Here is a 57,671-nt window from a genome sequence, read left to right on the forward strand (position 1 = left end):
CCGCGCCCCTGAAATGCATGCCCTTCGGGCGCATTTCCCCGATAGAGGCTGAGCGGCGAAGCCGCTCGCCTCTAGGGGCGCGGGGAACTGCGCGAGAAGCCCCACCGGGCCGCAGTCGCGAGACGGGCGGGCGGACCGCGGACAGGGCGGGTCAGAGGCGGAGCCAGGTGTGGCGGTCTCGGGCCATCGCATGGAGGGCCTCGACATCCGCCGGCTTCAGGAGACCACCCGCGCGGGACAGCGCCGAGAGCTCCGTGTCGGTCAGGACGCGGACGTCGCGAGGCGGGGCCGGGGCCTCCACGGCCGCGGGGTCGACCAGGACCAGCGCCGGGCGGACCTCGGCCGTCAGGGCGAACGTGGCGCGGGACGCGTCGGACCGCACCCGGCGCAGCAGCGGACGCGGCTCGCCGCGGCCGGACCCGACCAGCGGGTCGTCGATCCGGACCCGGCGCCTGCGGGCCGGCAGGACGTGCAGGGCGAACAGGCCGCCGGGGCCGATCAGCAGGTGGTGGATGCGGGCGGCGCCGGGCAGCGGCACGGAGTGCAGGACCCGCCAGCCCGCGCGGTCGAACCCGTCGAGCAGCTCCCCCACCCGCTGCTGCGCGGCCAGCGCCTGCCGGCGCGGGTCCGTGCGGAGCCGCCCGTGCGCCGGCGGGTCGCGGTCGAGGTCGACGAGGAGCGCCTCGCCCGGCCGGTTCGGCGCGAGGTCGTCGTCGGGGTGGAGGCCGAGCCGGGCCAGCTCGGCGGGGGTCGGCACGGGCGGCGGGCCGACCGTGACCTGGCCGGTGAGGAACGGGCCGAGCGCGGCGAGGACCGCCTCACGGACCGTCTCGTCGAGTCCCAGCAGCGTGACCCGGGCCGCGTCCCTGTCGTACCAGGCGACGTCGTGCCCGTCCTCGCCGATGACGTGGAGCCGCTCCTGACCGTGTCGCCAGGTCGGTACGACGCGCATTCCGCTCATACCCATACCCATCACCCCCTGACCATGGGAGCAGCAAGCCCCGCGCACTGCAAGAAGGCGACAGGCCGCCTTCATCGCATCGGGCGGAGAGCGTGGGCTCGCTGTTACACGGCCGCCGAGCTGTCGTGACGGTCGGCTTCTACGGTTTCGGTGTTCGCTCAATTTGCAAGGAAATGGCCCACCGGACCTACGGAGTTCCCTCATGCGTCCCGCCCTGTTGCGCCGCGCCGCCCTCGTCGTCGTCACCGGCGGTCTGCTGCTCGCGCCCGCGGGCGTGGCCGTCGCGCAGACGCAGACGACGCCGCGAGCGACGGCGCACGAGGAGCGGTCCGCCACCGACCAGCCCGTCGAGGGGCCCAACCGGTACTTCGTGCTCGCGGGCGGTGCCATGACGGCGGCCGGGGCCGGCGGGCTCGTGTACGCCTCGGTGCGGCGCGGGCGCAGTGACCAGTGACCGCCGCCGGTCCCCGAGGTGCGGAGCCTGCGCCGGGTGAATAGAAAGGACTTCCGCCCCCATAGGATCCGAAGCGGTCCGACGGACGGGCCGGCCATTGTGAGGACACAGGCAGGAGTGCAGTGACGTCCAGGCGCCCCGGCAGCGCTGCCCGCACCGTGCCCGCGGCCGTGCTGCTCCTGATCGGCGCGGCTGCCCTGACCGGCTGCGGGGACGCGGGCGGTCCGGAGAGCGCGGGCGCGACTCCGACGGCCGTGGGCCCGCGGACCCTGTGGCCGAAGCTGCCGCCCGCCACCCGCCCCGCCGACGACTACGGCGCGGGCGAGACGGCCGTGGTCAAGGGGGTCGACGTGCCCGGCGGCGACCTGCGCAAGGTCGACCCGCTGGCGGTGGTGCGCGCCCGTATGCACGCGGACCGCAAGGACTACGACGACGTCGTGGACCGGCTCGACGCGTGCGGGCCGGTCGGGCCCGGCGGAACCGGTACGTCCGGCACGACCGGCACGACCGGCTGCCCGGTGCTCCGGGCGTACTACCCGGACCTGACGGGTGACGGGAAGCCTGATCTGCTGGTCGCGGTGCGCGCCCCGAAGCGCCAGCTCTACACGCAGGTCTACGTGTACCGCGGGGGCCGGCTGACGCAGATCATGGACGACAAGGACGCGGTCATCAACGTGCAGCTGGCCGGACGCCTCCTCGTGGTCCGGGCCGCCGCCGACCTGCCGGGGTACGAGTACCGCACCTCCTGGTCGTACGACAGCCATCAGAAGGCGATGCTGCCGACCCGGGACGAGATCATCCGCACCGGCCCGCCCCGGACGCCCACGGCCACCCCCTCGGGGACGCCCTCCGCCGTTCCGTCTCCGTACCCGAGCCGCTCGTGAGGCGCCGCCGGCTGCGGCCCCCTGCCTGGACCGCCTCGCTGACCTGGAAGGCGGCGGCGTTCATCACCGTGATGTGCTGCGCGCTGGCCGCGCTGCTCGGCGTCCTCGTGCACGTCTCCGTGACGGACCAGACGGTGGGCCAGGCCCGTGACCGCGCCCTGTCGCTCCTGGACGACGCGGCGCGGCGCTACGAGTCGGGCGGCCGGCTGCCGCCGGGCGCGGGCGTGGACCCGCCGGAGCTGCCGAGCGCGCTGCACGAGCTCGCCGCGCGGGGTGAGCGCGGCACGATGATCGGCGACCACGACGCGGCGCCGACGATGTGGGCGGCGGGGCCGGCCTCCGGCGGGCGGGCCCTCGCGGTGCGGATCGACTACGCGCAGGGCGCCCGCACCATCGACGGCCTCGACAACGCGATCCTGGGCTCCTCGGTGCTGGCGATCGGCGCGACGCTGCTCGTCGGCGCGTTCGCGGTGACCCGGGTGACGAGGCGGCTGCACACGACGGCCCGGGTCGCCCGCAAGATCAGCGCCGGGGATCTCGACGCGCGGGTCGGCGATCCGCGCACGAAGGACCCGGCGCGGCATCAGGACGAGGTCGCCGCCGTCGCGTCCGCGCTCGACAGCATGGCCGCGTCGCTCCAGGGCCGGATCCTCACCGAGCAGCGGTTCACGGCGGACGTGGCGCACGAGCTGCGGACGCCGCTGACCGGTCTGCACGCGGCGGCGGAGCTGCTGCCACCGGGCCGCCCGACCGAGCTGGTGCGCGACCGGGTGGCGGCGCTGCGCACGCTCACCGAGGACCTGTTGGAGATCTCCCGGCTCGACGCGCGCAGCGAGCGCGTGGATCTGGACGAGACCTGGCTGGAGCCGGTGGTCGAGCGGGTGGTGCGCTTCGCGGGCGCCGAGACGGCGGTGACCGTCGTCGGCGACGTGTGCGTGGTGACGGACCGGCGCCGGCTGGAGCGGGTGCTCGGCAACCTGGTGGCCAACGCGCACCGGCACGGCGGCCCGCCGGTCGAGCTGACGGTGGACGGGCCGGTGATCACGGTCCGGGACCACGGGGCGGGCTATCCGGACTATCTGGTGGAGCACGGCCCGCAGCGGTTCCGCACCGAGGGCGGGGCGCGCGGCCACGGTCTCGGTCTGACGATCGCCCTCGGTCAGGCCGAAGTCCTCGGCGCCCGCCTGCGGTTCACGAACGCGCCGGACGGCGGGGCGGTGGCGACGCTCACCCTCCCGTACGAGGAGCCCGCGGTCCGGCCCGGATAGGGCTTCGGCCGTCCGGGTGCTCACCCCGGCGGCGGCGGCCACCGTGCGCCCGGGAGGCGGTGCGGCTTGGCTGGGCGGTGGGGAGCTGTTCCGGCTCCGCTTCACGCCCGTCCCAGGAGGAGACCTCATGGCTCGCATGTCCGTACGGACCGTCAGCACCCGCATCGGCATAGCCGTCGCCGCCGCCGCGACGCTCGCCGCGACCGCGTCGCCCGCCATGGCGGACGGCGACTGGGGCGGTGGCGGTGGCGGCGAATGGGGTGGTGGCGGTGGCCACCACGCGCCGGTCTACAAGGGCCGGGTCACGGCCAGGTCCGGGCTCCTGCTGCGCGACGCACCCACCCGGGGCAGCCGCGTGGTCCGCGTGGAGCCGTACAACGCGATCGTCCCCATCTTCTGCAAGACGGGCGGCGACAACGTCGAGGGCAACCACCTCTGGTACCTGCTGACCGACGGCACGTGGGCCTGGGGCTCGGCGAAGTACATCGACAACATCGGGCGGGCGCCCCGCTGGTGCTGACATAACCGGATATCCGGCACTTGCTTGCTACGTTCCCGGTATGACCGCACCCACGGGTACACCGGGCTCACCGGGAACGAAGGCTCCCCCCTCGGTGCCCGCCGTGCGCGTCCCCGGACGCCGGGGCACCGAACTCGCCCTGCTGGTCCTGGCGGTGCTGCTCAGTGTCTACGGCTACTGCGCCGTGGGCCTCGCCAGGAGCGACGCGGTCCCGCCCGGCGCCGCCGGTTACGGCGCCGGGCTCGGCGTGCTCGCGCTCCTCGCGCACGTCGCGGTCCGGCTGCGCGCCCCCTGCGCCGATCCGCTGCTGCTGCCGATCGGGGTGCTCCTCAACGGGCTGGGCCTGGTGCTGATCTACCGCCTCGACCTGGAGACCCCGCGCGACGAGGCCGCCCCCACCCAGCTGGTGTGGTCGACGATCGGCGTCGCCCTCTTCATCGTCTTCGTGATGCTGCTGCGCGACCACCGGGTGCTCCAGCGGTACGCGTACCTGTCGGTGGCGGCGGCGCTCGCCCTGATGATCCTGCCGGGCTTCTTCCCCGCGGTGAACGGCGCCCGCATCTGGATCCGGATCGGTGATTTCTCCATCCAGCCGGGCGAGTTCGCGAAGGTTCTCCTCGCGATCTTCTTCGCCAGCTACCTCGCGGCGAACGGCCACGCGCTCACCCACACCGGCCGCCGCATCTGGAGGCTCCAGCTCCCCACGATGCGGGTTTTCGCGCCGATCCTCGCGATCTGGCTGCTCAGCGTCGGCGTGCTGATCCTGGAGACGGACCTCGGTACGTCGCTGCTCTTCTTCGGCCTGTTCATCGTGATGCTCTACGTGGCGACGGGCCGGGCGAGCTGGATCGCGATCGGGCTGCTGCTCGCCGCGGCGGGCGCGTTCGTCGTCGCCTCCTTCGAGCCGCATGTGCACGGCCGCGTCGAGATCTGGCTGCATCCGTTCGCCTCGATCGCCGCGGGCGACGGCCCTGGGCAGCTCGCGCAGTCGCTGTTCGCGTTCGCCGCGGGCGGCATGCTCGGCACCGGCCTCGGGCTCGGGCACTCGATCCTGATCGGTTTCGCCGCGAAGTCCGACTTCATCCTGGCGACGGCCGGCGAGGAGCTGGGCCTGGTCGGACTGACGGCGATCTATCTGCTCTACGCGCTGCTCGTGGAGCGGGGCCTGCGGGCCGGGCTCGAACTGCGCGAGCCGTTCGGCCGGCTGCTCGCGACGGGGCTCGCCTCGATCGTGGCACTCCAGGTCTTCGTGATCGCGGGCGGGGTGACGGGCCTGATCCCGCTGACCGGTATGGCGATGCCGTTCCTCGCGCAGGGCGGTTCGTCCGTCGTCACGAACTGGGTCATCGTCGCGATCCTCGTGCGGATCAGCGACTCGGCTCGCAGAGCCCTGCCGGCCGGCGGGCCGGGGGCCGGGCGGTGACCCGGTACATCCGCCGTGCCGCGGTCTTCTGTCTGATCCTGCTGGTGGCGCTGCTGGTCAACTCCACCCGTGTCCAGGTCTTCCAGTCCGGCTCCCTCGACGCGAACCCGGCGAACCGGCGCGGCAGCATCGCGCAGTACGGGCAGCCTCGCGGCGACATCCTCGTGCAGGGCCAGCCGGTCACCGGTGCCAGGGACAGCAGGCAGGCGCTGCGGTTCGAGCGCACGTACAAGAACGGGCCGCTGTACTCCCCCGTCACCGGGTACGCCTCGCAGACGTACGGCTCCTCGTTCGTGGAGGGCGCGGAGGACGGCATTCTGTCGGGCACGAGCGCGCTGCTCTCCCCGTTCCCGTTCTGGCCCGAGCTGTCCCGGTCCCGGGAGCCGGGCGGTGACGTGGCGACGACGCTGAACGCGAGGGCGCAGGAGGCGGCGTACGAGGGGCTCGGCGGGAAGAAGGGGGCGGTCGCGGCGATCGAACCGGCGACGGGGCGGATCCTCGCGCTGGTCACGGCGCCCTCGTACGACCCCGGGGACTTCGCGGGGACGGGGGCGGCGGCGGAGCGGGCGTGGCGGCGGCTGAACGCGGATCCGGAGCGGCCGATGCTCAACCGGGCGATCCGGGAGACGTATCCGCCGGGCTCGACGTTCAAGGTCGTCACGGCGGCGGCGGCGCTGGAGCACGAGGTGGTGGACGGGATCGGTGTGCCGACCCGGACGCCGGTGCCGTACACGCTGCCGGGGACCACGACCCGGCTCGGCAACGAGTCGGCGTCCGCTGCGTGCGAGGACGCGACGCTCGAGGACGCGCTGCGCATCTCCTGCAACACGGTGTTCGCGAAGCTGGGGGTCGCCGTGGGCCTGGACGACATGGTGGAGACGGCCCGCGCCTTCGGCTTCAACGACCCCGGCGTGCACGTCCCGATGATCGTGTCCCGGTCCAACTTCGACACCGACATGAACCAGTCGCAGCTGGCGCTGTCCTCGATCGGGCAGTTCAACACGCGGGCGACGCCGTTGCAGATGGCGATGGTGGCGGCGGCGGTCGCGAACGGGGGGACGGTGATGGCGCCGCACCTCGTGGACCGGACGACGACGGGCGGCGGCACCGCGATCTCCACCACGGGCAGCCGTACGTACCGGCAGGCCATGTCCCCTTACACCGCGTCGCAGCTCCAGAAGATGATGGTCGACGTCGTGCGGGACGGCACCGGTACGAACGCCCGGATCCCCGGGGCGACGGTGGGCGGCAAGACGGGCACGGCCCAGAACGGCGTCAACAACGAGGGCACGCCGTACGCCTGGTTCATCTCCTACGCCCAGTCGGCACAGGCGGCGCAGCCGGAGGTCGCGGTGGCGGTGGTCGTGGAGGACGCGGAGGCGAACCGGGCGGACGTGAGCGGCGGCGGGAACGCGGCGCCGATCGCCCGGGCGGTCATGGAGGCGGTGCTCCGGTCGCCCGGGGGCTGAGGGTTCGGTTCCCCGGGGTCAGAGGGGCTGACGGATCTCGGCCCGGACCTTCGCGGCGGTCTCCGCGGCGGCGGCCAGGTCCACGTCCTCGGGGTCCTTCGACATCGACTCCGTGTCGACCTCGCCGACGGACGCGCCGGTGTTGCCGTCCACCCACCCGCACATCGGCATGGTCAGCCGCCCCGCCCCACTGGACTGGGTCAGCACCTCGCAGGTGATGGTGACGTCGCTGCCGGCGGGGTGGAAGTCCCGGGGTGCGACGGCGACCTCGGCGTTCTCCGCCTCGCCGCCGCCCTTCATCATGTTGTCCCGCGCCTCGTCGGTGTTCTTGAACCGCCCGTACATGCCGGACACGACGAGCACGCCCTTGGACGCGTCGCCGCCGAGCGTGTACTGCCCGACGACGGCCTTGGTGTCGCGCGCGTCCCAGGAGTCGTCGGCCTCCTGCTCCAGCGCCTGCCCCTTCTCGGCGGACATGTCCTGCGCGAGCTCGTACTTCTCGTCGAGGATCTTCTGCGGGAGCGTCAGCTTGTACTCGGCCTCGGGGAAGCCGCCCCCGACCCGGGAACCGATGTACGCGAGCGTGCCGAGGCCGATGATCCCGAGGGCCACGACTCCGGCGACGATGCCGATGATCAGGCCCGTGCGCTTCTTCGGGGGCGGCGGGGCGCCGAAGGGCGCGGGGTACGGGGTCCCCGGCTGCTGCGGGAACCCCGGGTACGCCTGCGGCTGTCCGTACGGCTGCTGCCCGTAGGGCTGGGGCTGCCCGTACGGCTGCTGCGGCGGGCCGTACGGCGCTTGCTCGGTACCGTGCCCGTTCAGCTGCGGCGGGCCGTACGGGTTCGGCTGCTGGGGCTGGGGCGGAGGTGGCGTGGACACGATCGAGACGCTACTGCATCCCGCCGACACCCCGTGCCGCCCGACCGGCCCCTCCCCCGGGGCCTCAGCCCTCGCCCGCGCGGATCGCCGCCTCGACCTCCTCCACCCGTCCCCGCTCCTCCTCGGCGAACCGCTCCGCGTCCAGCTTCTCCGCGACCTCCTCGTCCTGGGCCATGAGCTGGTCCAGGTTCGAGTCGCCGAGCTCGAAGACGCCGAGGTCCACATAGGCCTCCTGGAGCCGCTTGCCCCACAGGCCGATGTCCTTCACGCAGGGCACGATCCGGGAGAAGAGCAACTGCCGGAACAGGGCCAGGAACTCGGACTGTTCGGTGTACTCCTCGGCCTGCGCCCTGGGGATGCCGAAGTCCTCCAGGACCTCGACGCCGCGCAGCCGGTCGCGCATCAGGTAGCAGCCCTCGATGACGAAGTCCTCGCGTTCGCGCAGTTCGGCGTCGGTCAGCTGCTGGTAGTAGTCCCGCAGCGCCATCCGCCCGAACGCGACATGGCGGGCCTCGTCCTGCATCACGTAGGCGAGGATCTGCTTCGGGAGCGGCTTGTCCGTGGTGTCGCGGATCATGCCGAACGCGGCGAGCGCGAGGCCCTCGATGAGCACCTGCATGCCGAGGTAGGGCATGTCCCAGCGGGAGTCGCGCAGGGTGTCGCCGAGCAGCGCCTGGAGGTTGTCGTCGATCGGGTAGAGCATCCCGATCTTCTCGTGGAGGAAGCGCCCGTAGATCTCCGCGTGCCGCGCCTCGTCCATGGTCTGGGTCGCGGAGTAGAACTTGGCGTCGAGGTCGGGCACGGACTCGACGATGCGCGCCGCGCACACCATCGCGCCCTGCTCCCCGTGCAGGAACTGGCTGAACTGCCAGGACGCGTAGTGCTTGCGCAGCTCCCCCCGGTCCCGCTCGGTCATCTTCGCCCAGTGGGGCGTGCCGTACAGGGACATCGCCTCGTCCGGGGTGCCGAGGGGGTCGCAGGGGTCGACCTCCAGGTCCCAGTCGATGCGTTTGGCGCCGTCCCACTGCTTGTCCTTGCCCTTCTGGTACAGGGCGAGCAGGCGGTCGCGTCCGTCGTCGTATTCCCAGCTGAAGCGGGCCGAACTGGCCGACGGTACTTGCCAGTTGAGGTCGCTCGGGGCCCTGGTGTAGAGCTCGTGCGTCGACATACCGGCAGGTTCACACGCTGTTGGACGCGGGGTCAACAAGTCGTGCGCAAACCATTGACGGCCTTGCTGACGGGGCGTCTCATAAGAGTGAACTCGCCCACAGGGATGCGGAGTCAGCGATGACGACCACGACACCGGCCGACGACGCGGCGCTGGAAGGACTGCGGGACGCGCTCGGCCTGCTCAAGGGGCGCGAGCAGGTGGCCGAGCGGCTGCTCGACTCCTCGGCGAAGCACTCGTTCGACCCCGACAAGGAGCTGGACTGGGACGCGCCCTTCGAGGAGGGCAAGTGGTACTGGCCGCCGGAGCTCGTGTCGTTGTACGGCACTCCGCTGTGGAAGCGGATGAGCGAGGAGCAGCGGATCGCGCTGTCCCGGCACGAGGCCGCGGCGCTCGCCTCGCTCGGCATCTGGTTCGAGCTGATCCTGATGCAGCTGCTGGTCCGGCACGTCTACGACAAGGCGGCGACGAGCGCGCACGTGCGGTACGCGCTGACCGAGATCGAGGACGAGTGCCGGCACTCGAAGATGTTCGCCCGGCTCATCACGCGCGGCGGCACCCCGCACTATCCGGTGGCGCGCGTCCACCATCACCTGGGCCGGCTGTTCAAGACGGTGTCGACCACGCCCGGCTCGTTCACGGCGACGCTGCTCGGTGAGGAGATCCTCGACTGGATGCAGCGGCTGACCTTCCCCGACGAGCGGGTGCAGACGCTGATCCGCGGGGTCACCCGCATCCACGTCGTGGAGGAGGCCCGGCACGTGCGGTACGCGCGTGAGGAGCTGCGGCGCCAGATGGTGACGGCGCCGCGCTGGTCGCAGGAGTTCACCCGGCTCACCTCGGGCGAGTTCGCCCGCGTCTTCTCCATCGCCTTCATCAACCCCGAGGTCTACACGAACGTGGGCCTGGACCGGCGGCGCGCCATGGCCGAGGTCAAGGCCAGCGGGCACCGCCGCGAGGTCATGCAGACGGGCGCGAAGCGGCTCACGGACTTCCTCGACGACATCGGTGTGCTGCGCGGCGCCGGGCGTCAACTGTGGCGGTCCTCGGGGCTGCTGGCCTGAGGACGGACCGGGACATGCCGGTTACTCTTCGCACCATGACCTCGGCAACCGGCACGCCCGCCTACAGACGGCTCAGCGTCGAGGAGCGGCGCGCGCAGCTGCTGGAGGCGGCGCTGTCCCTGTTCGCGCACCGGGCCCCGGAGGAGGTCTCGCTCGACGACGTCGCGGAGGCCGCCGGGGTCTCCCGGCCGCTCGTCTACCGCTACTTCCCGGGCGGCAAGCAGCAGTTGTACGAGGCCGCGCTGCGCACGGCGGCGGACGCGCTCGAACAGTGCTTCGCCGAGCCGCCCGAGGGCCCGCTGACCACGCGCCTGGCCCGCGCCCTGGACCGCTATCTGGGCTTCGTCGACGAGCACGACATGGGCTTCGCCGCGCTGCTCCAGGGCGGCAGCGTCGTCGAGACGTCCCGGACGACAGCGATCGTGGACGGGGTGCGCCGCGCGGCAGCCGCCCACATCCTGGCCCACCTGTCCGCCGTCGAACCGGGCCCGCGCCTGCGCATGACGGTCCGCATGTGGATCACCTCCGTCGAGGCGGCCTCCCTGATCTGGCTGGACGAGGACAAGCAGCCGCCCCTGGACGAGCTCCGCGACAGCCTCGTCGACCAGTTCCTGGCGATCCTGACCGCGGCGGCGACCCGCGACCCCGAAACCGCGGAAGCAGTACGCCGGGCCCTGGCCCTGGAGCCCCCGGACGGCCCGGTCGCGGGGTTGGTGCGGCGGGTGCTGTGCCTGGCGGGCGACAGCGCACATTTGCAGTGACCGCGACGGGCGGCGCGGAACCTCGGGGCGGGCGGGGCCTGGCAAGGGTTTCGTGACAGGGGTGTGACGTACGCACGTTGCGGTTCGCGAAGCGGCGTGGCCATGATGGCTGGCATGTCTGAGCACGGGGGTGCGGCGGACCAGCCGCAGACGACACCGAGATCACGCCTCGCCGACTACGCCGAGATGAGCGGTCCGGCCGATCCGGCGCCATCAGCCGACGCGGCTGGAGAGCCGGCGCGGGGCGTCGGTGAACCGGCGGCGGTGCCCGTACGGGAAGAACCCGCACCGCCGGAAGCTCCCGCCGCGCAGGACGAGGGTTCCGGCGCCGCCGCGCTCGACGGCCCGGAAGTGGTGGCCCGGAAGCGGGAGTTCGCCCGCCTCCTGGGCGAGTTCCGGCGCACGGCGGTGCTGGTGCCGCTGGGCGACGAGCCGGGCCCCGTGGAGGAACGCGGACTGCTGACCGCGGACTTCAACGGCATCCGTTTCATCCTGGCCTTCTCCGACGAACAGGCTCTGGCCCGCTACGCGCAGGCCCGCGGTGAATTCGCCCGCGAATGGACATACCGCACGATCCTGGGTGCGAGGCTGCTGGACGTGGCCGTGCCGGCCGCCGGTGTGCCGTGCGGGGTGGCGCTCGACTGCGCGGACGGCGTGGACGGGATGGTGTTCCCGCCGGTGCGGGGCATCGTGCCCGACGAGGCGGCGGTCGATCGTGATGGAGCCGACGACGAGGGGGCGGCCGGATGAGCGGCGGCGGCAAGGATCTGAAGGCGGACGGCCTGGCGCTGGTCGCCAAGGGGCTGACCGAGGCGTTGGCCGAGCTGAAGGAGCTCGGCATGGTCGGCGAGGCGGGTGCCGGGCGGGGATTCGGGGACATCGCGCTGTCCGGCCTGGAGCTGGGCCACCAGGGTCTGACGGACGACTTCAAGTCGTTCTGCGAACGCTGGGAGTGGGGCGTGCGGTCGCTCGTCAACGAGGGCAACGGCTTCGCGCTGAAGACGGGCATGTCGGCGGGCACGTACTACGAGACCGAGCAGTACGTGGAGGGCAGCTTCAAGGTCGTCGCCAACGCGGCGATCGGCAACCCGTACGCCTCCGAGGACGAGGTCACGAAGCAGGGCTGGGGCGACATCGCGAAGTCCGGCGCCTACGGCGGCGTGGACTACAGCAAGGAGTCCTTCGACCAGGCGCTGGCCAACAGTGAGCAGGGCTGGAAGGACGCGGGCCGCGACGTGATGACCTCCCGCACGGTGGGCCCGCTGGGCCTCAACCCGGAGAACCTGCACGGCGCGGCCGGCATGTCCGACGCCGAGTACGACAAGTGGCTCGACTCCACCTTCGGCCCCTCTCCGGAGGAACGGGCGAAGGCGGCCGAGCAGCAGGGCGGGGGTGAGGGCTGATGGGTCTCGGCGATGTGCTCAACTCCGGCCTCGGCAAGCTCGAGGACGGCATCGACGCGGGCAAGAAGTTGGTCGGCGAGGGCGTCGACTGGACGACGAACAAGATCGGTGACGGTCTGGACTACGTCGGCGCGCACGGCGCGGCCGACGCGGTCGAGGACTGGGGCGACGACGTAGCCTCCGACCTCGGTGCCACCCCGGGCGAGCAGCAGCTCGGCGAGACCGAGGAGGCGAACGAGCTCGTCCACGGCAACCCGGACAAGATCCGTGAGTCCGCCAAGCACCTCAAGGACTTCCACACCGCGTTCGACCACGTCAGCTCCGGCATGCGCAAAGTCGACTCCTCCGGCTGGGCCGGCGAGGGCGGCGACGCGTTCCGCAAGAAGTTCGGCGTGCACCCCACCAAGTGGGCGCAGGCCGCGGACGCCTGCGACAAGGCGAGCGGCGCCCTGGAGGCGTACGCCGACACGGTCAAGTGGGCGCAGGGCAAGGCGAAGGAGGCCGTCGAGCTCTACAAGAAGGGCAAGAAGGCCTCGGACGACGCGGTCGACGCGTACAACAAGAAGGTCGACGCCTACAACGCGAAGATCAAGGCGGACGAGGACCCGGGCCCCCGGCCCGAGCCGTTCCAGGATCCCGGCAAGGCCGACGTCAAGAAGGCCTTCGACACGCTCGCCGAGGCCCGCAAGCAGCGCAACACCGCCGCCGGCGACGCCCAGGGCAAGGTGAAGGCGGCCCTCGCGCACGCCCCCGCCGAACCCCCGCCGCTCGACCGTCTCGGCAACAACCTCCTCGACGGCTACCAGGCCTACAACACCGAGCTCACCCACGTCGTCGGCGGCGTCCTGAAGGGCACCGCGGGCCTGGTCAACTTCGCCCGCGGCCTCAACCCCACCGACCCGTACAACCTCACCCACCCCGCGGCCTACATGCAGAACGTCTCCATGACGCTCTCCGGCCTCGTCTCCACCGCCGCCCACCCCGAACGCATCGTCACCGCCGCCGTCGACGGCTTCAAGAAGGACCCCTCCGAGTTCGTCGGCCGCCTGATCCCTGAGCTGATCGGGACGAAGGGGGCGGGGCTGGCGCGGAGCGGGGTGCGGCTGGGGCTCAAGACGGCGACCAAGGAAGGGCTCGAGAGCGGGCTGCGGCGAGAGGCCCGCTCGGGCGCGGAGAGGCATCCCGAAACGAGAGCGCAGCAGCCTGGCGAGAAGACGCTGGAGAAGGATCCGGTAGACGTCGCCAGTGGACACATGGTCCTCGCGCACTGCGATGTCACCCTGGCCGGCGAGCTGCCACTGGCCCTGAAGCGTGGATTCGAGTCGTCGTATCTCGCCGGAAGATGGTTCGGTCCCAGGTGGTCGTCAACGCTTGACCAGCGCCTGGAGATCGACCAGGAAGGTGTTGTGCTCGTCGGGGAGGACGGCCTCCTCCTGACGTATCCTCACCCGGCTCCGGGCGTTCCCACGCTTCCCACGCGTGGGCCTCGATGGTTCCTGGACCGGTCGGAGACCGGCTACACCGTGTCGGAGTCCGAATCAGGACGTGTGCTGCATTTCGCACATCATCAGCACGCCGAACACATCGCGGTTCTTGAGTACCTCGAAGACCGCAATGGCAATTGGATCGCTTTCGATCACGATGCGCGTACAGGTGCTCCCGAGGCAGTCCGGGACAGTGCAGGCCGGCGACTCTCGCTGACCACTGCGGACGGCCGGGTCACAGCCGTCCATCTCACCGCAAGCGGTCCGAACGCCGAGGATCTGCCGATCGTCCGGTACGGCTACTCGCCCGAGGGTCACCTCACCGAGGTCACGGGCTCCACCGGGCAGCCGACACGTTTCGGCTATGACGAACAGGGCCGCATCACATCCTGGTGCGACACGAACGGCAGCCGGTTCACGTACACCTACGACGATCTGGACCGATGCGTACATCAGTCGGGCGCGGACGGACACCTACGCTCCGACTTCGCGTACGAGCCGCCGACAGCAGGCGCTCCCGCCACGACGTCCATCACAGACTCGCTGGGCCATACCACCCAGTACCTGATCAACGAACGCCGCCAAGTCGTAGCCGAGGTCAGCCCGCTCGGCGCAGTGACGCAATACAAACGGGACCGGGACCATCGCCTGCTTTCAAGGGTTGACCCACTCGGCCACACGACCACGTACCGCTACGACGACAAAGGGCGCCCCGTCCTCATCACCCGCCCCGATGGCCGGACGCTGACCACGACGTACAACGAACGCGGATTTCCCGTCAGCATCCGAAGCTGGGACGGTACGACCTACCGACAGGCATACGACGACCAGGGCAACCGGACCGCCCTGACCGACGGCTCGGGCCGCACCACCCGCTTCGTGCACGACTCCCGAGGACACCTCACATCCGTCACCGACGCCCTCGGGCACACGACGCATGTGCGATGTGACGAGGCAGGGCTCCCTGTCGAGGTCACAGACCCGTCGGGCGCCAGAGCGCGCTACGAGAGGGACGCGTTCGGCAGGCCTGTCAGGATCACGGATGCGACCGGCGCCGTGACCCTCCAGTCATGGACCGTGGAAGGTCGGCTCAGCTGCCGCACCGGACCCGACGGCAGATCCGAGAGTTGGGAGTACGACGGGGAGGGCAACTGCGTCCGGCACACCGACCCCATGGGGCAGGTGACACGCTTCGAGTACACGCACTTCGACCTGCTCACCGCACGCATCGATCCGGACGGCACGCGGTACGAGTTCGAGTACGACACGGAACTGCGTTTGGTCAGAGTCGCCGACCCCCAGGGCCTCACCTGGGACTACGCCTACGACCCTGACGGCCGGATCGTGACGGAGACAGACTTCGACCGGCGCAGTCTCCACTACGGGTTCGACTCTGCCGGCCGCCTGGCCACCCGCACAGACGCCCTGGGGCAGACGACAGCCTTCGAATACGACGCCCTCGGGCAGCTCATACGCAAAGACGCGGCAGGCCTGATCACGACGTACGCCTACGACGCGACTGATCAGCTCGCGCACGCGGTCGGGCCCGAGGGCACCACACTCACCCTGGTGCGCGACCAGCACGGCAACCTGCGTTCCGAGGACGTCGACGGCCGAACTCTCACCTACACCTACGACGAACTGGGCCGTCGCACCGGCCGGGAGACCCCCGGCGGCAGTCACACCCGCTGGGGCTACGACGCCTCAGGCCACAAGACGTGGCTGACGGTGGACGGGCGACGGGTCGACTTCACTCACGATCCGGCGGGGCGTGAAATCGCACGTCGCATCGACGAAGGCGTGGCCCTCTCACGTCTCTACGATCCGGCCGGGCGACTGGTCAGGAACACGGCCACGACCCCTGACGGACGCACGGTGCAAGAGCACCACTACACGTACCGCGCGGACGGCCATGTAGTGGGCACGAACGACAAGCTGAGGGGACGACGCCAGTTCGACCTGGACCGCCTCGGCCGGGTGACCACGGTCCGGGCCGACATGTGGCGCGAGAGCTATGCCTACGACACCGCCGGCAACCAGTCTCATGCGTCCTGGCCCGCCACTCACCCTGCCCACGAGGCCACCGGCCCCCGCTCATACAGCGGCACCCGGCTGACACGCGCCGGAAGCTACCGGTACGAGCACGACGCCCTGGGCCGTGTCGTGCTGCGGCAGAAGATCCGGGACTCCCACAAACGCGACACCTGGCGTTACACGTGGGACGCCGAAGACCGGCTGGTATCAGTGCACACGCCGGACGGTGCCGTCTGGCGCTATTCCTACGACCCGCTCGGGCGACGCACAGCAAAGTTCCGGCTGGGGCCCGACGGGTCTCCCGTGGAACGAACGGTCTTCGTCTGGGACGGCACAACCCTGTGCGAGCAGACCACAGCCGCCCCGGAACTCCGCGGAACCGTCACGCTCACATGGGCACACGAAGGCCTGCACCCCATCACGCAGACCGAACGCGTTCTGGACTCGGATCAACGGGAGATCGACTCCCGCTTCTTCGCGATCGTCACCGACCTGGTCGGCACGCCGAGCGAGCTCGTGGACGAGCAGGGGCGACTCGCCTGGCACAGCAGGTCGACACTCTGGGGCACCACCGCGTGGGAGTCGAAGGCCACGGCTTACACGCCACTCCGCTTCCCTGGTCAGTACTTCGATCCGGAAACCGGCCTGCACTACAACTTTCAGCGCCACTACGACCCGGCAACCGCCCGCTATATGTCGGCAGACCCGCTGGGCCTCTCCCCTGCCCCCAACCCCGTCACATATGTAGGGAACCCGCACACCTGGTCCGACCCACTGGGCCTGGCCCCGTGTCCCAGGGGCGGTTGGGAGCAGAAGGCCGACTTCACCAGCCAAAAGGTGATGAGCAAGAAGTTCGACGCTCACGCGGGAGACTTCCTCGACACGCCGGGCAACCGCAACAAGGCGAACCTGGGTCGGTTCGAGCAAGCCATGCGCGACCACATGACCGCAGACGGAACCAAGATCTACCGGTATGACTACCGCGGCCAGGGGCAAGCGGTGGGCTTCATCGATCCAGCGACACAGAAGATGGTCATGCTGCACGCGGACGGAAAATTCTGGTCCGCATGGAAACTCAGCGACCAACAGTTCCAAGGAATCATCGACAAAGGGTTTTTGTGGTGAAGCATTCCGAGAGTGCCGAGGGCTCGCCCATCAAGGGGTGCCCGTCTACGGACTCCTCGTTCGACCCCGCCTGGCTGCAAGGCAAGAGCGTGGCCCCCGTCCCCGTCGGCACGGAGGTCGACTCCGCGCTGGCACGGAGAATGCGTGCGGGGTGCCGTGCCGTCGGCGCCAACGGGGTACTGATCGACACGGCCGACCACTCCTCCGAACATCTCTCGCTGGACGCTCTGGACGGGCTCACCCCGCCTGTTCTCATGTACACACCTGACCGACAGAACGCGATTCTGTTCCCGGCTCCGGGATACGCCCTCGTCGCCGGCACCCCCGGCTTCTGGGCCGGGGCGGTGAGTGAAGGTTCCGATGCCGCCCGCGCGGCGTTCGCGCGGTACGCACGCAGTGTCGCCGATCGCACCCCTGGGGCGGCTCTGTTGGCAAGGGACTATCCACCGGTCCGCCGCGTCTGGACGAACCGTGCAGACGTCGAGACCGGGAGCCATGTGGCACGCCAGCTCGGCCTCTTGGAAGCCTTCGTTTCCGGCCGCTGCGAAGCCCCGGAGTTTGCCGCGGGCTGGTGGGCGGAGCGCAGGTCAGCGCAGGCGTCTGGTGAACGCGTCGGCCGGGAGCTCGCGGCCCTGCTCGATCGGGTGTTCATGATCCTCGAGGACTACACACCGGACCCGGACCTCCGCGAGCAGGGCGACCTCACGGATGCCGCACTCCGCGAAATCGTACGGAGTGCTGTCGAGGCAGACTCATGAGCCTCGGGTCAGTCTCCTCGTCGAAGGTACGGACGCATGTGGCGTGAACTCGCAGAGGAGTTCCCGGGAGCAGAGCTGAAGGATCCTGCGACCCCCGAGGCACTGGACCGTATCGAGGAGCACCTCGGGCAGCGCGTGCCGTCGGCCTTGCGGGAGTTGCTGCTGACGACGGACGGCGTCGAGGACGAGTACGGGACCGCACTCGTGTGGAGCGCCGACCGGATCCTGGCGGAGAACGCGTCGTTCCGGTCGCAGGCGGATTTCCGCGATCTGTACATGCCGTTCGACGCCCTGATGTTCTTCGGCGACAACGGCGGCGGCGATCAGTTCGCTTTCGTCCGCACCCCCGAGCGGGACGACGTCTTCGTCTGGGACCACGAGACCGACAGCCGTACGTGGGTGGCGCCCTCCCTGGAGCGATACCTCCGCAGCGCGCTGGAGAGCGACGGCGGGGACTGGTACCGGAATGGTTGAGACGACCGGACTGATCGCCGCGGCAGAGGCAGAAGGGTGACCCGCGCGTGCCCAGCCACCATCTCTCCGTACGCAACAGCGACCTCCTCGCCCCGTTCTACGGCACCGCCCCGCTCCCCCTGACCTCCCTCCGCCTCCGCTCCGTGCACCTCGACTGGCGCGGGCCGACGCTGACGCTGCGGCTCGATCTGCCCGCGCCTCCCCTGCCGTTGCCGGAGGAGTGGGCGGCCGCCGGGGTCGAAGGTGTGCAGGGGCAGTTGCGGTTCCTCGCGGTGGAGGAGCTGGAGATGGAGGGGTGGGAGCCGCCCGTGACCGCCTCGTTCGCGATGGCGGAGCTCGGTGGCGGCGAGCACCGGATGCGGGTCGGGGTCTCGGCCGGCGAGGGGCGGCCCTTCCTGCGGTCTCTCTGCGCTTCCCCGAGGCGCGGGACGTCCGGGTGCGGGGCTGGGCGCATCCGGGCAGGAAGGACGTCCGGGTCACGGGTGGCGGCGGCGGAGGGGACGGCGTCTCGGTCGTCGTGGCGTCCGAGGGCTCGTCGCTGAGCTTTCGGGCGGCGGGCGTGGCCGTTGCCCGTACGCGTACCTTTCCCGTCTGGCCGAGCCGTTGATCCCGGGGCCGAGATCCACCCGTATCGGCTGGGACGGGAGAGACTGGGGCCGTGAAGAGTGAAGAGATCCCCTTTGTCGGGGGGCCGCTCGATGGGCGGACGCTGGACGTGATGCTGACCGCTACGGGGAATCCGCCCAAGGTGTACAAGGTGCCGGTCCCCGATGAGGAGGGCGGGCGGACCGTGCTCGTGTATGTGCGGGAGCCCGTGCCGAGCGGGAAGGCCGTGCAGCTCGTGACGCGGTGGCGGTACGTGTTCGCGCCCGACGGGAAGACCGGGCGGGAGATCCGGTGGCCGTGGTCCAGGGGGAAGAGCGCCGAGTAAAGGCGGCTCGCCGGGCGGGACCTGGACGGGTGGCGGGGTTGGGCCGGGTCGCGCAGCTCCGCGCGCCGCTCGTACGACGGTCTGCTGGTGTTCACGGTGCGGGCCACAGGGGCTGGCCCGCACCGGAGGTGATGAGGTGTCAGGCAGGCTGGTGCGGTGGGTGTGCACGGCGGCCGTGGCGGGGGCGGTGCTCCAGCCGGTTCCCGCGGGCGCGGCGCCGGGACCGGACGACACCGGGCAGGAGCGGCCGGTGGCCGAGCTGCTGACGGATCTTCAGGGGCTGTACCGGAAGGCCGAGCAGGCCACCGAGGCGTACAACGCCACCGAGGAGAAGCTGAAGGAGCGGAAGAAGGCCGCCGACACGCTCGGCGAGGAGCTGGCCCGGGCCCGGGGGGACCTCAGCCGCAGCCGGGTCGCGGCCGGGCGGCTGGCGCGGGACCAGTACCAGGGCAGCAGCGACATCTCCCCGTACGTGACGCTGCTGCTGGCCCGCGATCCGCAGCAGGCCCTCGACCAGGGCCATGTGCTGCGGCGCGCGGCGAAGGAGCAGCAGGCGGCGATCGCCCGGCTGGTGCGGCGGGAGAAGAAGACGGACGGGCTCGCCACCACGGCCCGGGCCGCCCTCGACCGGCAGTTGCAGCTCACGGAGAAGAAGAGGAAGGAGCGGGACGCCGTGCAGGGGCGGCTCAAGGAGGTCGAGGAGCTGCTCGCCTCGCTCAGCACCGATCAACTCGCCGAGCTGGCACGGCTGGAGAAGAAGGGCACGGCGGACGCGCAGCGGGAGTTCGTGGCGTCCGGGGCGCTGAGCTCGACTCCGCGGTCGCCGTCGAAGGCGGGTGACGCGGCCCTGTCGTACGCCGTCGAGCAGATCGGGAAGCCGTACGTGTGGGGCGCGGAGGGGCCGGACTCCTTCGACTGCTCGGGGCTCACCTCGCAGGCGTGGGCGCACGCGGGGCGGACCATCCCGCGGACCTCGCAGGAGCAGTGGGCCCAGCTGCGCCGGGTGCCGATCGGTCAGCTGCGGCCCGGGGACCTCGTCGTGTACTTCCCCGAGGCCACGCACGTCGCGATGTACCTCGGCGACGGGATGGTGGTGCAGGCGCCGCGCCCCGGGGCGAAGGTCAAGGTGTCGCCGATCGCGGCGAACCCGGTGCTCGGCGCGGTCCGGCCGGACCCCGGCGCGGACCCGATGCCCGGCTACAAGGCCCCCGCTCTGCCGGAAGGCGCGACGGACGGCGACGACACCGGGTACTCCGACCCGGGTGCGCCGCCGTCCGGCACCTCGTGAGTACGCCTACTGGGTCAGCGACGCGAGGTAGGCCTCGGTCTTGGCCGGCTCGTAGAAGAAGTTCTCGAAGTCGGCCGGGTCGTTGAACCCGTTGGCGAAGCGGTCCGCGGCCGGCTGGAGCTGGCCGGCGGCGCCCAGCAGGTTCAGCACGTGCTCCGGCGGGGCCTGGAGCATCGTGTTCGTCCACTTGGTGACGTGCTGCGCGGTGTCCCAGTAGCGGTCGAACGCGGACTGCATCCACTCCTCGTCGAACGGCTTGTCACCGTGCTCGACGATGGAGGCGAGGTACGCGGCGGCGCACTTGGAGGCCGAGTTGGAGCCCTGGCCGGTGATCGGGTCGTTGGCGACGACCACGTCGGCGACACCGAGGACCGCGCCGCCCGAGGGAAGCCGGCCGATGGGGTTGCGGACGGTCGGCGCGTAGCGGCCGGCGAGCGTGCCATTGGCGTCGGTCAGCTCGACCTTCGTGGCGCGGGCGTACTCCCACGGCAGGAACTTCTCCATGAGCTCCAGCGTGAGCGCGAGGTGCTCCGAGGGGTCCTTGACGCCCTTGAACGCGTCCACGGGGCCGCCGGGGACGCCCTCCCAGAAGAGGATGTCGGCGCGGCCCGAGGTGGTGAGGGTCGGCATGACGAAGAGCTCGCCGACGCCGGGCACGATGTTGCAGCGGACCGCTTCGAAGTCGGGGTGCTCGGGGCGCGGGCCGAGGCCGTGCACGTAGGCGACGGCGAGGGCGCGCTGCGGCTCCGTGTACGGGGAGCGGGAGGCGTCGCGGCCGAACATGGAGACGAGCTCGCCCTTGCCGGCCGAGACCAGCACCAGGTCGTAGGTGCGGGCGAAGTAGTCGAGGTCGGAGACGGCCGCGCCGTGGATGACGAGCTGGCCGCCGCGCTGGGCGAAGGTCTCCATCCAGCCGGCCATCTTCACGCGCTGGTCGACGGACTGCGCGATGCCGTCGAGCTTGCCGACCCAGTCGATGGCCCGCTGGGTGGGGCCCGGGTCGTGCGAGCCGGGGGCGGCGACGGAGACGCCGAGGCCCTCGATCCTCGGGGCCTGCGACTCCCAGAAGTTGAGCTGCAGGTCGCGCTCGTGCTGGAGCGAGGTGTGGAACATGCACTGCGTCGACATGACCCGGCCGGAGCGGATCTCGTCGGCGGTGCGGTTGGACATCAGAGTGACCTCGTACCCGTGGGACTGGAGGCCCAGGGCGAGCTGGAGACCGGACTGGCCGGCTCCGACGACGAGTATCTTCCGCGACATATCGACTGCCTCTAACTTGCTTACTGATGAAGGGGGTGACCCGATCGGGTCTAGGCGGGGGTGGCGTCGAGCGCGTGGCCGACCAGCGAGAGCAGCGTCTCGATCACGGATATGCGGCGGCGCGCGTCCATGACCAGGACGGGGACGTGCGGCGGCACGGTGAGTGCCTCGCGCACGTCGTCCGGCTCGAACTCCTCGGACCCGTCGAAGTGGTTGACGGCGACGACGTAGGGCAGCCCGCAGCTCTCGAAGTAGTCGAGGGCCGGGAAGCAGTCGGACAGGCGGCGGGTGTCGGCCAGGACGACGGCGCCGATCGCGCCGCGCACCAGGTCGTCCCACATGAACCAGAACCGCTGCTGGCCCGGCGTGCCGAACAGGTACAGGACCAGGTCGTCGTCGAGCGTGATCCGGCCGAAGTCCATGGCGACGGTCGTGGTGGCCTTCTCGGGGGTCGCGGACAGATCGTCCGTGTCCTCGCTGGCCCGGGTCATCAGCGCCTCCGTCTGGAGGGGCTGGATCTCCGACACGGCGGTCACCAGGGTGGTCTTGCCGACGCCGAACCCGCCCGCCACGACGATCTTCGTGGCGATCGGGGCCCGGCTTCTGTCGGTCTGCCAGGCCTGCAACTGCTCCTCGTCCTCGAGGAGTTCGGTGACGTCAGAGACGACGGAGTCCACTCAGCACCCTTTCGAGCAGCGCGCGGTCCGGCTGTCCCGGGCCGTGACCGGTTCCGTACACACGGATCTTTCCCTGGTCGGCGAGGTCGCTCAGGAGGACGCGGACCACGCCGAGGGGCATCTTGAGAAGCGCCGCGATCTCGGCGACCGTGCGCATGCGGCGGCACAGCTCCACGATGGCCCGCATCTCCGGCATGACGCCCGCGAGCGTGCCCTTCCCTATTTCGAGGCGCTCGTCGGGCGCTTCGAGGGCGGCCACGAACGTCTCGACGAGCAGCACGTGCCCGAAGCGGGTCCGGCCGCCGGTCAGGGAGTAGGGGCGGACGCGGGCGGCCTTGCGGTCGGACCCGCGTACGGGGAGTTTGCCGGTACTCGTACTGCCGGGTGTCATCGGGTGCTCTCCATCGACTGGCGCAGTTCACTGCGGAGTTCGGGGGTGAGGACGTGCCCGGCACGGCCGACGAAGAGCGCCATGTGGTACGCGACGACGCTCATGTCGCAGTCCGGGGTGGCGTGCACGCCGAGCAGAGAACCGTCGCTGATGGACATGACGAAGAGGGAACCCTCCTCCATGGCCACCATCGTCTGCTTGACGCCCCCGCCGTCCATCAGCTTGGCGGCGCCGATGGTGAGGCTGCCGACGCCGGACACGATCGTGGCCAGGTCGGCGCTGGAGCCCTTGGGGCCGCCGCTGTGGTCGGCGGGCGTCTCGGCGTTGTGCCCCGGGTCGGAGGAGAGCAGGAGCAGCCCGTCGGACGAGACGACCGCGACGGAGAGCAGCCCTGGCACCTCCTCGACCAGATTGGTCAGCAGCCAGTGCAGATTGCGCGCTGCGCTGCTGAGTGCGCTGGATACAGGGGTGGGCGCAGTCAACTGCTTGCCTCCTCGGCGGTGTCCCCCTTGGCTTCTCCGATACGTTCTTCGATCTCGGCCGCGACGTCCTTGCGGCCTTCCTGCGCCCCCCGGTGGAATCCGCCGAGCCGGCGGCGCAGCGCGTCCGCGTCCACGGAGCCGGTGCGCGGCTTCGCGGCGGGGGCCTGGGCGGCGGCCTTCGGGGTGCGCTTGGGCAGGCCCTTGTCCGTGAGGCGCTGAGGCGCCGGTTCGGACACGGGGGTGCGCTGCGCGGGCACCTCGGCGGTGACCGGCTCGGGAGCGTGGTCGGGCTCCGGCCTGGTCCGCGGCTCGGGGTCGGGCTCCGTGAGCGTCCCGGACGTGGTCGGCGTCCCGGCCGTGGTCAGGGTCCCGGTGGTGGTCGTGGTCTCGTCCGGGGTGCGCTGATGCGCGGGGGACTCACCGGTGGTCACGGGCTCGGCCGCGGGGGCCGGTACCGGAGCCATGAGCTCCATCGTGGTCTCGGCCGGACGCTCCACGGGGCTGTCGTGCGCGGCCTCGTCCGTGGCTGCGGGCTCGGGCGCCGGCTCGGGCTCGGGCGCGACGGGATCGGCGGTCTCGGCGGTCCCGGCGGTCTCCGCCTTGCGCACAGCCTGCTCGGCCGCCGCGATGAGCGGGTCGGCGCCCTCGGCGCCGTCGGCACTGCGGCCGTCCAGCACGTTGGAGTTGGCCTCGGCCTCGGAGCCGGGCAGGTGCACGGCCGGGGCGCCGCCCGGCACCGGCACGGCCGGCGGCACCGACACGGAGGGCGCGGCGGCGAGCAGTGCGGTGGGCAGCACGGCGACGGCGGCGACACCGCCCTGCTTCTGCTCGCGCAGCCGGACCCGGATCCCGTGCCGTGCGGCGAGCCGCGCGACGACGTAGAGGCCGAGCCCGAGGCCTTCGGCGTCCGCCGGGTCATGGGCCTGCTCCGCGGTGAAGGCGGACAGCCGGGAGTTGAGCTCACGCATCCGGGCCTCGGCCATGCCGATGCCCTCGTCCTGGACGGAGAGCATGACCTCGCCGCTCTCCAGGAGCCAGCCGGAGACCTCGACGGTGGCGTCCGGCGGCGAGAACGAGGTCGCGTTCTCCAGGAGTTCGGCGACGAGGTGGCTGAGGTCGTCGGCGGCGAACCCGGCGACGTGCGCGTGCGGCGGCAGCGCGGCGATCCGGACCCGCTCGTACCGCTCGATCTCGGAGACGGCGGCGCGGACGACGTCGACCAGCGGGACCGAGCCGGCGTGCTGCTGGCCGTGCTCGGCACCGGCGAGGACCAGCAGGTTCTCGCTGTGGCGGCGCATGACGGTGGCGAAGTGGTCGAGCTTGAACAGGGTGCCGAGACGCTCGGGGTCCTGCTCGCGCTCCTCCAGGCCCTCGATGACGCCGAGCTGACGCTCGACGAGGCCGAGGGTGCGCAGGGCGAGGTTGACGAAGGTGCCGTGGATGGAGTGGCGGGCCTTGTCCAGGCGGTCGGCGGCCTCGGCGAGCTCGGCGCGCAGGGCCTCGCGGTCGGCGCGCAGCGCGTCGCGGTCGTCGGCCATCCGCTGCCGCTCGCCGATGAGGTGCTTGCGGTCGGACTCGAGGCTGCCGAGCCGCTCGTGGAGGGCGAGGGCGTGCGCGTGCAGGGCGTTGACGGAGCGGACGACCTGGGCGAACTCGTCGTTGCGCCCGGTGAACTTCATCGGCTCGTCGGTGCCCGGTTCGGCGGCCAGGCGGGCGGAGCCGATCCGCAGCACGGCCAGCGGCCGGGTCAGCGAGCGGGCGGTGCCCATCGCGAAGCCGACGGCGGCGAGCAGGCAGAAGCCGGCCAGCGCGAACCGGATCTCCAACGCGGTGACGTCGTCGTCGCGCAGCTGCTCCAGGTCCTTGATCCGCTGGTCGCCGAGCGCGGCCTCGGCGCCCCGCATCTGGTCGACCCGCGCGGTGAGCGCGTCGTCGACCTTCTTGCTGCTGTACTCCAGTTCGGCGGCGGAGAGCATGGGGGCGTCGGTGAGCGCGGCGAGGTACTTGTCGGCCCGCTCGACCTCGGGTCCGCTCACCGTCGAGTCGTACGCGGTGACGCTCGCGGCCGGGGCGGACTCGCGGAAGTCGTCGAGCGCCGCCTGCGAGCGGACCTGGGCGAGCTGGGCGGCGGCGGTGAGCCCGTCACGCTCCTCGGCGCCGCCGCCCGCCGCGTCCGAGACGACGGTCTTGGGCAGCCCGGTGACCGGGTCGACCGTCGTGGTCGAGGTGGGCCGGGGCACCGCGTAGGCGGCGAGCAGCAGGCCGCGGGCGGCGGAGGCCTGCTCGACGGCGCGGTCCAGGTCGGCGAAAGCGCGGACGCCGGCGCCGGCCCGGGGCGGCGTGCTGTCGGCGAGGTCCTCGGCGAGCCGGTGCAGGCCGGCGATGGCGGCGGAGTAGGAGGCGTTCGCCTTGAGGGCGGTGTCCTTGCCGGTGAGGGCGGCGCGGCGGACGGCGGCGATCTCGTCGAGGGTGCGGCTCAGCGGGCCCTCGGCGTCGGCGCGCAGCTCCTCGACCTGGCGGTCGACGCGGCTGCTGCGCTCCTCGCTGAGGCCCTTGCCCTCGGGGCGTCCTGCGGCGATGAAGGCGGTGACCTCGTCGCGCTCGTCGGCCAGGGAGCGGGACAGCGCGAGGGCGCTCTGGGTGCGCTGCGCGTCGTCGACGAGGCCCTGGGACTCGCCCACCTGGCCGGACGCGGTGAGGATCGCGGGGGCCGCGGCGCCGGCGATCGCGGCGGCGACCACGGCGACGGCGACGATCAGCCGGTTGCGCACCCGGGCCTTGCGGCCCTTGCCGACCGGCGGGGCCGGGGGGCGCGAGGGCGTCGGGGCCGGGGTGGGCGCGGTGCCACCGGGCGCGGAGGGCGTGCCGTGCTCCGTGACGGAGCCCGTCGCACCCACCCCGCCCACGCCAAGGGACCCGTTACCGCCGGAGGTCTTCCGCAACGTCTGGTGCTCGCATTCCTGACTCGTCCTACCCCTGGGCACGGGTGACGCTCCGTCAACACGCGCGCCCGTCTGGTATGGCTCCAGACCATTCCAGCGCCGGTGAGCAGGAGGCGTACATCACCTGGCCCGCCACCCGAAGGAGTGAACATCGTGCGGGAGTTGGCGAGCAAGTTCCCCGGGAGGGGTCGCGGGGCGTCCGCAGCGCGCCGGTTGGACGTCTTCGGAAGGCTTTGGCAAGATGCCCCGCCACGCCTCGCCGGAGCTGATCATTCCGCCCCAATTCCGGCGCCGTACACGCCAGGTCACCTGCTCGTACCGAGGTTCGCCACACCTGTGAAGGCCCCGTGCAGACTCGTGCAGACTGGCTGGATGCGCATCGAACTGACGACGGAACCCGGCGACCCCGAGCGCCCGAACGAGGACTACGCATCGGTAGCGCTTCCGGCATCCGGGCAGGGTGGATCACTCGTGGTCCTGGACGGGGTCACGCCCCCTGCCGGCGACGCCGGTTGTCTGCATTCCGTCCCCTGGTTCACGGCCCGCCTCGGCGGCACCCTCGCGGAACTGTCCGCTTCGCGCCGGGATATGACGTTGTCCGACATCCTCGCCACCGCGATCGCCCGGACCGCGGACGCCCATCGCGGCACATGTGACCTTTCTCACCCCCGTACGCCACAGGCGACCGTCGTGCTCGCGCGCTGGGACGCGGAGCGTCTGGAGCATCTCGTGCTGTCCGACTCGGCGTTGCTCGTCGAGGCTCCGGACGGCACGGTCACCGCGCTGCTCGACGACCGGCTCGACCGGGTGCCGCGCGCCTCCCTGGTCTCCGACGCGGTGGCCGACGCGACGGTGCGCAACAAGGAGGGCGGGTTCTTCACCGCCGCCGCCGACCCGGACGTCGCCCGCCGCGCCGTGGCCGGCACGCTCCCCCGCACCGAGGTCCGGGCACTCGCCGCGCTGACCGACGGGGTGACGCGCTGGGTGGAGAAGTTCCACGAGGGCGACTGGACGGACCTGTTCACCCTGATCCGCAAGGAGGGCGCCGAGGCCGCGGTGGCCCGGGTGCGCGCCCTGGAGGACGCGGACGAGCGGGACCGTACGTATCTGCGGCGCAGCAAGACGCACGACGACGCGTCGCTGGTGTACGCGGAGCTGTGAGGGCGCGCGGCGGCGCCTACTCGGCGCCCGCGTTCAGCTGGTGCAGCAGCCGGGCCAGCTCCGCGACCTCGCGGCGGTCCCAGTCGGCCAGCTGACGCACGTAGCGCGCGCGGCGGGCGTCGCGGACGCGGCGGAAGTCCTCGCGGCCCCGCTCGGTGAGCGAGACGAGCCAGGCGCGGCCGTCGGCCGGGTCGGGTTCGCGGCCGACGAAGCCGAGCTCCTCCAGGGCGCGCAGCTGCCGGCTCATCGTGGCCTTGCCGACGCCGATGTAGCCGGCGAGCTCGGTGGCACGCTGGGCGCCGCACTCCTCCAGCCGCGCGAGCAAGCCGTACGCGGAGGGTTCGAGATCGGGGTGCACCTCCCGGGCCATCTCGCCGGAGTTGGCACGGGCGCGGCGCAGGAAGTAGGTCAACTCCCGCTCCAGGGCGAGGAACTCGTGATCGACGCCCTGGGGCGCGCCCTCGACGGACGCGTCCTGTTCCGCGCCCCGTCGCTCGCCGTTCCCGTCTTCGTGCACGTCAGCAGCCATGGACTGAGGTTCCCCGAGTTTCCCTGTCTGAAAGTTCTCGCCGCTGCGCGTCATCGCCGCAGCTCCGCCAGTATTTCGCAGGAGTAGACCAACGGCACCCTCCAGGCCCTCTTCCCTCGCTCGGGTCTACGTGCGTAGCGTGATGCATGGCATGTCCACACCATCGCCATGGAACGGGCACACCACCAGGTCGGCAGGCGAACCCCACCCGCGGCACCCGACGGCACGGCGCGACCGGCACGGAACGGCACAGGTCCCTGATCAGCCCACCCACCTGATCCCCCACGAGGCCTACGGAGGCACGCACATGCCCGCGCACAGACCCGGAACGACGCGTCGCCGGACCCGCTTCGGCGTGGCCGGCACCCTTCTCGCAGCCCTCTCCCTCCTGCTCGCCCTGCCCGGTGCGGCGCAGGCGGGCGACGTCCCCCAGCGCGGCGAGGCCTCCATGGGCATGGGGGTCGCCGCTCACGACGGCGACACCGGCGAGCCGCCCATGACCCGCGCCACCCAGACCGAGGGCGTCGACGTCAGCGGCCACCAGGGCAACGTGGCCTGGTCGACCCTCTGGAACAGCGGCGTGCGCTGGGCCTACGTCAAGGCCACCGAGGGCACGTACTACACGAACCCGTACTTCGCGCAGCAGTACAACGGCTCCTACAACGTCGGCATGATCCGCGGCTCGTACCACTTCGCGACGCCGGACACGACGAGCGGCGCCACGCAGGCCAACTACTTCGTGGACCACGGCGGCGGCTGGTCCCGGGACGGCAAGACCCTGCCGGGCGCGCTCGACATCGAGTGGAACCCGTACGGCGACGCCTGCTACGGCAAGACGCAGAGCGGGATGGTCACCTGGATCCGTGACTTCCTGAACCAGTACAAGGCCCGCACGGGCCGTGACGCCGTGATCTACACGGCGACGAGCTGGTGGACCCAGTGCACGGGCAACTACGGCGGCTTCGCGGCGTACAACCCGCTGTGGATCGCCCGCTACTCCTCCACCGTGGGCACGCTCCCGGCCGGCTGGGGCTACTACACGATGTGGCAGTACACGTCCTCCGGCCCGACGGTCGGCGACCACAACAAGTTCAACGGCGCCCTGGACCGCGTCCAGGCGCTGGCCCTCGGCTGATCCGACGGCCGCGCGACATGCCGGAGGCCCGGCCCCTCATGGGGCCGGGCCTCCGGTGCGCAGGCGTCACGCCGCGACGGGAACCTCCAGGTTCGCCGAGGCGGGGGCGAGGGCCAGCTCCAGGACCTGGCGGACGTCCGTCACCGGGTGGACGTCCAGCTTCTCCAGGACCTCGGCCGGGACGTCGTCCAGGTCCGGCTCGTTGCGCTTCGGGATGATCACGGTCGTGATCCCGGCCCGGTGCGCGGCGAGCAGCTTCTGCTTCACGCCGCCGATGGGCAGCACGCGCCCGGTCAGCGACACCTCACCGGTCATCGCCACGTCCGTACGGACCTGCCGGCCGCTCAGGAGCGAGGCGAGGGCCGTGGTCATGGTGACGCCGGCGCTCGGACCGTCCTTGGGGACCGCGCCCGCCGGGAAGTGGATGTGCACGCCGCGCTCCTTCAGGTCGGCGACGGGCAGCTCCAGTTCGGCGCCGTGCGAGCGCAGGAAGGAGAGCGCGATCTGCGCGGACTCCTTCATGACGTCGCCCAGCTGACCGGTCAGGGTCAGTCCGGCCGCGCCCGTCTCCGGGTCGGCCAGCGACGCCTCCACGAAGAGGACGTCGCCACCCGCGCCGGTCACCGCGAGCCCGGTCGCGACACCGGGCACCGCCGTGCGCCGCTCGGCCGGGTCCTGCGCGGACTCGGGCACGTGGTGCGGCCGTCCGACCAGCTCGCGCAGATCGCCCTCACCGACGGTGAACGGCAGCTCGCGCTCGCCGAGTTCGTGCTGGGCCGCGACCTTGCGGAGCACGCGCGTGACGGCCCGCTCCAGGTTGCGCACGCCGGCCTCGCGGGTGTACTCGCCGGCCAGCTTGCGCAGCGCGTCCTCGCCGATGACGACCTCGTCCTCGCCGAGACCGGCGCGGTCCAGCTGGCGGGGCACCAGGTGGTCGCGGGCGATGACGACCTTCTCGTCCTCGGTGTAGCCGTCCAGGCGGACCAGCTCCATGCGGTCCAGCAGGGCCTCGGGGATGGCTTCCAGCACGTTCGCCGTCGCCAGGAAGACGACGTCGCTCAGGTCGAGTTCGACCTCCAGGTAGTGGTCGCGGAAGGTGTGGTTCTGCGCCGGGTCGAGGACCTCCAGGAGGGCGGCCGCCGGGTCGCCCCGGAAGTCCGAGCCGACCTTGTCGATCTCGTCGAGCAGGACCACCGGGTTCATGGACCCGGCCTCCTTGATCGCGCGCACGATCCGTCCGGGCAGCGCGCCGACGTACGTACGCCGGTGGCCGCGGATCTCCGCCTCGTCGCGGACGCCGCCGAGGGCGACGCGGACGAACTTGCGGCCCATGGCGTGGGCCACGGACTCGCCGAGGCTGGTCTTGCCGACGCCGGGCGGGCCGACCAGCGCGAGCACCGCGCCGCCGCGCCGTCCGCCGACGACGCCGAGGCCGCGGTCCGCGCGCCGCTTGCGCACGGCCAGGTACTCGGTGATGCGCTCCTTCACGTCGTCGAGCCCGAAGTGCTCGGCGTCGAGGACGGAGCGGGCGCCCTGGATGTCGTAGGCGTCCTCGGTGCGGTCGTTCCACGGCAGTTCGAGGACGGTGTCGAGCCAGGTGCGGATCCAGGAGCCCTCGGGCGACTGGTCGCTCGCCCGCTCCAGCTTGTCGACCTCCTTGAGGGCGGCCTCCCGCACGTTCTCGGGCAGGTCCGCGGCCTCGACGCGGGCGCGGTAGTCGTCGGACTCCTCGCCCTCCTGCTCGCCGTTCAGCTCGCGCAGTTCCTTGCGTACGGCGTCGAGCTGGCGGCGCAGCAGGAACTCGCGCTGCTGCTTGTCGACGCCCTCCTGGACGTCCTTGGCGATGGTCTCGGCGACGTCCTGCTCGGCGAGGTGCTCGCGGAGCTGGGCGGTGGCGAGCTTGAGGCGGGCGACCGGGTCGGCGGTCTCCAGGAGCTCGACCTTCTGGTCGGTGCTCAGGAACGGCGAGTAGCCGGAGTTGTCGGCGAGGGCGGACACGTCGTCGATCTGCTGGACGCGGTCCACGACCTGCCAGGCGCCGCGCTTCTTCAGCCAGTTCGTGGCGAGCGCCTTGTACTCGGTGACCAGCTCGGTCACGGAGCCGGGCAGCGGGTCGGGCAGCGTCTCCTCGACGGTCAGGCCCTCGACCCAGAGTGCGGCGCCGGGGCCGGTCGTGCCCGCGCCGATGCGCACGCGCCCGCGACCGCGGATGAGCGCGCCGGGGTCGCCGTCGGCGAGGCGTCCCACCTGCTCGACGGTGCCGAGCACGCCGGTGTTCGCGTACGTGCCGTCGATCCGCGGAACAAGCAGCACCTTCGCCTTGCTGTCCCCACTGGACCGCGCGGCGGCCTGGGCGGCCTCCACCGCGGCGCGTACGTCGGTGTCGTTCAGGTCCAGCGGCACCACCATGCCGGGAAGTACCACCTCGTCGTCGAGCGGCAGCACGGGCAGGGTGAGCGGTGTGGACGTCGAAGCCATGATCTCCCCTTCGGCAGTCAAGTTGAGCTATGTCGACTCAATGCAGGGGCGCCGCCGAATGTTCCCCGTGGCCCGTTCGCTGTGAGCGATCACATCTGGCCGGGCCCGACGACGGCTCCGTACGCTGCCTCGCGTAAGGCATGAATGAAGTCTGCGCCTATTACAACGGGGGTCATGGGATGACGGTCGACACACGGGTACGGGACTGGGTCGGCGGCTGGGTGCTCTCGCGCGGGGCCGCGCCCCCGCTCCCCGAGCCCTGGGGGTTCACGGTCCACGTCGGCCTGGCGTCGCACGTGAGCCGACACGTCCTCGGCGCCGTGAACGACGGCGTGCGCGAGGACGACGTCCGCCGGGCCGCCCGGTCCGTGCGCGGGCCCGGCGCCCAGCTCAAGGTCTTCGCCGACCCGGAGCGGGTGCTGCCGTGGCTCGGCCCCGAGTGGGAGCCGTACGACCTCGGCGACGTCCTGATGACGGCCGAGCTGACCGACGCCGAGCCGCCCGCTCCCCCGGCCGGGTACCGCCTGCGCACCTGGACCCGCGACGGCGTGACCCGCGTCCTGCTCACCGACACCGAGGGCTCGTTCGCCGCCCGGGGCCAGACGGCCACGACCGGGGCGAGCACGGTGGTGGACATGATCGAGACCTCCGAGGACCACCGCCGCCGGGGCCTCGGCAAGGTCGTCATGGGCACGCTCCGGGTCGCGGCCCGTGCGCAGGGCGCCAGGCACGGCCTCCTCGCGGGCACCCCGTCGGGCCAGTTCCTCTACCGCTCCCTGGGCTGGCACACGGTGGCCCCGCTGACCAACGCCCGGCGCCGGGCCACGACAGCGGCCTGACCTCCGGCCCTAACTCGCTTGCCCGGACGGCACCGCGCCCCGAAGAATCCGGGCATGAGCGCACCCGTGACCCCGCTGACCCGTGCCCAGGACGCCGCCCTGCGGGCGCTGCGAGCGACCGCCCTGGCCGGCCGCGAGGACGCGCTCGGGCGGCTGGCCCGGTGCGGGGTCGACGCGACGGCGGCCGAGGGACTGATCGCCCTGGTGCACCGGCACGCGCGCGTGACGCTGAACTTCCACCCGGACCGGCTGCTCGCCGACGGACGGACCACGGTCGCGGCCGGACTCGCCGCCGACGCCCGCTACCGGGGCCAGTACGAGACGGGACTCTCCAACGGGAGCCGGACCGCGCACCCGGGCGGCCTGCGCGACGACTGGGAGCACGCCCTGTTCGGCGGGGCGTACGCGGGCGCGGCGGCCAGGGAGCGGCCCAAGTACGGGGCGCTGAACGTGGCGCGGCACCCCGACGGGGCCGCGCCCCGGTTCGGCTCCTGCCATGTGCGGCTGCGCCCGGAGGCGACGGAGCGGGCGACCTTCTGCTTCGGCGACAGCCATGTCGGCCCCGCGGACGTGGGCACGGCCGACGCGCTGCACTCCGTCCTCGCCGCGCTGCTCACCGACGCCGTGGAGAGCGGACAGTCGCTCGGGCTCGCGGGCGTGGACCCGGCGGCGGAGATCCGGGCCCTGGCCGCCCCCGCGCCGCCGCGCGGACCCGGCCGCTCGCTCGACTTCTACGTGGAGGCGCAGGTGCACGGGGACGTGGACCTGCGCACGGACGCGGAGGCGCTCGTGCTCGACCCGTCCTTCCGGGGCACGGAGACCGGCGAGCTGCTGGCGGGGCTCGGGCTGCCCGTCGAGTGGCACGCGGGGTTCGTGCTCGGCCCGGAGGTGCCGGACGAGGAGCTCGCGGCGTTCCGCGGCGAGGGGCTCGTACCGGTGGTGGGGCGGGTGCGGGCGGAGTTCGCGGACGGCGGGCGGATCGACGCGGCCTGCGTCGGACGGGCAGCGGCCTCGGCGGCCACGTCACCCGAGAGCTGGTCGGCCTACGGGACGCCGGACGAGGTGCTCCAGTACGTCAAGCAGCTGTGGCACTGCCTGGTGCGGTTCGGCAGGAGCGACGCCGGCGGCGTACCAGCGGCCAGATCGTGACGCCGATCGCGAGGGCCAGGAGGTGGCCCCAGCCGGTCATCGGGTCCTCGAAGGTCAGCAGGTCCTGGACCAGCGTCGCCCCGAAGGCCACGAGCACCAGCCAGCGCGGCAGCCGCGGGAGCAGGCCGGCCAGGGCGCCGATGCTGGCGGCGACGCCGAAGCTGATGCCGTAGTCGAGCCGGTGCAGGGAGCTGTGCGGCAGGTGGCCCGCCATGACGGACAGCCCCACCGGGATCTCCGTGGCCAGCGTCGCCAGGACGTGGCCGAGCAGGAAGACACCGGCCGCCCGCAGCCCGCCGATGCGCCGCTCCAGCGCGGTCAGCACGACGACGAAGGCGATCACGAAGGGTGACGTGAGGCCTCCGGCGACCCACAGCGCGCTGGCGAGCAGGACGCGTACGGGGTGTTCGGCCAGATGGGCGACGTCGGTGCTGGATCCGCGGAGCGCGGCGGCGACCGTGTGCGGGGCGCCGAACTCCATGAACAGCGAGGTGCCGAGCAGCAGGCAGGCGTAGCCGAAGGTGAAGGGGGTCCCGGTGGGGGTGGGGAGCAGCCGCAGGGGCCGCAGCCGGCGCCGTGCGGCCGGCACGCGCTCCTGGTCGGGGGCGCCGGGCTGGGCGGGGATGCCGTCGAGCGGGGCGCGGGCGGGGACCCGGCGGGTCTCGGTGTGCACGTGTGCCTTCACGTGGGACACCCCTTTCCTGCCGATCAACCCCCCACACTCGCCCCGTGGGGCGCCCTGCCGGTGACGGGGGCGACACGGACACGGGGCCCGGGCGCACCGACACCCTAGGCGCTCCCCGCCCCGACCGCGCGCCCTGAGCGGTCCACCGGCACGAGGCCGCAGGGCAGCACCCCGTTCGCCACGCGCGGTCGGTACGAGGACGGCGACCCGGCCACCCCCGCAGCTGCTGCCCTCCGAGCAGCAGCGGGACTCCGCACCTCGCCCCGCCGCCGGCGAGGTCCGTCGATCGCTCCCGGTGGGGCGGGGTGATCCGGAAGAATGGGTCGCATGACGAGCACGACGATTCCGTTCCCGTCCGATCCACCTGTCGTCCTGGACCGCCGCGAGGGCCCCTTCGGCGAAGTGGTGCTGCGCCGGCACGGCGACCTGCTCCAGATCATCGCGAACGGCACCTTCCTCATGGACACCTCCGACGGCCGCTCGGAGCGGCTGCTGGTCGACGCCGCGCGGGACGCGCTCGGCGCGGAATGTGAGGGTCCCCACGTCCTGATCGGCGGTCTCGGCGTCGGATTCTCGCTGGCGCACGCCGCGGCCGACCCGTTCTGGGGCCGGATCACCGTCGTCGAGCGCGAGCCGGCAATCATCCGCTGGCACCGCGAGGGACCGCTGCGCGAGCTGTCCGCGCGGGCCCTGGCCGACCCCCGTACGGAGATCGTCGAGGCCGACCTCGTGCGGCATGTGCACGCCGCCGGAGAGCGCTACGACGCCCTGTGCCTGGACATCGACAACGGGCCGGACTGGACCGTCACCGAGGACAACGGGAGCCTCTACTCACCGGCCGGTCTGTCCGCCTGCAAATCCCTGCTGAACCCCGGCGGGGTGCTCGCCGTGTGGTCCGCGCAGCCCTCCGGGGTTTTCGAAGAAACCTTGCGGAATGCCGGATTCCGGGGGGTCCGCACCGAAGAGATCCCCGTTGTCCGAGGCGTACCCGACGTGGTGCACATCGCAGTAAGGGCCGCGTAGCCGACCGGCGGTAACTCCCCGTAGGCTGGCGCCCGAAACCCAGATCATTCAAGCGTCAAGCGCGTCACGACGGCGTGCATTCAGGGGCGGGGCGATGGAGCAGACACACACCTCCCACAACGGCAGCACGGCGACCCCGGGTGCCCAGCGACGGGTCCTCGTGGTGGAGGACGATCCCACGATCGTGGACGCCATCGCCGCCCGGCTGCGGGCCGAGGGATTCCTCGTGCAAACCGCACAGGACGGTCCGGCGGCGGTCGACACGGCGGAGGCCTGGCAGCCCGACCTGCTGATCCTCGACATCATGCTGCCCGGCTTCGACGGGCTCGAGGTCTGCCGCCGCGTGCAGGCGCAGCGACCGGTACCGGTCCTGATGCTGACCGCGCGCGACGACGAGACGGACATGCTCGTCGGGCTCGGCGTGGGTGCCGACGACTACATGACCAAGCCGTTCTCCATGCGGGAGCTCGCGGCCCGCGTGCACGTGCTGCTGCGCCGGATGGAGCGGGCCGCACTGGCCGCCGCCACCCCGCGCAGCGGGATCCTGCGGCTCGGCGAGCTGGAGATCGACCACGCGCAGCGCCGCGTACGCGTGCGCAGCGAGGACGTGCACCTCACGCCGACCGAGTTCGACCTGCTGGTCTGCCTCGCGAACACGCCGCGCGCGGTCCTCTCCCGCGAGCAGCTGCTCGCCGAGGTGTGGGACTGGGCGGACGCCTCCGGCACCCGCACCGTCGACAGCCACATCAAGGCACTGCGCCGGAAGATCGGCGCGGAGCGCATCCGCACCGTCCACGGTGTGGGGTACGCCCTGGAGACGCCGACGCCATGAGCTCAGGGGACCGGCCGCCGCACCCGCGGGGCCACCGGCCGCCGCTCAATCCCGGCTGGGCGTCCGGCGGCCTGCGGCCGTTCTCGATCAAGGCGAAGCTCGGCACCCTGGTCGTCGTCTCCGTCTTCATCACCACGGGCCTGCTCATGGTGGCGATGTACACGGCGACGGAGCTGCGCTTCATCACCGTGTTCTCGATCATCGCGACGCTGCTGATCACCCAGTTCGTGGCGCACTCGCTGACCGCGCCGCTCGACGAGATGAACACGGTCGCCCGGTCGATCTCCAACGGCGACTACACCCGCCGGGTGCGGGGCGCCGACCGCCGCGACGAGCTGGGCGACCTCGCGGTGACGATCAACCGCATGGCCGACGAGCTGGCCGCGCAGGACCAGCACCGCAAGGAACTCGTGGCGAACGTCTCGCACGAGCTGCGCACCCCGATCGCGGGCCTGCGCGCGGTCCTGGAGAACGTGGTGGACGGCGTCATGGCCGCCGACCCCGAGACGATGCGCACGGCGCTCAAACAGACGGAGCGGCTCGGCCGACTCGTCGAGACGCTGCTCGACCTCTCCCGGCTCGACAACGGCGTGGTCCCGCTGAAGGCCCGCCGCTTCGAGGTCTGGCCGTATCTGTCCGGTGTGCTCAAGGAAGCCAACATGGCCGTGTCCCAGCGCGCGGGCATCGCCTCCGGCTCCGGCACCCACACCCGTACGGACGTCCATCTGCACCTGGACGTGACGCCCCCGGAGCTCACCGCGTACGCGGACCCGGAGCGCATCCACCAGGTCGTGGCGAACCTCATCGACAACGCGGTGAAGCACTCCCCGCCGCACGGCCGCGTCACCGTACGGGCCCGTCGCGGGCCCTATCCGCAGTCCCTGGACCTGGAGGTCCTCGACGAGGGCCCCGGCATCCCGGAGTCCGAGTGGCACCGGGTCTTCGAGCGCTTCAACCGGGGCGACGCGAACGACAACGCCAAGGGCAAGGGCGACGGCGGCACCGGTCTCGGCCTCGCCATCGCGCGCTGGGCCGTGGACCTCCACGGGGGCCGGATCGGCGTGGCCGAATCGACCCGCGGCTGCCGCATCAAGGTCACTCTTCCGGGAGAGCCCCGCCCGCAAAGTTGACGTAGGGTTTCGGTCAGGCGGAGGTCAAGCCGCGCCGAGGCGTACCCGAACGCGCCGGGCGCGGGTCCGAACGTACGCAAACCCCGGTTGTTTCCCGCCATTTCCCGGCCCGAAACACCGGTTCCGGTGTGACTTACGCGACGGATGCCCTGCCCGGTCTGCACTCTCCCGGGTTGGAGGCGTAGCCTTTATTCCCGCTGTCCATCACCTTGTGAGAAGCGGAAGAGGGCGGTTCACGCCGTGTCGCCACAGTCCCCCAGTAACTCGAGCATCTCCACCGAGACCGACCAAGGCGGGCAGGGCAAGAACCCTGCCTCGGCCTTCGGCCCCAACGAGTGGCTCGTCGACGAGATCTATCAGCAGTACCTCCAGGACCCGAATTCGGTTGACCGAGCCTGGTGGGACTTCTTCGCCGACTACAAGCCCGGTGCCGCAGCCGCGGGGGCTGCGCCGACCGAGCCGGCCGCGAAGCCCGCCCCGGCCGCCCCCGCGCCTGCTCCGCAGGCGGCCGCCACTCCGGCCCCGGCTCCCGCGCAGCCCGCCGCCGCAGCTCCCGCACAGGCTGCCGCCGCGCCCGCCGCGCCCGCTGTGAAGCCGGCCCCCGCCGCCGCACCTGCCACTCCCGCACCGAAGAAGGCTGAACCCGTGACGACCGAGGCCCCCGCCGGCCCCGAGTTCGTGACGCTGCGCGGTCCCGCCGCCGCCGTCGCGAAGAACATGAACGCGTCCATCGAGGTCCCCACGGCCACGTCCGTGCGCGCCGTCCCGGTGAAGCTGCTGTTCGACAACCGCATCGTCATCAACAACCACCTCAAGCGCGCCCGGGGCGGGAAGATCTCCTTCACGCACCTCATCGGGTACGCGATGGTGCAGGCCATCAAGGCCATGCCGTCGATGAACTACTCCTTCCAGGAGAAGGACGGCAAGCCGACCCTGGTCAAGCCGGACCACGTGAACTTCGGTCTGGCCATCGACCTGGTGAAGCCGAACGGCGACCGCCAGCTCGTCGTCGCCGGCATCAAGAAGGCCGAGACGCTGAACTTCTTCGAGTTCTGGCAGGCCTACGAGGACATCGTCCGCCGCGCCCGCGACGGCAAGCTGACGATGGACGACTTCTCCGGTGTCACGGTCTCCCTGACCAACCCGGGCGGCCTCGGCACCGTCCACTCCGTGCCGCGTCTGATGCCCGGACAGTCGGTCATCATGGGCGTCGGCTCGATGGACTACCCGGCCGAGTTCCAGGGCACCTCCCAGGACACGCTGAACAAGCTCGGCATCTCGAAGGTCATGACGCTCACGTCGACCTACGACCACCGGGTCATCCAGGGCGCCGCCTCCGGCGAGTTCCTGCGCATCGTCGCCAACCTCCTCCTCGGGGAGAGCGGCTTCTACGACGAGATCTTCAAGGCCCTGCGCATCCCCTACGAGCCGGTCCGCTGGCTCAAGGACATCGACGCCTCGCACGACGACGACGTCACCAAGGCCGCGCGCGTCTTCGAGCTGATCCACTCCTACCGGGTCCGCGGCCACGTCATGGCCGACACCGACCCGCTGGAGTACCGCCAGCGCAAGCACCCCGACCTGGACATCAACGAGCACGGGCTCACCCTGTGGGACCTGGAGCGCGAGTTCGCCGTCGGCGGCTTCGCCGGCAAGTCGATGATGAAGCTGCGCGACATCCTCGGTGTGCTGCGCGACTCGTACGTCCGCACCGTCGGCATCGAGTTCATGCACATCCAGGACCCGAAGCAGCGCAAGTGGATCCAGGACCGTGTCGAGCGCCCGCACGCCAAGCCGGAGCGCGAGGAGCAGCTGCGCATCCTGCGCCGGCTGAACTCGGCTGAGGCCTTCGAGACCTTCCTCCAGACCAAGTACGTCGGCCAGAAGCGCTTCTCGCTGGAGGGCGGCGAGTCCGTCATCCCGCTGCTCGACGCCGTACTGGACTCGGCCGCCGAGGCCCGCCTCGACGAGGTCGTCATCGGCATGGCCCACCGCGGCCGTCTGAACGTCCTCGCGAACATCGTGGGCAAGTCGTACGCGCAGATCTTCCGCGAGTTCGAGGGCAACCTCGACCCGAAGTCGATGCACGGCTCCGGCGACGTGAAGTACCACCTGGGCGCCCAGGGCACCTTCACCGGCCTGGACGGCGAGCAGATCAAGGTCTCGCTGGCCGCGAACCCGTCCCACCTGGAGACGGTCGACCCGGTCATCGAGGGCATCGTCCGCGCCAAGCAGGACATCATCAACAAGGGCGGCACGGACTTCACGGTCCTGCCGGTCGCCCTGCACGGTGACGCGGCCTTCGCGGGCCAGGGCGTCGTGGCCGAGACGCTCAACATGTCGCAGCTGCGCGGCTACCGCACGGGCGGCACGGTCCACATCGTCATCAACAACCAGGTCGGCTTCACCGCCGCCCCGGAGTCCTCGCGCTCCTCCATGTACGCCACCGACGTGGCCCGCATGATCGAGGCGCCGATCTTCCACGTGAACGGCGACGACCCCGAGGCCGTCGTCCGCGTTGCCCGTCTGGCCTTCGAGTTCCGCCAGGCGTTCAACAAGGACGTCGTCATCGACCTCATCTGCTACCGCCGCCGCGGTCACAACGAGTCGGACAACCCGGCGTTCACGCAGCCGCTGATGTACGACCTGATCGACAAGAAGCGCTCGGTGCGCAAGCTCTACACCGAGTCCCTCATCGGTCGCGGCGACATCACGCTGGAAGAGGCCGAGCAGGCGCTGCAGGACTTCCAGGGCCAGCTGGAGAAGGTCTTCACCGAGGTCCGCGAGGCCGTCTCGCACCCGGCCGAGGTCCAGGTCCCGGACCCGCAGGCCGAGTTCCCGGTGCCCGTGCAGACCGCGATCTCCCAGGAGGTCGTCAAGCGCATCGCCGAGTCCCAGGTCAACATCCCGGACAACATCACGGTGCACCCGCGTCTGCTGCCGCAGCTGCAGCGCCGTGCGTCGATGATCGAGGACGGGACGATCGACTGGGGCATGGGCGAGACCCTCGCCCTCGGCTCCCTCCTCCTGGAGGGCACCCCGGTCCGCCTGTCCGGCCAGGACTCGCGCCGCGGCACCTTCGGTCAGCGCCACGCGGTCCTCATCGACCGGGAGACCGGCGAGGACTACACCCCGCTCCTGTACCTGTCGCCCGACCAGGCCCGCTACAACGTCTACGACTCGCTGCTCTCCGAGTACGCGGTCATGGGCTTCGAGTACGGCTACTCGCTGGCGCGTCCCGAGTCCCTCGTGATGTGGGAAGCCCAGTTCGGTGACTTCGTCAACGGCGCGCAGACGGTCGTCGACGAGTACATCTCGGCCGCCGAGCAGAAGTGGGGCCAGACGTCCGGCGTCACCCTGCTTCTCCCGCACGGCTACGAGGGCCAGGGCCCGGACCACTCCTCGGCCCGTGTCGAGCGCTTCCTCCAGCTCTGCGCGCAGAACAACATGACGGTCGCGATGCCGACCCTCCCGTCGAACTACTTCCACCTCCTGCGGTGGCAGGTGCACAACCCGCACCACAAGCCGCTGGTCGTCTTCACCCCGAAGTCGATGCTGCGCCTCAAGGCCGCCGCGTCGAAGGTGGAGGAGTTCACCACGGGCGGCTTCCGTCCGGTCATCGGCGACGACTCCGTCGACCCGAACGCGGTGCGCAAGGTCGTCTTCGTGGCGGGCAAGCTGTACTACGACCTGGAGGCCTCGCGGGTCAAGAACGGTGTCACCGACACCGCGATCATCCGCGTCGAGCGTCTCTACCCGCTGCCGGGTGCCGAACTCCAGGCGGAGATCGCCAAGTTCCCGAACGCGGAGAAGTACATCTGGGCCCAGGAGGAGCCGGCGAACCAGGGTGCCTGGCCGTTCATCGCGCTCAACCTGATCGACCACCTGGACCTGGCCGTCGGCGCCGACGTCCCGCACGGTGAGCGCCTGCGCCGCATCTCGCGGCCGCACAGCTCGTCCCCGGCGGTCGGCTCGGCCAAGCGCCACCAGGCGGAGCAGGAGCAGCTGGTCCGCGAGGTCTTCGAGGCGTAACCCTCCCCCTCTCGGCAACCAGTCGGGCCCGGCACCCTCAGGGGTGCCGGGCCCTTCCGCGTTCCTGTTCCGTCCCTGCCTACACCGGCTGCGGCTCGAAGTCCCAGTACGGGCGCTGGCGGCGGCGGACGCTGACGGTGTGGGGGTGCTGGTCGCCGAGGGTTTCGGCAAGCACCCGGATCACCTCCTGCTCCTTCTCCCCCGCTTCCTTGCCGCGCCGCAGCAGGCGCAGGTCGGTGGCGTGGGCGGCCCAGGCGGAGAGGGTCAGCGGGTGGCGGGAGCCCAGCACCGCCTCGGCGCCGGTGGCGGCCTCCAGGCTCAGTTCGGCGGCGCCGTCCACGTCGCCGGCGAGGGCGCGGGCGCCGGAGGTGTTGACGCCGCAGCCGATCGTCCACGGATGCCGCTCGCCCACCGCCACGCGCATCCTCGACAGCGCCCTCTCCGAGAGGTGCAGCGACTCGTCCCGTTCGCCGAACTCGGCCATCACCAGGGCCAGGTTGCCGAGGACTCCCGCCGAGAACGGGTGGCCGTCGCCGAGCAAGGTGGCGTGGCCGGTCGCGGCGCGCTCCGCGAGGTCCCTGGCCCGGCTGGGGTCGCCGTGGGAACGCTGCAGGCTCGCGTAGTCGGCGAGCACGGACAGCGTGTCGGGGTGCTCGGGTCCGTGGACCTGCTCGGAGCGCATCAGCACGGTCTGCAACAGCGTCTCGGCCTTCTGGTACTCGCCGGAGCGGCGCAGACACAGCGCGAGGCTGTGCTCGGCGCGCAGGGTCTGGGGGTGGTGCAGGTCCATGATCTGGTGGTGGACCAGAACCGTCTGTTCCTGCGTGGAGAGCGCGTCGTCGTACTTGCCGAGCCAGCGCAACAGGCTGGCGCAGACGGTGCCGCTCTCCAGGGTGGACGGGTGGCGGGCTCCCAGGACCTGCTCACGGATCTTCAGCTCGGCCCGCTCGATGGCGAGCGACTCCTCGTAGTTGCCCAACTGCCCCAGCACGGCCGCGTAGTTCAGCTGCTGGTCGAGGGTGCGCGGGTGACGCTCCCCCAGGAGGACCCGGTAGGCGTCCCACACTTCCTTGAAGAGGTCGCGCGCCTCTTCGTAGGAAGCCAGTGCCCACAAGGAGCCGCCCAGTCCCTGCTTGGCGAGCAGGAGGTCGTTGCTGTCGGGGGCGTGCTCCTGGAGCAGTGCCACCGAGTTGCGCCCCGCCGCCTCCGCCTCGCGGTAGCGGCCGACCCTGCGCAGCATGATCGCGTGGTAGTAGTCGAGCCGCAGCAGGTTGCGGTCGGTCGGCCGGAAGCGCTGCTGCCAGCGGGGCAGCGCCTTGCGGATCAGTTCGAGCCCGGCCGAGTACTCGCCGCGTACGCGGAGGTAGTTGATGCAGTCGAGGATCAGTGACTGCACGTCGCTGTCGCCGCTGTCGAAGGCTCCGGCGTGGTCCAGATGGGGAATGATCTGCGCGTAACGCTCCCACAGGCGCGTGTCGTTGGGGTTGCGCGGCGAGGCGCTGACCAGGACCCGGCAGGCCGCCGCGGCGGCCTGTTCGCGCTCGGACTCGGGCATGCCGGTGCGCAGGTAGCTGTGGTACAGGTGGTGCATCTGGACGCTCTCGACGCCCTGGTCGACGCGGGTGTCGGCGGCCGGGTAGTCCATGCGCATGACCGCGGTGGCCTCGTTGAGCCGGCGCAGGTTGGTGTGCCAGCCGATGGGGTCGGCGGTGAGGGATTCGAGGTGGGCGGGCAGGTCGCCGGGGCGGGCGGACTGGATCAGGCCGACCGGGATGGCGTCCGGGGAGAAGAAGCCGAAGATCTTGAGGAGTTCGGCCGCGTCCGGGTGCTTCTCGCGCAGCATGTTCTGGGTGAGGGACCAGCTGGTCCAGACGCTCTTCTGGTAGTCGTCGTCGACGAAACTGAGCCCGAACTCGTTGGGCCGGCCGCTGAGGATGCTGTCGATGTACGGCTCGACGGGCATCGTCTCGTTGATGGCGAGCCAGGACGCGGTCTGGTTCACGAGGAGCGGGAGGTCCTGGACTGCGGCGGCCAGGGAGTCGGCCTGCTCCGTGGTCAGGCGTGGCGCCCGGCGGCAGGCGAAGGCGACGCTCTCGCGCCGGGTGAAGGGGTGGACCTCGATCTCCTGGGTCCGGCTGAAGGCCGACCAGTCCCGGGTGAGCGTGGTGATGAGGACGTGTCCCGGCCCGTCGGGGAGCAGGTTCTCGATGCCGTCCACGTTGTCCGCGCCGTCGAAGATCAGCAGCCAGTTCCGGTACGGGGTGCCGCTGCGCAGGGCGCTCTGGACGGCGCGGATCCGGTCACCGGTCTCGCGGCCTGCGGGAAGGTTGAGCCGGGTGGCGAGCTCGGCGAGCTGCTCGCGCGCGGTGCCCGGGTAGCCGGAGTTCACCTGCCAGACGATGTCGTACTCGTTGCGGAAGCGGTACGCGTACTCGCGGCCGATCTGCGTCTTGCCGACTCCGGAGATGCCGCGCAGCACGCAGCGCTCGCCCTCGCTGTCCAGGAAGACGGAGTGGATGCGTTCGAGGATCTCGTCGCGGCCGGTGAAGCGCTCGTTGCGGGGCGGGACGTTCCACTGGGCCTGGTCGTCGTTCGGGAAGCGGGGGCCGCCGCCGTCTCCCTCCTCGGCGGGGCGGGGCCGCTCGATGCCGACGCGCCGCATCAGCCGGCGGCCGGCCTCGCGGGCGCTGAGCCCGAGCAGGCTGACCGGGGCCAGGGCGGCCGTCGCGGCGGGCAGGGCGCCGGTCGAGACGTTCACGGCGACGAAGCGATCGGCGTGGGCGGCGACCACTTCGCGCAGGGCCTCGGTCCACTCCTCCGCCGGGCGCGGGCCGAGCCCGAAGTACCAGTCGTCCAGGACGAGCAGAACCCGCCCGGGTGCTTCGAGCAGACCGGTGAGCGCATCGACCAGGGACGTCTCCAGCTCGGGGTCCCAGCGCAGCATCGCGGTGCCGATGCCCTGTCGTTCGAGCTGGTGCGCGATCCAGGCTGCCCAGGGACGGCTGGAACCGGCGTGACTGATGGTGATGAACTCGGCCATGCGACCGTCTCCCTGTCCTGCGCTGTGCGGCGAACGAATGGGCGTGCGAGGTGGATCGGGGGCTGCTGGCACCGTAATTCATGGTCGGCCGGCAGATCTGACGAAGCGTCGGCCGTGTCGGGATTCGGCCGGAAAGGCTAGGGCGAGGTACCGATCTCGGCCTGGACCCTGGCAGAGATGTGGCGTATGAGCCGGGCCATGTCGGCGCAGTAGACCGTGGGGTGGCGGAATCCGCTGCGGGTGAGGAAGCGGTGGGCGTAGTTGCCGCCGCCGCAGACGTCGACGAGCGGGCAGGACCGGCACTCCCGGCCGAGGGCGTCCCGGCCCAGGTGCCGGGCCGCGATCCCCGGATGGTCGAGCGCCTCGTCGAAGCTGTGGCGGTGCACGTCCAGGCCCGTGACGGGGGCGCCCTCGTACGTGGTCTTGAGCGAGTCGACCTGCTCGATGGCGCCGTCGGTGTCGACGACGACGGCGGCGACCGGCGAGAGCCCCACGACCTCGGTGGCGCTGGGCTGCCCGAGGAGCAGGGCGATGATCTCGGCGAACAGCCGGATGCGCACGGCGGGGCCGGGGCTCGCCCACCACAGGTCGAACGCCTCGGCCAGCCAGTCCCCGTACGGAGCCGGCCGGCGGTGCGGGAAGCCGAGCGCACCGGGGTCGGCCGGGGCGACGCCGGTCGGGGGGATGCTCCAGTTGTTGTGCGGGAGCAGCAGGTCGAGGCCGGGCGGACGCAGGTCGAGGAGCGTGCGCAGCACGTCCGCGGGGTCGTTGGCGAGGTCGATGGTGCACAGGACGCCGGCGAAGGTCTCGGGCCGGCGGGCGAGGAGCCGGGCCGCGCGCGAGGCGGCGGGCCAGGAGGCGCGTCCGCCGCGGAAGGTGCGCAGCCGGTTGTGTCCCGCGGTCCCTCCGTCGAGGCTGAGGCCGACCCGGATGCCGGCGGCGGCGAGGGCGTCGAGGGCGTTCTCCGTGAGCAGCGTCCCGTTGGTCTGGACGCCCACGTCGACCTGACAGCCCGCGGGCACCGCCCGGCGCACGGCGGCGGCGTAGCGCACGAGCGGGGCCGGGCCGCCGAGCAGGGGTTCGCCGCCGTGCAGGTCGATCCGCACGGAGGGCAGCCGGTGGGTGCGGGCGTGCTCAGCGATCCGTTCGGCGGTGCGCCGCACGGTCTCGTCGGCGACCTGGGCCGGGCGGTCCTGCCAGCTGGTGTCGGCTCCCTCGTAGATGTAGCAGTACGAGCAGGCGAGGTTGCAGCGGCTGTGCACCTTCAGGACGAACTGGCGGAACGGCACCGGCCGGACTCCGGAGCGCCGCAGGGCGGGAACGTCGAGGTCCTGGAGGGGCCACGGGGCGAGCAGGTCCGTCGGTGCCGCCGACGGGTCCCCGGTGCTCACCTGAAGACCTGGGTGTCACCGTCGGCTCCGTCCCCGTACACCGCGACGGTCCGCTCCGCGGTCCTCGGCCGCGCGATCAGCCCGTCGAGGACGGACGCGAGGACCGGGTGGTCGCTGCGGCCCCGCAGCTCCGTCAGGTCCAGGCCCGCGTAGTCCGGCAAGGGCACGGCGGGGCCGTTGCCGTCCGGGCAGTCCTCGTACAGCGCCACGGTCCGCCCCACCGTCCGGGGCCGCGTCAACAACCCGTCGATCACGGCCCCCAGCACCGGATGATCGCTCCGCCCCCGCAGCTCCGCCAGGTCCGTCCCCGCGTGATCCGGCAGGGACCCACTGGGCTCGCTCGCGGCCGGGCTCAGCACATCGCCTCCTCGTGACAATCGGCTAAGCGGGCATGCCCCGGCGTCCGGTGAGGAAAACACCGGCGGGTCACTGCGTGCCGTCCAGCCGCCGGATCCGGTCATCCGTGCGGCGCACCTCGGCCGGGTCGGCCGCCGGGGTGCGGGCCCAGCGTTCGCGGGCCGCGCGGTAGAGGGTCAGGGCGCGGGCGGGGCCGGCGAGGAACTCCAGGACCTCGCCGCGGCCGTGCAGGGCGCGCGCCGCGGTGCGCGGGTCGCGGGCCGCCTCGGCCTCCTGGACGGCGCGCGCGTACGCCTCGTCGGCGCGGACCCACTCCTCCCGCTCGCGGGTGTGCCGGGCCAGGAGCCCGTGCAGGCCGCCGAGTTCGAGCCAGGCGGCGGCGCGCAGGGCCGGCACCTCGGTGTCCCTCAGTGCCTGGTCGAGGGTCCAGCACGCCTCGTACAGGTCGGCGATCATGGACTCCGCGCCGTAGCGCCGGCGCAGGGCGGCCGCCAGCAGGAGGCGGCGTTCCACGGCCGAGGGATGGCTCGGCGCGGTGTCGGCCACGGCCTCGCGCAGGCTGTTGACCGCTTCGGAGACCCGGTTGGGGTCCTCGGACTCGTCGTGGGCGCGCTGGGGCTCCAGCAGCATCTGCCCGTACGAGACGAGCAGCTCGGCTCGCTGGGGGTCGCCCGGTCGTAACAGACTCAGTGCCCGCTTCATCTCCGCCTCGGCCGCGTCGGTGTCCGCCTGGTCGCTGTCACTGTCGCTGGTGCTGTCGCTGGTGTTGTCGCTGTTGCCGTTGTTCCACATCAGCAGGGCGAGTCGTCCGCGCGCCGCGGCCTCGAGCGGGGTGTCGCTCTCGGTCCGTGCCGCGTCGGCGGCTCGCTTCAAGACTGCCCTCTCAGACTCCAAAGCGAACGGAGCATCGCTCAGCGCATGTGAGGTCGCCAGATCGAGGAGGGCCCGGGCGGGGGGCGTGCCCGCGCCGTCCACGCCCCCGACGCGCTCCGCGCCTGCGGTGAGCGCCGCCGCCGCCCGCAGGGCGAGACGGCGCCGTTCGGCGGTGTCGGGCAGAGCGTGCAGGGCGCATCGGAGCAGGGCGCGGCCGAGGGCGAACCAGAGTTCGGCGGGCGGGGCGCCGCCCGGCCAGCGCTCGGTGAGGCGGCTCAGGACGCGCACGGAGCGGTCGAGGTGGGTGAGGTCGTCGTCGGGTGAACGGTCGAGGCGGCTGTTCACGACGGCGGTGTGGAGCACGGCGCAGGACAGGCGGGTGGCGGCGGTCAGGCCCGGGAGGTACAGGGCGAGTTCGAGCTGGGCCAGGGCTTCGTCGACGAGGCGCTCCCCGTGCTCCCGCAGCTCGGTGGACTCGGGCGGGCGGCGCCGGGCGGCCTCGGCGATCCGCTCCTCGCCCCGGGTCTGCAGCACGCGGGCGAGGGCGATGCGGGCCGCGCCGAGGCCCTCGGGGTCGGGGTCGGTCCGCGCGGCGAGGGCGTCGACCTCGCGGCGTGCGACGTCCTCGGCCTCGGCGAGCCGGCGCGGGTCGCGCCATTCCTGCCAGGCGTGCAGCAGGGCGCGGGTGTGGAGGCGGCCGGCGTCGGGGTGGTCCGTGGCGCGGGGGGTGCGCAGCAGGCGCAGGGCTTCGAGGAGGTCGTCGGCGCCGCCGTCGGTCTCGTAGCGGCGCAGGCGTTGTTCGGCGGCGCGCAGGGGGTGGCCGGGCAGTTTGAGGGTGCCGGGGAGTTCGGCGAGGCCGCGTTCGAAGTGGCGCAGGACGAGGTCGGAGACGGTGGCGAAGGGTTCGGGGACGCTGCCGGTGCCTCCGGTGGGGCGGCGGCCGGTGCCTTCGAGGTAGGCGACGACGGCGGCCGGGTAGTTGCGGGCGGCACGGCCGAAGGTGCGTTCGAGGTAGAGGGCGCAGTGTTTGAGGACGAGGGCGGCCTCGCCGGCGCTGAGCCGCTGGAGGAGCAGGGTGCGCACGCGGGGCTTGAAGTCGAACCAGGGGCCGGTGCGGGCCTCCTGCTCGCGCCCCGGCCCGTCGCCGGGCGGGCGCTGGGTGACGAGGCCGCCGAGCAGCACCTCGGCGAGTTCGGCGGGGCCGGTGCCGGGCTGCATCGTGTGCTGGACCAGGCGCATGACGGGCAGGGCGAGGGGCGCGGCGGCGAGGTGGACGGCGAGGTCGCGGGCGGTGGGCGAGGCGGTCTCGTCGAACTCGACGAGCAGCCGCTCCGCCTCGTCGTCCTGACCCAGGGTGTCCAGGGGTGCCGCGGGGGTCCGGGCGACGGTGTCCAGCGGTGCGGCGGCGCCGCGCAGCCGCAGTCCGCCCTCGGCCGCGACGAGCCGCGACCAGGTGCCGAGTGCGGCGGGGGCGGGCGTCAGGACGGGGACGTAGGGGCCGGCCGCGATCCTCGGTCCGCGCCGCAGCTCTCTGAACTCCAGTTGGCTGTACGGGCCTTGGCGGCGGGTCAGGGTTCCGGTGCGGGCCGGCAGAGCGGTGCGCTGCCAGAAGCGCTGGGGCAGGGGCTGGAGCACGGCGAGCGGGGCGCCGGTGACCCAGCCGCGCAGCAGCCGCTGGAAGGTGCCGTCGCGCCACAGGGGTCCGGTGCAGTCGCTGAGCAGCAGGTGGACGCGCTGTCCCGAGGGGTCGGTGACCTCCTGGGCGGGGCGCAGGACGTGGCCGAGTCCCGGGCGGGCGGTGACGCCGAGGCCGTCGCCGAGCGGGTGCAGGTACTGCACGACGACGTCGCGGAAGGCACCGACCTGGACGCAGGCGCGGCGCAGGTCGGCGAGCAGGCCGTCCCAGACGGCCATGGCGGGGGCGCCGTCCATGAGCAGGACGAGGTCGGCGGTGCGCCGCCGCACGGGCCGCCGGACGGGACTCAACAGGCCGACCGTCGCGGTCAGTTCGGCGGTGGCGGTCTCGTCGAGCTCGCTGGGGGCGAAGAGTCCGGGCGGCCGGTAGGCGCGCAGGGGGCGCAGGGCCCGGCGCAGCGCGGGCAGGGCGGGGAGCCCGGACATGGCGGCGGCGCGGGGGGCGCCGGTGGCGGGGGCCGGATCCGGTGCGGCCGGGCGCAGTTCGGCGAGGGTGACGGGGGCCGCTCGCGGGGGTGTCACGGCGGGCTCCCCGGATTTGGCCGGATCCGACCGGTGCGGAGGAGGTCCCTCCGGCGTGTCGGGGGTTTCGGCGGCCGGTTTCGGGCCGCTCGGCACGGGCCCGGAGGACCGCGCTCCCGTACGCGACGACCGCCCACCGCCACCGGCCCACCGAGCCAGCCAGAGGGCGTCGGCGAGCTCCCGGGTGTCGAGCGGGGTACCGGCCTCGGCGAGGGCACGGACGAGACGGGTCAGCGGGTCGGGGGCCTGCGGGCCAGAGGCCTGGGGGGCGGAGGCCTGCGGGTCGGGGGCCTGCGGATCGGAGACCTGCGGGTCGGGGGTCCCCCCGCCAGGGGTCCGCGAACCGGGGGCCGTCCTATCGGAGGCCGCCCGATCAGGGGCCTGTGAGTCGGAGGCCTCCCGATCCGGGCCGTCCGGATCGGGAACGGGCGGGGCAGGGGCCTCGTGGTCCGGAGTCCCCGGGTCAGGAACGTGCGGGTCGGGAGCCTGCGGGTCAGAGGCCTGCGGGTCGGAGGCCTGCGGGTCGGAGGCCTGCGGGTCGGAGGCCTGCGGGTCAAGGGCCTGCGGGCCAAGGGCCTGCGGGCCAAGGGCCTGCGGGCCAAGGGCCTGCGGGCCAGGAGCCTGCGCGTCGGAGGACTGCGGGTCACGGGTCACCCCGCCACGGGTCCGCGAACCGGAGGCCGCCCGATCGGAGGTCTCCCGATCAGGGGCCTGCGAGTCGGAGGCCTCCCGAGCCGGGCCGTCCGGATCGGGAACGGGCGGGGCGGGGGCCTCCTGGTCCGGAGTCCCCGGGGCAGGAACGTGCGGGTCGGGAGGCTCGGGAGCGGGCACCCGGTCACCGCGTCCGGTCGAGGGGCCGCATCAGTTCGCCCGACAGACGGGCGCGGGCGGCGCTGTCCGTGTCCCAGCCCGTCTGGCGGACCAGATGGATGGCGTTGAGCAGCTGGTCGACGGCGAGCACGTCGCCGGGGTCGCGGTCGAGGAACTGCTCGATGAGCGCCGCGTGTTCGTCGTCGGCGCCCTCGCCGAAGTGGGCGCGGACCATGCCCGCGAGCCGCTCGGCGTCGGGCGGGGTCATCTCCAGCTGGATGCAGCGGCGGCGCAGCGGGGCGGGGAAGTCGCGCTCCCCGTTGCTCGTCAGGACGATGAACGGGAAGGCCCGGCAGCGCACCCGGCCGTGATGGACCGTCACCTTGGCGCCGTCGTGCGTGAGGACCTCGACGTCAGGGGCGACATCCGCGATCCGCTCCAGCTCGGGGATGGTGAACTCACCCTCCTCCAGCACGTTGAGCAGGTCGTTCGGCAGGTCGATGTCGCTCTTGTCGAGCTCGTCGACGAGCAGCACGCGCGGGCGGTCGTAGGCGAGCAGCGCGGTACCGAGCGGCCCGAGTCGGATGTAGCGCCCGACGTCCGCGATGCCGGCGGCGGTGTCCTCGCCGAGGGCGGTGCGGATCTGGAGGTCCTGGAGACGCCCGATGGCGTCGTACTGGTAGAGCCCCTCGCGCAGGATGCTGCGACTGACGACCGGCCAGGTGAGGACCCGGCCCAGCTTCAGCTCGTACGCGACCGAGTGCGCGATGGTCGATTTGCCGCTGCCGGGCTGACCGGTGACGAGCAGCGGTCTGCGCAGGTAGAGCGCGGCGTTGACCAGCTCGCGCTCCTCCGCGCCCGGCCGGTGCATCTGCGCCTGGCGGCTGCGCACCCCGAGCCGGCGGACCGAGGCGCTGTCCAGCTCGCCGGGCGAGTCGAGCGCGGGGGCGCCGTCGAAATCGCGCCAGGGCGGCGGTGGGGGAAGCCGCTCGATGTCGTCGTGCGGGGCTCCGGCGCCCCGGTAGATCAGCCACTCGCTCATGAAGGCCCCCTCCGCGACAGGCTGCCACGAAAATACCGGGCCCGCCGGGCCCTCCCATCGGATTCAAGTCGGCGTGAAGGCATCGCTACGGCGGCGGTTCGAAGGGCCGGGCCGAGGCGGCGGGCAGCGGGTGGTCCGGGCTGTCGTAGAAGAGGATCAGGCCGCGCAGCCAGTCCGTGCCGGCGGCGCCGTTGCGGAGTTTCCACAGGCGGCCGGGCAGGGTGCGGACGGATTCGCCGGGGCGGTCGAGCAGAGTGGTGACGCCCTCGTGGAAGCCGTCGCAGGCGTCGCCGCAGCCGTCCTCGTCGCCGTGCCCGTCGGCCCGCCACAGGGCAACCGGGTAGCCCAGGCCGACCGCGCGCTGGACCGCGACGTGGCCGGAGCCCGCCGTCACGCGCTGGCAGAGCACCGGGACCGAGTCGTGCGGCGCGCTCTTCAGCTGGGCGCGCCGCAGCGGCACCGGCGGGCCGGCGGGACGCAGCAGCCGCAGCCGCTCGGCCCGGTGCAGTCCGCGCCAACGGGCGCGCCACTGCTCGGCGACGTCGGCGGCGTCGACCAGCTGGGCGCGGCGCTCGATGTCGCGCAGCATCACGGGGCGGTCGATGCCCATGGGGCTGTGCGGGGCGCTGGGCCGGGCGTCCTCCCGTATCTCCCACTCGGCGACGGCGGCGGCGAACTCGCTCCCGGGCAGGGCCACTTCGAGGGGCACGGGATCGTCGTCGGCCCGGGTCGCGTCGGCGGCCTCCAGTACGCCGACCAGCGCGTCGAGCGCACTCTCGCGGGCCTGCTCGAAGGGCTGTCCGTCGGTGGGCGGCGTCCTGGCGAGCTCCCAGCGGCCGTCCTCGTACCCCTTGTAGAGGGACCAGACGTACTGCTGCACCTCCTCCTCGCCCTCGTCGAAGTACGGGGTCGACGGCGCGTGGTCGAACTCCAGGAGGACGGCGCGCGGGCGGGGGCGCAGGGTGCCGAGCTGTCCGCGCTGTCTGGCGTCCAGGGCGTGGCCGCGCTTCATGACGGACTCGTAGAGCTCACGCGCGCGTGCCGCGGCTTCCGGTTCGGCGGAGTGCTTGGAGATCCACTTCGCGACGAGGACGAGATAGCCGAGGTGCACGGCGAGGTCGCCCTCGCCGCCGAAGCCGTGCAGCATGCCGAGCCCGTCGCGCCAGCCGACGGGGGCGACGGAGTGGGCCACGGTCCGGTCCAGGGCCTCGGCCGCGAGTTCGCGCACGGTCGCGGAGGTGCTGGGCGGGGGCATCGCGCCGAGCTGGTGCAGGGCCTCCAGTCGGTCGAGCACGCCCCAGGAGCCGCGCCGCCTGGGCAGCGCGCGCTGGGCGTCGACCCAGGTGGGTTCGCCGTTGCCGTGCTCGGGGTGCTGGCGGTGCCAGTGCCAGTCGTCGTGCCGCCGCATCAGCTCCCCGTACGGGTCGGGGCCGAGGTCGGGGGCGCCGTCGAGGTGCGCGTCGGCGGTCAGCGCGCGTAGGCCGCTCACGGCGACGGCGATCCCGGAGCCGCCTTCACGGAAGCGCGCCTTGACGATGCCGACGATCTCGCCGCGCTCCAGGTCGACGAGCGGCCCGCCGGAGGTGCCGGGGCGCATGTCGGCCCGCAGCTCGAACTTGATCCGGGTGCCCGTCGTGCCGCCGTAGCCGCACGAGAGGCTCTCGGGTTCGCTGTGTCCGGGCACGCCGGAGGGGTGCGCGAAGCGGCCGACGATGCCGCCGCTGCCGAACTCGCCCGGGGGCCGGTCGGTGAGCCAGGCGCAGCGCTCCCGGTCCATCGGGTCGAGCAGGGCGACCAGCGCCAGGTCGGGGCCGCTCTTCTCGGTGTCCGGGGTCGCCATGTCGGCCTCGGAGACGAGGAGGTCGGTGGCGCTGTCGGGGCCGTGCGGGCCGGACCGGGCGGCCCGGGGCAGCGGCATCGAGTACGCGACCCGGCCGCGCAGCACGCGTCCGTCCACGTACACGCCGACGTCGGTGCCGTCGGGGCGCACGGCACGGCGGGCCCGCCGTCCCGGCCCGTCGACCAGCACATGGGCGCAGGTCAGCACCCAGCCCGGGGCCACGAGGAACCCGCTGCCCCACAGGGCTCGCGCACCGCGCTGGGCGACGATCGGCAGCCCGTCGTCCGAGGGCGGCGGCGCCCCGAGCCCCACGGTCGCCTCCTCGGTCAGCTGCCAGAGCTCGCCGCGGTCCGGAGGGGTCGCCATCAGGCCCCGGCCCGGCTGTCGCCCTCCTCGGCACCTTCGCCCGGGGCGGGTCCGGGTACGGGTACGGGTGCCGGGCCCGCGTCGGTGTCGGCCCGGCGGTCGGCGTGGTGCCAGGTCAGGGTGATCGACAGATTGGCCTTCGCCTCGCCGTCGGCGAGCACCGCGACGGCCTTGCCCGGCTTGGCGCTGACCTCGATGCCGAACGTCACCGCCGTCTCGTCCGGCGCGACCGCCGCCGTGGCCGTACGGACGGAGCGGGCGACGCCCTCGACGGTCTCCTTCAGGCCCTCGACGCGGGTGACCACGTTCTCCCACAGGCCGACGTCCTCGTAGAGGTCGTCGTAGTCGTCCTGCCCGCCGAGGCGCGGCAGGTTCGAGGCCCGGACCCAGACCTCCGTGCCGTCCGGCAGCCGCACCGGCCGTATCGCGTCCCCCATGGCGCACTCCCCCGTCGCCGCGGCGCACCATTTCCCGTACGCCCCACCGGTATTGATGAGCCATCAGGCTAGCTCGCGGGGGCGGCCGGGGCGAGAGCGCACGGTCGTCGCCCGGTGCCCGTCCGTGACCCGCCGGGCCACGCCTATCCTGGCAGGGACAACGCACCACGAGCAGGACGAGCAGCACGGAGCACCCCTTGTACTTCACCGACCGTGGCATCGAAGAGCTGGAGAAGCGGCGCGGCGAGGAGGAGGTCACCTTCGAGTGGCTGGCCGAGCAGCTGCGGACGTTCGTCGATCTGAACCCGGACTTCGAGGTGCCGGTGGAGCGCCTGGCCACGTGGCTGGCGCGGCTGGACGACGACGAGGACGACGAGTAGGACTCCGCCGGGGCGCGTACGGGGCCGGGGCGCGTACGAGGCCAGGGCACGTACGAGGCCAGGGCGCGTACGAGGCCGGGGGCGTACGGGGCCGGGGCGGGTGTCAGTCGCGGGCCGAGCGCATCCGGTCGTACGCGAGGCCGAGCGCGCCGTGCGCCAGCAGCACCGCGCCCGCCGTGAGCCAGCCCCCGCTGCGGCGGCGCAGGCCGTACAGGGCGAGCGGGAGACCGGCCGCGAGCTGGGCGGCGGCGATGCAGCGGGCCTTGGGGCCGCGCAGCCAGGGGCCGATGCCGGTGCCCTCGACGACATCGAGTTCGGCGTGCATCGCGTCGCGCCAGCCGGACCAGGAGACGGGCTCGGCGTCGGGCTGGATCCGCGCGGCCTCGCGCAGCCGGTCGGCGGGTTCGCCGGGGGTCAGGCCCGCGGGGAGGACGAGCCCGGTGCGGCGGAGCACCGCGAGCAGGCCGAGCATCCTGGCCCGGGCGTCGGAGCCGCTGTCGGGTGCGGTGAGCGCGTCGAGCGCCTGCATGTCGAGTACGGGGTCGAGCCCGAGGCGGGCGGCGAAGGTCCGCATGGCCTCGTCCTCACCGGCCGGGGTGCCGTTCGCGAGCCATACGTAGCCGACGGGGCGGCGGAATCCGGAGGCGAGCGTGAAGCCGCTGCGGTCCGCGTCCCACCACAGCGCGAGCACGGGCCAGGGCGCGCCGACGGCGAGGGCGCCGGCCCAGCCGCCGAGGATCCGCTCGATCGGTTCGCCGGTGCCGTCCGTGCCAACTGTGCCTTCCGCGCCAACCGTGCCGTCCGTGCCCCCGGCGGTGTCCGCGCCGTCCAGCCAGGGCTTGGTCTCCGGTACGAGGACGCTCCAGCCGCGCCCGGCCTGCGCGAGGAGCATGCGGCGGCGCAGCAGGTGGGCGGCGGGGCCGACCACGGCGGGTTCGGCGCGGCACAGCAGCAGGGCTCCGGCGGGTTCCGGGGACGACGACATGGGCTCACGCTAGGTCAATTTGTCAGCGTTCGGCCATAAATGACGGCCGGGCGGGTGGGCGGTGAGGCATCGCTCGTGCGGGTGAGCGCGATGGACCGCCGCCGCGACAGTCTTGACTTCCCGTATCCGCGATATATCGTGTTTGACAGAGGACGCGATATGGCGCGTTCACGGTGGAGGAGGTCGCACCATGCCCGAGTGGTCCGTCGCGGAGCCGCAGAAGCTCGTCTTCGACGAGCCGGTGACGGCGCTGCATGTGCGCGTGGTGAACGGAATGGTGAACGTGGTGGGCGCCGACGAGCCCTCCGCCCGCCTGGAGGTCTCGGAGATCGAGGGACCGCCGCTGACGGTGACCCAGCAGGGCGGGACACTGTCGGTCGTATACGACGACCTGCCCTGGAAGGGCTTCCTCAAGTGGCTCGACCGCAAGGGCTGGCATCGCAGCGCGGTCGTCACGCTCACCGTGCCCACGGGGACACGGGTCGAGGTGGGGGTGGTCGGGGCCGGCGCGGTGGTCTCCGGCATCGAGGGGCACACGGAGATCAAGGGCGTCTCCGGCGACACGACTCTCGTGGGCGTGACGGGCCCGGTGCGCACGGGCACGGTCTCCGGCAGCGTGGAGGCCCAGGCGGTGACGGGCGACCTGCGGTTCAGCTCGGTCTCGGGCGATCTGACCGTGGTCGAGGGCTCGGGTTCCTTCGTGAAGGCGGACACCGTCAGCGGCGCGATGATCGTGGACCTGGACCCGGCGGGCCCGACCGACGTCACCCTCACCAGCGTGTCCGGCGAGATCGCCATCCGCATCCCGCACCCGGCGGACACGGAGGTGGAGGCGAACACGACGAGCGGCGCGGTGTCCAACGCCTTCGACGGCCTGCGCGTCTCCGGCCAGTGGGGCGCCCATAAGATCACCGGGAGGCTCGGTGCGGGCACCGGCAGCCTCAAGGCGACCACGGTCTCCGGCTCCATCGCGCTGCTGCGCCGGCCTCCGGGCGAGGACGACCCGTCCGACGGGGGGACCGGGCCTCACACCCCCGCCGACGACACCGGCGACGCTGACAAGAAGGTGCTCTGACATGCCCCCCGTCTTCGCCCACGGCCGCCTGCGCCTGTACCTCCTCAAGCTCCTCGACGAGGCGCCGCGCCATGGCTACGAGGTGATCCGGCTCCTGGAGGAGCGCTTCCAGGGGCTCTACGCGCCGTCGGCGGGCACCGTCTATCCCCGGCTGGCCAAGCTGGAGTCCGAGGGGCTCGTCACCCACACGACGGAGGGTGGCCGGAAGGTCTACGCGATCACGGACGCGGGCCGCGCCGAGCTGGCCGACCGCAGCGGGGAGCTGGCCGACCTGGAGCTGGAGATCCGCGAGTCGGTGGCCGAGCTGGCCGCCGAGATCCGGGACGACGTGCGGGGCGCGGCGGGCGATCTGCGCCGCGAGGTGCGGGCCGCGACCTCTCAGTCCGGCGGCGCCCGGGGCACCACCGCCGGCCCCGGGCTCGGCCTCGGCGGCCTGGGGGACGTCACGGACCACGAGTCCTGGCGGGCCGCCAAGGAGGAGCTGCGCCGGGCCAAGCAGGAGTGGAAGGAGCAGGCGCGGCGCGCGAAGGACGAGAGCCGCCGGGCCCGCGAGGAGGCCCAGCGGGCACGCCGCCAGGCCAAGGAGACGCAGGACAAGGTGCGGGCGCAGGCGCAGGAGGAGTTCCAGCGCATGGCCAAGCGGGTGCAGGACCAGGTGCAGGACCACTTCGCGCGGGGCGACTGGCCGACGGGGGTCCGCGAGGGGCTCTCCGAGCTGGCGCGGGAGTTCGGCGAGTTCGGCAAGACCTTCGGCAAGGAATCGGGGCGCCCCAGGCCTCAGGGCGAGGCGCCCGGCGCCGACGGGGGTACGGGTGCCGGCTCGGCCGCGGGTGCGGGCGGGGGCGCGGGGGCCGGCGGGGGTGCGGGCCCGGACTCGGGTGCGGGTGCGGGCGCGGGTGCGGGTGCGGTTACGGGTGCGGGCGCGGGCTCGGCTGCGGGCTCCGGCACCGGGCCGGGCTCCGGCAGCTCCGCGGATTCCGGTGCCGCCGGTGCGGCCGGTCCCACGTATCGCCCGGCGTCGGAGGAGATCCCGGTCGAGTACCTCCCGTCCTGGGCCACCGCTGAGGACAGCACGGGTGATCCGGCCCGCGATCTGGACCGCCTCCTGGACCGTTTCCGCGACGACATCCGCGACGCGGCCCGCGACCGCGGGGTCTCCCCGGCCCAGCTCCAGGAGGCCCGCCGCCGCCTCTCGGAGGCAGCGGCCCACATCGGATCGGCGCTCAGAGCTCCGCGGCAGTAGGCGCCGGGGGTCGGGGCGCCGGGGCGCCGGGGCGGTGATTCAGGCCCGCCTCGCCGGACCGGCGGGGCTCGGGGGCTCGGGGGGCTCAGGGGCCCGGGGGCTCAGGGACTCGGGGACTCAGGGGCCCGGGGACTCGGGGCCTCAGGGCCTCAGGGACTCGGGGGCTCAGGAACTCGGACCAGCGGTACGACGGGCCGAAAGCCCGTACGGCACCGACACCGCCATCCCCGGCCTGCACCTCAGCCCGCCTCACCCCGCACCCCTCCAGCCCACCCCAGCCCGTCTCACCCCGCACCTCTCCAGCCCACCTCAGCCCGCCTCACCCCGCACCCCTCCAGCCCACCCCAGCCCGTCTCACCCCGCCGCCTCCCCCGGCTCGCCCCCGCGCTCGCCCCCGTCCGAGTCCCCGCCCGGGGCACCGCCCGGGGCACCGCCCAGGGCACCGCCCGAGGTCGTGCCGTAGAGCACCCGCTCCACTCCGGAGGCCGTCACCCCGTGTGCGGCCAGGACCTCCATGGCCGT

At 72.5% G+C, this 57,671-nt stretch carries 47 protein-coding genes (1 of these 47 running past the window's edge); 27 read left to right on the forward strand and 20 right to left on the reverse strand.

Annotation, left to right across the window (positions count from 1 at the left end; all coding sequences use genetic code 11):
• Positions 1-151 precede the first annotated feature (151 nt).
• Positions 152-961: a nuclease-related domain-containing protein gene (locus tag ACZ4E1_RS36885; protein ID WP_467547840.1), complete on the reverse strand. Its 810-nt coding sequence runs from the start codon at positions 959-961 to the stop codon at positions 152-154.
• 202 nt (positions 962-1,163) lie between these two features.
• Here ACZ4E1_RS36885 and ACZ4E1_RS36890 point away from each other — a divergent pair, with 202 nt between their 5' ends.
• From ACZ4E1_RS36890 to ACZ4E1_RS36915, 6 genes are all read left to right on the forward strand, one after another.
• The gene (locus tag ACZ4E1_RS36890) at positions 1,164-1,415 is read left to right on the forward strand and encodes a hypothetical protein (protein WP_467547842.1); all 252 of its coding nucleotides are present in this window, start codon (positions 1,164-1,166) and stop codon (positions 1,413-1,415) included.
• A 122-nt stretch (positions 1,416-1,537) separates the two neighbouring features.
• Positions 1,538-2,299: a hypothetical protein gene (locus tag ACZ4E1_RS36895; protein ID WP_467547844.1), complete on the forward strand. Its 762-nt coding sequence runs from the start codon at positions 1,538-1,540 to the stop codon at positions 2,297-2,299.
• Positions 2,300-2,370: 71 nt separating this feature from the next.
• A complete protein-coding gene (locus ACZ4E1_RS36900) occupies positions 2,371-3,567 on the forward strand; it encodes an ATP-binding protein (protein WP_467547920.1) in 1,197 nt (398 codons plus the stop codon).
• Positions 3,568-3,703: 136 nt separating this feature from the next.
• The gene (locus ACZ4E1_RS36905) at positions 3,704-4,087 is read left to right on the forward strand and encodes an SH3 domain-containing protein (protein WP_467547922.1); all 384 of its coding nucleotides are present in this window, start codon (positions 3,704-3,706) and stop codon (positions 4,085-4,087) included.
• A gap of 40 nt (positions 4,088-4,127) precedes the next feature.
• Positions 4,128-5,510, forward strand: a complete 1,383-nt coding sequence (locus ACZ4E1_RS36910) for an FtsW/RodA/SpoVE family cell cycle protein (protein WP_467547846.1) — start codon at positions 4,128-4,130, stop codon at positions 5,508-5,510.
• Positions 5,507-6,979 (forward strand): penicillin-binding transpeptidase domain-containing protein, encoded by a 1,473-nt coding sequence (locus ACZ4E1_RS36915; protein WP_467547848.1) that lies wholly within the window; start codon positions 5,507-5,509, stop codon positions 6,977-6,979. The genes ACZ4E1_RS36910 and ACZ4E1_RS36915 overlap by 4 nt, the downstream gene beginning before the upstream one ends.
• Positions 6,980-6,997: 18 nt before the next feature.
• On the opposite strand, the gene ACZ4E1_RS36920 is transcribed toward ACZ4E1_RS36915, so the two are convergent.
• The gene (locus tag ACZ4E1_RS36920; protein WP_467547850.1) at positions 6,998-7,858 is read right to left on the reverse strand and encodes a hypothetical protein; all 861 of its coding nucleotides are present in this window, start codon (positions 7,856-7,858) and stop codon (positions 6,998-7,000) included.
• 64 nt (positions 7,859-7,922) lie between these two features.
• Positions 7,923-9,026, reverse strand: coding sequence for a ferritin-like domain-containing protein (locus ACZ4E1_RS36925; protein WP_467547852.1), 1,104 nt, complete (start codon positions 9,024-9,026; stop codon positions 7,923-7,925).
• 119 nt (positions 9,027-9,145) lie between these two features.
• Between ACZ4E1_RS36925 and ACZ4E1_RS36930 the strand changes: the two genes are divergently transcribed.
• From ACZ4E1_RS36930 to ACZ4E1_RS36975, 10 genes are all read left to right on the forward strand, one after another.
• Positions 9,146-10,090, forward strand: coding sequence for an AurF N-oxygenase family protein (locus tag ACZ4E1_RS36930; RefSeq protein ID WP_467547854.1), 945 nt, complete (start codon positions 9,146-9,148; stop codon positions 10,088-10,090).
• A gap of 35 nt (positions 10,091-10,125) precedes the next feature.
• Positions 10,126-10,851, forward strand: a complete 726-nt coding sequence (locus tag ACZ4E1_RS36935) for a TetR/AcrR family transcriptional regulator (RefSeq protein ID WP_467547856.1) — start codon at positions 10,126-10,128, stop codon at positions 10,849-10,851.
• Between the two features lie 114 nt (positions 10,852-10,965).
• Positions 10,966-11,601, forward strand: a complete 636-nt coding sequence (locus ACZ4E1_RS36940) for a hypothetical protein (protein WP_467547858.1) — start codon at positions 10,966-10,968, stop codon at positions 11,599-11,601.
• Positions 11,598-12,254, forward strand: a complete 657-nt coding sequence (locus ACZ4E1_RS36945) for a hypothetical protein (RefSeq protein WP_467547860.1) — start codon at positions 11,598-11,600, stop codon at positions 12,252-12,254. The genes ACZ4E1_RS36940 and ACZ4E1_RS36945 overlap by 4 nt, the downstream gene beginning before the upstream one ends.
• A complete protein-coding gene (locus ACZ4E1_RS36950; protein ID WP_467547862.1) occupies positions 12,254-16,897 on the forward strand; it encodes a putative T7SS-secreted protein in 4,644 nt (1,547 codons plus the stop codon). The genes ACZ4E1_RS36945 and ACZ4E1_RS36950 overlap by 1 nt, the downstream gene beginning before the upstream one ends.
• Positions 16,894-17,655: a colicin immunity domain-containing protein gene (locus tag ACZ4E1_RS36955; protein WP_467547864.1), complete on the forward strand. Its 762-nt coding sequence runs from the start codon at positions 16,894-16,896 to the stop codon at positions 17,653-17,655. Before ACZ4E1_RS36950 ends, ACZ4E1_RS36955 begins: the two co-directional genes overlap by 4 nt.
• A 36-nt stretch (positions 17,656-17,691) precedes the next feature.
• Positions 17,692-18,129: an SMI1/KNR4 family protein gene (locus tag ACZ4E1_RS36960; protein WP_467547866.1), complete on the forward strand. Its 438-nt coding sequence runs from the start codon at positions 17,692-17,694 to the stop codon at positions 18,127-18,129.
• A 47-nt stretch (positions 18,130-18,176) separates the two neighbouring features.
• Complete coding sequence (locus tag ACZ4E1_RS36965; protein WP_467547868.1) at positions 18,177-18,671, forward strand: Imm50 family immunity protein; 495 nt, start codon at positions 18,177-18,179, stop codon at positions 18,669-18,671.
• A 176-nt stretch (positions 18,672-18,847) separates the two neighbouring features.
• Positions 18,848-19,060, forward strand: coding sequence for a hypothetical protein (locus ACZ4E1_RS36970; RefSeq protein ID WP_467547870.1), 213 nt, complete (start codon positions 18,848-18,850; stop codon positions 19,058-19,060).
• 136 nt (positions 19,061-19,196) lie between these two features.
• Positions 19,197-20,348, forward strand: a complete 1,152-nt coding sequence (locus ACZ4E1_RS36975; protein ID WP_467547872.1) for a C40 family peptidase — start codon at positions 19,197-19,199, stop codon at positions 20,346-20,348.
• A 6-nt stretch (positions 20,349-20,354) separates the two neighbouring features.
• Here the strand turns inward: ACZ4E1_RS36975 and ACZ4E1_RS36980 are convergent, their stop codons facing one another.
• Genes ACZ4E1_RS36980 through ACZ4E1_RS37000 form a run of 5 tightly spaced genes read right to left on the reverse strand, consistent with a single transcriptional unit; the run spans position 20,355 to position 26,055 of the window.
• Entirely contained in the window at positions 20,355-21,608 is a 1,254-nt protein-coding gene (locus tag ACZ4E1_RS36980; protein ID WP_467547874.1) for a styrene monooxygenase/indole monooxygenase family protein, read from the reverse strand.
• A 50-nt stretch (positions 21,609-21,658) separates the two neighbouring features.
• Positions 21,659-22,285: a GTP-binding protein gene (locus ACZ4E1_RS36985; protein WP_399131140.1), complete on the reverse strand. Its 627-nt coding sequence runs from the start codon at positions 22,283-22,285 to the stop codon at positions 21,659-21,661.
• Positions 22,266-22,676: a DUF742 domain-containing protein gene (locus ACZ4E1_RS36990; protein ID WP_399131141.1), complete on the reverse strand. Its 411-nt coding sequence runs from the start codon at positions 22,674-22,676 to the stop codon at positions 22,266-22,268. The genes ACZ4E1_RS36985 and ACZ4E1_RS36990 overlap by 20 nt, the downstream gene beginning before the upstream one ends.
• Positions 22,673-23,158, reverse strand: coding sequence for a roadblock/LC7 domain-containing protein (locus tag ACZ4E1_RS36995; protein ID WP_467547877.1), 486 nt, complete (start codon positions 23,156-23,158; stop codon positions 22,673-22,675). Before ACZ4E1_RS36995 ends, ACZ4E1_RS36990 begins: the two co-directional genes overlap by 4 nt.
• Positions 23,155-26,055, reverse strand: coding sequence for a sensor histidine kinase (locus ACZ4E1_RS37000; RefSeq protein WP_467547878.1), 2,901 nt, complete (start codon positions 26,053-26,055; stop codon positions 23,155-23,157). Before ACZ4E1_RS37000 ends, ACZ4E1_RS36995 begins: the two co-directional genes overlap by 4 nt.
• A gap of 417 nt (positions 26,056-26,472) precedes the next feature.
• Here ACZ4E1_RS37000 and ACZ4E1_RS37005 point away from each other — a divergent pair, with 417 nt between their 5' ends.
• Positions 26,473-27,261: a protein phosphatase 2C domain-containing protein gene (locus ACZ4E1_RS37005; protein ID WP_467547879.1), complete on the forward strand. Its 789-nt coding sequence runs from the start codon at positions 26,473-26,475 to the stop codon at positions 27,259-27,261.
• A 16-nt stretch (positions 27,262-27,277) separates the two neighbouring features.
• Here the strand turns inward: ACZ4E1_RS37005 and ACZ4E1_RS37010 are convergent, their stop codons facing one another.
• The gene (locus ACZ4E1_RS37010; RefSeq protein ID WP_467547924.1) at positions 27,278-27,778 is read right to left on the reverse strand and encodes a MarR family winged helix-turn-helix transcriptional regulator; all 501 of its coding nucleotides are present in this window, start codon (positions 27,776-27,778) and stop codon (positions 27,278-27,280) included.
• A 319-nt stretch (positions 27,779-28,097) separates the two neighbouring features.
• Here ACZ4E1_RS37010 and ACZ4E1_RS37015 point away from each other — a divergent pair, with 319 nt between their 5' ends.
• Positions 28,098-28,925 (forward strand): lysozyme, encoded by an 828-nt coding sequence (locus ACZ4E1_RS37015; RefSeq protein ID WP_467547881.1) that lies wholly within the window; start codon positions 28,098-28,100, stop codon positions 28,923-28,925.
• 66 nt (positions 28,926-28,991) lie between these two features.
• Here the strand turns inward: ACZ4E1_RS37015 and lon are convergent, their stop codons facing one another.
• Positions 28,992-31,403, reverse strand: a complete 2,412-nt coding sequence (gene lon / locus ACZ4E1_RS37020; protein WP_467547883.1) for an endopeptidase La — start codon at positions 31,401-31,403, stop codon at positions 28,992-28,994.
• A 179-nt stretch (positions 31,404-31,582) separates the two neighbouring features.
• Here lon and ACZ4E1_RS37025 point away from each other — a divergent pair, with 179 nt between their 5' ends.
• Together ACZ4E1_RS37025 and ACZ4E1_RS37030 are read left to right on the forward strand one after the other, a co-directional pair.
• Positions 31,583-32,242, forward strand: coding sequence for a GNAT family N-acetyltransferase (locus tag ACZ4E1_RS37025; RefSeq protein WP_467547885.1), 660 nt, complete (start codon positions 31,583-31,585; stop codon positions 32,240-32,242).
• Positions 32,243-32,296: 54 nt separating this feature from the next.
• Entirely contained in the window at positions 32,297-33,391 is a 1,095-nt protein-coding gene (locus ACZ4E1_RS37030; RefSeq protein WP_467547887.1) for a DUF3626 domain-containing protein, read from the forward strand.
• Here the strand turns inward: ACZ4E1_RS37030 and ACZ4E1_RS37035 are convergent.
• Entirely contained in the window at positions 33,318-34,076 is a 759-nt protein-coding gene (locus ACZ4E1_RS37035) for a rhomboid-like protein (RefSeq protein ID WP_467547889.1), read from the reverse strand. The genes ACZ4E1_RS37030 and ACZ4E1_RS37035 overlap by 74 nt on opposite strands.
• Positions 34,077-34,394: 318 nt before the next feature.
• Between ACZ4E1_RS37035 and ACZ4E1_RS37040 the strand changes: the two genes are divergently transcribed.
• The 4 genes from ACZ4E1_RS37040 to ACZ4E1_RS37055 all read left to right on the forward strand — a co-directional run bounded on the left by ACZ4E1_RS37040 (position 34,395) and on the right by ACZ4E1_RS37055 (position 41,093).
• Positions 34,395-35,099 (forward strand): spermidine synthase family protein, encoded by a 705-nt coding sequence (locus tag ACZ4E1_RS37040; protein WP_467547891.1) that lies wholly within the window; start codon positions 34,395-34,397, stop codon positions 35,097-35,099.
• 94 nt (positions 35,100-35,193) lie between these two features.
• Positions 35,194-35,931: a response regulator transcription factor gene (locus ACZ4E1_RS37045; protein ID WP_188336900.1), complete on the forward strand. Its 738-nt coding sequence runs from the start codon at positions 35,194-35,196 to the stop codon at positions 35,929-35,931.
• A complete protein-coding gene (locus ACZ4E1_RS37050; protein WP_467547894.1) occupies positions 35,928-37,061 on the forward strand; it encodes a HAMP domain-containing sensor histidine kinase in 1,134 nt (377 codons plus the stop codon). Before ACZ4E1_RS37045 ends, ACZ4E1_RS37050 begins: the two co-directional genes overlap by 4 nt.
• Positions 37,062-37,301: 240 nt before the next feature.
• On the forward strand, positions 37,302-41,093 hold the full coding sequence (locus ACZ4E1_RS37055; RefSeq protein WP_467547896.1) for a multifunctional oxoglutarate decarboxylase/oxoglutarate dehydrogenase thiamine pyrophosphate-binding subunit/dihydrolipoyllysine-residue succinyltransferase subunit: 3,792 nt from the start codon (positions 37,302-37,304) through the stop codon (positions 41,091-41,093).
• Positions 41,094-41,172: 79 nt separating this feature from the next.
• Here ACZ4E1_RS37055 and fxsT read toward each other — a convergent pair whose 3' ends face one another.
• From fxsT to ACZ4E1_RS37090, 7 genes are all read right to left on the reverse strand, one after another.
• On the reverse strand, positions 41,173-44,133 hold the full coding sequence (gene fxsT / locus ACZ4E1_RS37060; RefSeq protein WP_467547898.1) for an FxSxx-COOH system tetratricopeptide repeat protein: 2,961 nt from the start codon (positions 44,131-44,133) through the stop codon (positions 41,173-41,175).
• Between the two features lie 137 nt (positions 44,134-44,270).
• Positions 44,271-45,524: an FxsB family cyclophane-forming radical SAM/SPASM peptide maturase gene (locus tag ACZ4E1_RS37065; protein ID WP_467547899.1), complete on the reverse strand. Its 1,254-nt coding sequence runs from the start codon at positions 45,522-45,524 to the stop codon at positions 44,271-44,273.
• Positions 45,521-45,883: a YxD-tail cyclophane-containing RiPP peptide gene (locus ACZ4E1_RS37070; RefSeq protein ID WP_467547900.1), complete on the reverse strand. Its 363-nt coding sequence runs from the start codon at positions 45,881-45,883 to the stop codon at positions 45,521-45,523. Before ACZ4E1_RS37070 ends, ACZ4E1_RS37065 begins: the two co-directional genes overlap by 4 nt.
• 67 nt (positions 45,884-45,950) lie before the next feature.
• Positions 45,951-49,802 (reverse strand): SAV_2336 N-terminal domain-related protein, encoded by a 3,852-nt coding sequence (locus ACZ4E1_RS37075; RefSeq protein WP_467547902.1) that lies wholly within the window; start codon positions 49,800-49,802, stop codon positions 45,951-45,953.
• A 4-nt stretch (positions 49,803-49,806) separates the two neighbouring features.
• Complete coding sequence (locus tag ACZ4E1_RS37080) at positions 49,807-50,823, reverse strand: AAA family ATPase (RefSeq protein WP_467547904.1); 1,017 nt, start codon at positions 50,821-50,823, stop codon at positions 49,807-49,809.
• Between the two features lie 85 nt (positions 50,824-50,908).
• Positions 50,909-53,029, reverse strand: coding sequence for a VMAP-C domain-containing protein (locus ACZ4E1_RS37085; RefSeq protein WP_467547906.1), 2,121 nt, complete (start codon positions 53,027-53,029; stop codon positions 50,909-50,911).
• Complete coding sequence (locus ACZ4E1_RS37090; RefSeq protein WP_467547908.1) at positions 53,029-53,466, reverse strand: CU044_2847 family protein; 438 nt, start codon at positions 53,464-53,466, stop codon at positions 53,029-53,031. Before ACZ4E1_RS37090 ends, ACZ4E1_RS37085 begins: the two co-directional genes overlap by 1 nt.
• Positions 53,467-53,663: 197 nt before the next feature.
• Here ACZ4E1_RS37090 and ACZ4E1_RS37095 point away from each other — a divergent pair, with 197 nt between their 5' ends.
• The gene (locus tag ACZ4E1_RS37095; protein ID WP_019058231.1) at positions 53,664-53,846 is read left to right on the forward strand and encodes a DUF6104 family protein; all 183 of its coding nucleotides are present in this window, start codon (positions 53,664-53,666) and stop codon (positions 53,844-53,846) included.
• Between the two features lie 103 nt (positions 53,847-53,949).
• On the opposite strand, the gene ACZ4E1_RS37100 is transcribed toward ACZ4E1_RS37095, so the two are convergent.
• Entirely contained in the window at positions 53,950-54,831 is an 882-nt protein-coding gene (locus ACZ4E1_RS37100; RefSeq protein WP_467547909.1) for a hypothetical protein, read from the reverse strand.
• Between the two features lie 190 nt (positions 54,832-55,021).
• On the opposite strand from ACZ4E1_RS37100, the gene ACZ4E1_RS37105 reads away from it, so the two are divergent.
• A complete protein-coding gene (locus ACZ4E1_RS37105; RefSeq protein ID WP_467547911.1) occupies positions 55,022-55,906 on the forward strand; it encodes a DUF4097 family beta strand repeat-containing protein in 885 nt (294 codons plus the stop codon).
• Between the two features lies 1 nt (position 55,907).
• Entirely contained in the window at positions 55,908-57,149 is a 1,242-nt protein-coding gene (locus ACZ4E1_RS37110; RefSeq protein ID WP_467547913.1) for a PadR family transcriptional regulator, read from the forward strand.
• Between the two features lie 354 nt (positions 57,150-57,503).
• Here ACZ4E1_RS37110 and ACZ4E1_RS37115 read toward each other — a convergent pair whose 3' ends face one another.
• Positions 57,504-57,671, reverse strand: the 3' portion of a protein-coding gene (locus ACZ4E1_RS37115) for a Clp protease N-terminal domain-containing protein (RefSeq protein WP_467547926.1). Its footprint extends 468 nt past the window's final position; the window shows 168 of its 636 coding nt (coding positions 469-636); its start codon lies off the right edge, out of view — the gene reads right to left on this strand; the stop codon is at positions 57,504-57,506.

It is taken from the genome of Streptomyces sp. NPDC025806, from assembly GCF_055558275.1.

What these genes read in the sequence shown, in the direction of transcription:
- ACZ4E1_RS36885 (WP_467547840.1), bottom strand. Translation starts at nt 961, where the DNA reads ATGAGCGGAATGCGCGTCGTACCGACCTGGCGACACGGTCAGGAGCGG.
- ACZ4E1_RS36890 (WP_467547842.1), top strand. Translation starts at nt 1,164, where the DNA reads ATGCGTCCCGCCCTGTTGCGCCGCGCCGCCCTCGTCGTCGTCACCGGC.
- ACZ4E1_RS36900 (WP_467547920.1), top strand. Translation starts at nt 2,371, where the DNA reads ATGTGCTGCGCGCTGGCCGCGCTGCTCGGCGTCCTCGTGCACGTCTCC.
- ACZ4E1_RS36905 (WP_467547922.1), top strand. Translation starts at nt 3,704, where the DNA reads ATGTCCGTACGGACCGTCAGCACCCGCATCGGCATAGCCGTCGCCGCC.
- ACZ4E1_RS36910 (WP_467547846.1), top strand. Translation starts at nt 4,128, where the DNA reads ATGACCGCACCCACGGGTACACCGGGCTCACCGGGAACGAAGGCTCCC.
- ACZ4E1_RS36925 (WP_467547852.1), bottom strand. Translation starts at nt 9,026, where the DNA reads ATGTCGACGCACGAGCTCTACACCAGGGCCCCGAGCGACCTCAACTGG.
- ACZ4E1_RS36930 (WP_467547854.1), top strand. Translation starts at nt 9,146, where the DNA reads ATGACGACCACGACACCGGCCGACGACGCGGCGCTGGAAGGACTGCGG.
- ACZ4E1_RS36935 (WP_467547856.1), top strand. Translation starts at nt 10,126, where the DNA reads ATGACCTCGGCAACCGGCACGCCCGCCTACAGACGGCTCAGCGTCGAG.
- ACZ4E1_RS36940 (WP_467547858.1), top strand. Translation starts at nt 10,966, where the DNA reads ATGTCTGAGCACGGGGGTGCGGCGGACCAGCCGCAGACGACACCGAGA.
- ACZ4E1_RS36945 (WP_467547860.1), top strand. Translation starts at nt 11,598, where the DNA reads ATGAGCGGCGGCGGCAAGGATCTGAAGGCGGACGGCCTGGCGCTGGTC.
- ACZ4E1_RS36950 (WP_467547862.1), top strand. Translation starts at nt 12,254, where the DNA reads ATGGGTCTCGGCGATGTGCTCAACTCCGGCCTCGGCAAGCTCGAGGAC.
- ACZ4E1_RS36960 (WP_467547866.1), top strand. Translation starts at nt 17,692, where the DNA reads ATGTGGCGTGAACTCGCAGAGGAGTTCCCGGGAGCAGAGCTGAAGGAT.
- ACZ4E1_RS36970 (WP_467547870.1), top strand. Translation starts at nt 18,848, where the DNA reads ATGCTGACCGCTACGGGGAATCCGCCCAAGGTGTACAAGGTGCCGGTC.
- ACZ4E1_RS36980 (WP_467547874.1), bottom strand. Translation starts at nt 21,608, where the DNA reads ATGTCGCGGAAGATACTCGTCGTCGGAGCCGGCCAGTCCGGTCTCCAG.
- ACZ4E1_RS36990 (WP_399131141.1), bottom strand. Translation starts at nt 22,676, where the DNA reads ATGACACCCGGCAGTACGAGTACCGGCAAACTCCCCGTACGCGGGTCC.
- ACZ4E1_RS37005 (WP_467547879.1), top strand. Translation starts at nt 26,473, where the DNA reads ATGCGCATCGAACTGACGACGGAACCCGGCGACCCCGAGCGCCCGAAC.
- ACZ4E1_RS37015 (WP_467547881.1), top strand. Translation starts at nt 28,098, where the DNA reads ATGCCCGCGCACAGACCCGGAACGACGCGTCGCCGGACCCGCTTCGGC.
- lon (WP_467547883.1), bottom strand. Translation starts at nt 31,403, where the DNA reads ATGGCTTCGACGTCCACACCGCTCACCCTGCCCGTGCTGCCGCTCGAC.
- ACZ4E1_RS37025 (WP_467547885.1), top strand. Translation starts at nt 31,583, where the DNA reads ATGACGGTCGACACACGGGTACGGGACTGGGTCGGCGGCTGGGTGCTC.
- ACZ4E1_RS37030 (WP_467547887.1), top strand. Translation starts at nt 32,297, where the DNA reads ATGAGCGCACCCGTGACCCCGCTGACCCGTGCCCAGGACGCCGCCCTG.
- ACZ4E1_RS37040 (WP_467547891.1), top strand. Translation starts at nt 34,395, where the DNA reads ATGGGTCGCATGACGAGCACGACGATTCCGTTCCCGTCCGATCCACCT.
- ACZ4E1_RS37045 (WP_188336900.1), top strand. Translation starts at nt 35,194, where the DNA reads ATGGAGCAGACACACACCTCCCACAACGGCAGCACGGCGACCCCGGGT.
- ACZ4E1_RS37050 (WP_467547894.1), top strand. Translation starts at nt 35,928, where the DNA reads ATGAGCTCAGGGGACCGGCCGCCGCACCCGCGGGGCCACCGGCCGCCG.
- fxsT (WP_467547898.1), bottom strand. Translation starts at nt 44,133, where the DNA reads ATGGCCGAGTTCATCACCATCAGTCACGCCGGTTCCAGCCGTCCCTGG.
- ACZ4E1_RS37080 (WP_467547904.1), bottom strand. Translation starts at nt 50,823, where the DNA reads ATGAGCGAGTGGCTGATCTACCGGGGCGCCGGAGCCCCGCACGACGAC.
- ACZ4E1_RS37085 (WP_467547906.1), bottom strand. Translation starts at nt 53,029, where the DNA reads ATGGCGACCCCTCCGGACCGCGGCGAGCTCTGGCAGCTGACCGAGGAG.
- ACZ4E1_RS37090 (WP_467547908.1), bottom strand. Translation starts at nt 53,466, where the DNA reads ATGGGGGACGCGATACGGCCGGTGCGGCTGCCGGACGGCACGGAGGTC.
- ACZ4E1_RS37100 (WP_467547909.1), bottom strand. Translation starts at nt 54,831, where the DNA reads ATGTCGTCGTCCCCGGAACCCGCCGGAGCCCTGCTGCTGTGCCGCGCC.
- ACZ4E1_RS37105 (WP_467547911.1), top strand. Translation starts at nt 55,022, where the DNA reads ATGCCCGAGTGGTCCGTCGCGGAGCCGCAGAAGCTCGTCTTCGACGAG.
- ACZ4E1_RS37110 (WP_467547913.1), top strand. Translation starts at nt 55,908, where the DNA reads ATGCCCCCCGTCTTCGCCCACGGCCGCCTGCGCCTGTACCTCCTCAAG.